Genomic DNA, 55,767 nt, shown 5'->3' on the forward strand with positions numbered 1-55,767 from the left:
CCTGCGTCAGCTGGCGCGAGACGGCGGCCAGGCGCTCGGCGCCGCGGCGGGTGTCGGGCACGCGGTGCGCCAGGCGCTGCGCCAGCAGATTGACGCGGGCGCCGCGCCGGGCCTGCGGACCGGTCCAGGCCGAGGCCAGCCGGTAACTCAGGCTGTTCAGGCGCTCGCGCTGGTGCTCCAGGCGCTGGGCCGGCGACACCAGTTGCGCGGCGGCGCGATCCAGCCGCTGCGCCGCGCGTTCCAGGCGGCGCTGCTGGCCGCGCACCAGGGTCTCGGCCGCGTACATGACGCGGCCCAGCAGTTCCGAGCGCGGCACGCAGGCCAGCTCGGCGGCCGCGGTCGGCGTGGGCGCGCGCACGTCGGCGACGAAGTCGGCGATGGTGAAGTCGGTTTCATGGCCGACGCCGCTGATGGTGGTGATGGCGCTGGCGTCGATCTCGCGGGCCAGGGCTTCGTCGTTGAAGCTCCAGAGGTCCTCGATGCTGCCGCCGCCGCGCACCAGCAGCAGCGTATCGACCTCGCCACGGCCGTTCGCCAGGCGGACCTGCGCGGCCAGCCGGCCGGCCGCGTCGGCGCCCTGCACCGGCGCCGGATAGATGATGACCGGCACCTGCGGCGCGCGCCGCGCCAGCGCCGACAGCACGTCGCGCAGCGCGGCGGCATGCAGCGAGGTGATCACGCCGATGGCGCGCGGCATCGGCGCCGGTTCGCGCTTGCGCGCCGGATCGAACAGGCCTTCCGCGTTCAACTGCTCTTTCAGGCGCAGGAAGGCTTCGTACAGATTGCCCAGGCCGGCGCGGCGCATGGCGTCGACCTGCAGCTGGTAGTCGCCGCGCGGTTCGTACAGCGACACCCTGACCCTGATTTCGACCTGGTCGCCCGCGCGCGGCACGAAGCCGACCGCGCTGGCGCGGCCCCGGAACATGACGGCGCGCACGGCGGCGCGGCTGTCCTTGAGCGTGAAGTACCAATGCCCGGAAGCCGCCTGCGTGAAGTTGGAAACCTCGCCGCGAACCCACAGTGCCGGGATGCTGCGCTCCAACAACTGCCCCACCGCTTGGTTCAGCTGGGCAACTGTCAGGATATCCCGCGCAAATACGTTGTTTGTGACTGCAAGTTCAATTGTCATAAGGCTTTCCGATGCGTACCTGTCCACAGGGCATACGTAGCGGGCCGCCATGATACCGCGTCCGGGCATTTTTGCCGCGGCTGGCCCGAAAGCTAGCAAATTCGACCTAAGAACATGATTTTTATGGAATTTCCGACCATACACGGCTGCTCGAATTTGAAGCAAACAAGCGCAAGCCCTGTGCCCGCAAGCGTTCCGGCGAAGTTTTGCACAGAATTATCCACAAATTCTGTGGATAGTTTTGGCGGCCGGCCGCCCTTGCCACATCCCCGCCGCGCCGTTACAGTTTCGGCTTGATCAGATGCCGGTGCGTGGCCCTCCCCCGCCCCCCGGTGCACCTGGAGTTGACCGCTTTGCTTTCCATCTTGCGCGAGGCCGGCTGGCCGATCTGGCCCCTGCTGGCGACGTCCGTGCTGGGTCTTGCGCTGATCTTCGAGCGCTTCCTGTCGCTGCGCCGCAGCCAGGTCATGCCGCGTGGCCTGAACGAACAAGTGGCCGAGATGCTGCGCAACCGCCAGGATTCGCCCGAATCGCTGAGCCGCCTGGAACGCAATTCCCCCCTCGGCCGCGTGCTGGCCGAGGTCATGCGCCACCGCCACCTGCCGCGCGAGGAATTGCGCAGCGTGGTCGAGGACACCGGCCGCGCCGTGGCCCATGACCTGAGCCGCTACATCCCCGCCATCGGCACCATCGCGGTGGTCGCGCCGCTGATGGGCCTGTTCGGCACCGTGGTCGGCATGATCGAGATCTTCGGCTCGTACACGCCCGGCGGCGGCGACCCCGCCCAGCTGGCGCGCGGCATCTCGATCGCGCTGTACAACACCGGCTTCGGCATCCTCATCGCCATCCCCGCCATGATCGCGCACCGCTATCTGCGCGGCCGCGTCGACGGCTACCTGAACGCGATGGAGCTGTCGGCCGCGCGGCTGGCGCGCGCCGTGTCGCACGCGCCCGCCCCGCGCGAGGACCGTCCATGAATTTCCGGGGCTCCCGGGGCGACCGCGACGAGCTGGACATCAACCTGATTCCGCTCATCGACGTCCTGCTGGTCATCCTCATCTTCCTGGCGGCGACCACCTCGTTCGCCCGCTTCACGCAGCTAAAGGTCACGCTGCCGCAGGCCTCCGCCGAACAGGAAACCCCGCCGGCGCTGGAAGTGGCGATCAGCCAGGACGGGCGCTATGCCCTGAACGGCACCCTGATCGACGTCTCCACGCCGCCCGAGATCGCCGACGTGCTGCGCCAGGCCGCCGCCGGCAAGACCGAACCGCTGGTGGTCATCAACGCCGACGCCCAGGCCACCCACCAGTCCGTGATCAACGTGATGGAAGCGGCCCGCCTGGCCGGCATCGGCCGCGTCAACTTCGCCGCCCAGACCACCCGGTGAGCGCGTCCCGCCCCAAGGCCTCGCTGCTTGCGCGCCAATGGCAGCACGGCGGCTGGCTCTCCACCCTGCTGCGCCCCCTGTCCGCGCTGACCGCGCGCGTGGTGGCGCGCAAGCGCGCGCGCTATCGCGACGGCCGCGCCACGGCCTACCGGGCGCCGGTGCCGGTGGTGGTGATCGGCAACATCTTCGTCGGCGGCACCGGCAAGACGCCAATGGTCATCGCCACGGTCCAGGCGCTGCGCGCCCGCGGCTACACGCCGGGCGTGGTCAGCCGCGGCTACGGCGTGAAGCTGGGACCGCAGCCGCGCGTCGGCCAGGGGGAACTTGAAGCGGCGCAATTCGGCGACGAGCCGGCGCTGATCGCGCGCGCCACCGGCGCCCCGGTGTCGGTGCACCCGCGCCGCGCGCTGGCCGCCCAGGCGCTGCTGGCCGCGCATCCGCGTGTCGATGTGATCGTGTCCGATGACGGCCTGCAACACCTGGCGCTGGCACGCGACGTGGAAATCGTGGTGCAGGACCCGCGCGGCATCGGCAATGGCCGGCTGCTGCCCGCCGGCCCCCTGCGCGAGCCGGCCAGCCGACTGCGCGAGGTGGATGCGGTGATCACCAACATCGGCGTGCCCGACGGCCGCGCGGCGCCGCCAGCCGACGCGCGGCCGCGCCAGGTCGCCATGTGGCTGGAACCCGATGACGCCCGCCAGATCGAGGGCGGCGCGCGCCGGCCGCTGGCGGCCTTCGCCGGCCAGCCGGACGTGGCCGCGGCCGCCGGCATCGGCAACCCGGAACGCTTCTTCGCCACGCTGCGGGCCCAGGGCATCGCGCTGGCGGCCACCCTGCCCCTGCCCGACCACCACGACTACGCGCGTTCACCGTTCCAGGAATTGGCCGCGCCCATCATCCTGGTCACGTCCAAGGACGCGATCAAATGCGCCGCCTTGCACGACGCGCGCCTGTGGGAAGTGCCGGTGCGGGCCGGCTTTTCCGACCCGCAACTGTTCGACTGGCTGGCGCAGGCATTGCGCCAGCGCGCCCCGCGCCAACCGGCCTAGAAGAACGCCGGACGCGCCGCGACCGGACGCCGGGCGTACTCCGCCAGGCCGCGCTTGCGCGCCGCCGCCGCGCGCAGCCGCAGCGCCGCCAGGACGCCGTGCACGATCACCAGCAACAGCGCCGCCGCCAGCCAGATCACGCGCGCCAGCGAAGGCCACGGATCGTCCAGCGAACGGCGCGCATCGACGTCCACGACCGTGTCGCCCGAGGCCTCGCGCTCGACCGCCGTGACCACGCCCGCGGCCTGGAACGGCTGGGCGCCATCGGCCGCCAGCATCGCGACCTGGCGGCTCCAGGACTGCAGCATGTCCGGCATTTCCTCGCGCGCCATCAAGGACGACAGATCGGCATAACGGCCGGGCCACACCTGCAGGACGACGCCGCCGCGCTGACGCGCCATCAGGTCGTTGCCGGCGCGCGCCAACACCTCGCGCAGCTGCGGCTCCATGCTGCTCTTGGCCAGGCCGCGCAGCTGGTTGGCGGCGCGCGTGATGATGACGCCCTCGTCGGCATTGCCCCGCTGCTTGAAGGCGCCGCCCTGCGCCAGCTGCAACAGCGCCAGCCAGTTGTCGGGTTCGTCGCGCGCCAGCATCAGGCTGTCGACGGTCTCGGCCTTGAGGCGATCGCACTCGGCGATGGCCTGGCCGGTGGCGCTCTCGCACGCCAGCTCGATGGTCAGCACCAGATCGGTCACGCGGCTCACCGTCACGGCCGACACGTTGCGGGCGTTGTAGGCGGCCAGCGGATTGCCGGCCAGGCTGCCGTAGACCTGATTGCGGACCAGCATGTCCATCATCGGGTTGGGCCGGGTCTTCAGAAAAGCGCCCGAATACAGTTGCAGCGCGGCCGGCGCCACGCGCAGTTCGTCGGCGCGGATCGCCTCGCCCTGCCAGCGGATGCGCTCGCAATCGAAGCGCACCTCGCCCTGGCGGTACGCGTCCGGCTGGAACTGGCAGCGGCCCGCGCCCTTCAAGGACACCAGGTCGCCGGGCGCGGGCGGATCCTGGACCAGCGCCGCGGCCGAGTCGTAGACGCGCGGCTGCGCGCCGCGCGCCCAGGCCGACGCAAGCGCGATGTCGCCGCGCAGGTCGGCGCCATCGATCAGGCCCAGCGCCACGCCGGCGATCAGGCCGGCCAGCGCCAGCGTCACGTGGCGACCCCAGGCCACGCTCGGAAACAGGCGCTGCTCCTCGTCCACCGAAAAGCGGTTGCCCAGGCGCAGCACGGCGTAGTCTTCCACCCGCAGGTCCACGTCGACGCGGCCGTCGTCCGGCAGCTCCAGGTTGGCGCGCCAATGGTCGGGCAGCGTCACCGGCAGCTTGTCGCCCAGGAACAGCTGGGTCGACACCGCCTGCGCGTTGGCCGGATTGGTCAGCACGATCGCGTTCAATTCGCCCCGCACCCGGTTCACCTTCTGCGCCGCGCCCAGCGGCCGCCGGCGCCAGGTCAGCCAGACGGCCAGCAGCGCCGGCGCGGCGGCCGAGGCCAGCCACGCCAGGCCGCCGCCCGCCGCGGCCACGCCCAGGCAGACGAAGGCCGCCAGCCACAGCAGGGCGGGCCAGAAGGCGATGCCGGACGGACGGCGCCAGGCGATCTCGGCGGGCGTTTCCTCGCGCTGGCTCAGGATCTCGACCCGCATGGCGTCGGCGAACTCGCGTTCGGCGTGGGCATCGGACGCATTGCCGGCGTCCTGCGCGGCGGCCGCGTCGGCGTCGACCACGTTCTGCATCTCGCCCAGCTTGCCGCTGGACCATTGCTGGTTCTGCTTCTGCCGGCGCGCCTCGCGCTCGCGGCCGCCGGCCAGGTCGAATTCGCCGTTCAGCGCCACCACGATGGCGAATTTCTCCGTCATCACCACTTCGGCCTGGTTGTCCTCGCGCAGATAGTCGCGCGCATCGTAGGGCAGCACCACGTCGACGCCGCCCAGCGTGTCGTGCATGGTGGCCGCGCCATGGCCCGATTCCAGCCCGTGGCGCACGAAGGCGCCGCGCAGCGGGAACACACCGTCATTCAGGAGCGCGACGCGTTGGGTCGGCTTGGCGGGCCGCACCAGGAACGGCTGCACCAGCGCCTGTTCCTCCGCGCTCAGCCGCCGCAGCGGCTGGCCTTCCTGCTTGAGTTCGCGCAGCGCGCCCTTGTTGTCACTGCGGCGCGCCATGTAGGTGATGGCGCTGATGACCGACCAGACCAGGATGATGAGCATCAGCCCGATGCGAAGGGTGTTGGCATCCATTGTTCTGTTTTTCCTCTTTCCTCACGTCGCGACGGATCATAGCCACCATCCGTCCCGGAATTTCTAGCGCGAGCGTCAAAACATGACAATAATTAACAGAACCACCCATCCGGCGGCCCCGTTCACCGCCTCGCGCCGCGCGCCGGGCGGCCGATCGCGGGCTGCGCGCGCCCAAACTGTTTTAGAATCCCGGTCATGGAATCCCGCCTTCTCGACATCCTCGTCTGCCCCCTGTGCAAGGGCCGCCTCGAACACGACCGGACCCAGGCCGAACTGGTCTGCCGCGCCGACCGCCTGGCGTTCCCGCTGCGCGACGGCATTCCCGTCATGCTTGAATCGGAAGCGCGCTCGCTGGACGACGCCCCCGTTTCTTCCTGACCCGCCCGCATCGTGAGCTTCATCGCCCTGATCCCGGCGCGGACCGCCTCGACCCGCCTGCCCGACAAGCCGCTCGCCGACATCGCCGGCAAGCCGATGGTGGTGCGCACGGCCGAGCGCGCGGCGCAATCGGGCGCCGCGCAGGTCTACATCGCCACGGATGACGCGCGCGTCCAGGACGCCGCCCGGGCCCACGGCCTGCGCGCCCTGATGACGCGCGGCGACCATCCCACCGGCACCGACCGCCTGGCCGAGGCCGTGGAACAGCTGGGCCTGCCCGACGACGCCATCGTCGTCAACGTGCAGGGCGACGAGCCGCTGATCGAACCCGAACTCATCGACGCCGTGGCCGCCCGCCTGGCCGACAGCCCGGAGGCGGACATCGCCACCTGCGCCTGTCCGCTGGCCGACGCCCAGGCGCTGTTCAATCCCAATGTGGTCAAGCTGGTCTGCGCCGTCGACGGCCGCGCGCTGTATTTCTCGCGCGCGCCGATCCCGTGGGCGCGCGACGCGCTGGCCGGCGGCGAGCGCGTGCTGGCCGAGGGCCTGCCCGCCTGGCACCACATCGGCCTGTACGCCTACCGCGTGTCGTTCCTGCGCCGCTACCCGACCCTGCCGCAAGGCGCGCTGGAACGGTTCGAGTCGCTGGAACAGCTGCGCGCGATGGAGCACGGCCACGTCATCGTCGTCCATCGGGCGTCGCACCCTCCGGCCGCCGGCGTAGATACCCCCGCCGACCTGGAACGCGTTCGCTTGATCTATAGCAAACAGATATAAGGGTTATTTCGCATGGCGCGGCCCCGCAGAGGCTGCTGCGTTGCGGCATAATCGCTCGGATCACAAAAATTAAACCCCATTCAGGAGCACTCATGCGTCTCATCTTGCTCGGACCTCCCGGCGCCGGCAAAGGCACTCAGGCCGCGTTTCTCACCCAGCATTTCGGCATTCCCCAGATTTCCACGGGCGACATGCTGCGCGCCGCGGTCAAGGCCGGCACGCCCCTGGGCATCGAAGCCAAGAAGGTCATGGATGCCGGCGGCCTGGTCTCGGATGAGATCATCATCGGCCTGGTCCAGGACCGCCTGAAGCAGCCCGACTGCGCCAACGGCTACCTGTTCGACGGCTTCCCGCGCACCATCCCGCAAGCCGACGCGCTCAAGAGCGCCGGCGTCAAGCTGGACTACGTGGTGGAAATCGAAGTCCCCGAAGAAGACATCATCGAACGCATGAGCGGCCGCCGCGTGCACCAGCCCAGCGGCCGCAGCTACCACGTGCGCTTCAACCCGCCCAAGGTCGAAGGCAAGGACGACGTCACCGGCGAAGACCTGATCCAGCGCGACGACGATCGCGAGGACACCGTCCGCAACCGCCTGAACGTGTACCGCCAGCAGACCCGTCCGCTGGTCGACTATTACTCGACGTGGGCCCAGCAAAGCCCCGCCGACGCGCCGAAGTATCGCAAGATCTCCGGCGTCGGCGCGGTCGAGGAAATCAAGTCGCGCCTGTTCGACGCGGTCAAGAACTGACCGGGCGCTTCGATGGCTCCAGGCCTTCGGCGCCGGCCGGACGCGATGCGTCCCGGCCCCGGCCCGAAGGCCTTGTCGCATCCGGCGCCCGCCGCGCCGCTTTCATCCCTTGAATTGATCTGGTGGTAGAGACATGGAAATCGCGAACAAGGTATTCATCGTTACCGGTGGCGCATCCGGCCTGGGCGCCGGCACCGTGCGCATGCTGGTGGCCAACGGCGCCAAGGTCGTCATCGCCGACCTGCAGGACGGCCCTGGCGAGGAACTGGCCAAGGAACTGGGCCAGCGCTACGTGCACTGCGACGTGACGCAAGAGGCCGACGGCCAGCGCGCCGTCGCCGCGGCCAAGGAACTGGGCGCCCTGTTCGGCCTGGTCAACTGCGCCGGCGTGGCGCCCGCCGCCAAGATCGTCGGCAAGAACGGCGCGCACCCGCTGGACCTGTTCCAGAAGGTCGTGTCGATCAACCTGATCGGCAGCTTCAACATGATGCGCCTGGCCGCCGAGGCCATGAGCGGCAACACGCCCGAGCCCACCGGCGAGCGCGGCGTGATGATCAACACGGCCTCGGTCGCCGCGTTCGACGGCCAGATCGGCCAGGCGGCCTACGCCGCCTCCAAGGCCGGCGTGGCCGGCATGACCCTGCCGATCGCCCGCGACCTGGCCAAGACCGGCATCCGCTGCATGACCATCGCCCCCGGCATCTTCGGCACCCCGATGATCTTCGGCATGCCGCAGGAAGTGCAGGACTCGCTGGCCGCCAGCATCCCCTTCCCCGCCCGCCTGGGCCGCCCGGAGGACTACGCCAAGCTGGTGCAGAGCATCATCACCAATGACATGCTGAACGGCGAGACGATCCGCCTGGATGGCGCCATCCGGATGCCCCCGAAATAAAAATGCCCCCACGCCCCCCCAATTTCCCGGGGGGCTTTTTTCTTTTGCAGTCACCTCAATGAGCCTGTTCCGTTCCGCGGCCACCGTCAGCAGCCTGACCCTGCTGTCCCGTATTTCCGGCCTGGTCCGCGACGTCCTGGTGGCGCGCGCTTTCGGCGCCGGCCCCATCACCGACGCCTTCTGGGTCGCCTTCCGCATTCCCAACCTGCTGCGGCGGCTGTTCGCCGAGGGCGCCTTCGCCCAGGCCTTCGTGCCGATCCTGGGCCATGCCCGCAACAACCGCTCCGAGGCCGAAGTCCGCACGCTGCTGGACCGCGTGGCGCTGCTGCTGACCATGGCGCTGATGACGGTCACGCTGATCGGCATCATCGCCGCGCCGTGGGTGGTGTCGGCCATGGCCAGCGGCCTGCGCGGCGCGGCCCGCGATACCGAATTCGGCGCCGCCGTCTGGATGACGCGGATGATGTTCCCCTACATCTTCTGCATGTCGCTGATCGCGTTCGCCTCCGGCGTGCTCAATACCTGGCGCCGCTTCGCCGTGCCGGCGTTCACGCCGGTGCTGCTGAACCTGGCCATGATCGCCGCCTGCCTGTGGCTGGCGCCGCGCATGGACGTGCCGGTCTACGCGCTGGCCATCGGCGTCATGGCCGGCGGCGTGGCGCAACTGGCGGTGCAATGGGTCGCGCTGGCGCGGCTGGGCATGACGCCGCGCTTTTCGCTGCGCTTTCGCGAGGCCTGGGCCGACCCCACCGTGCAGCGCATCCTCAAGCAGATGGCCCCGGCCACGCTGGGCGTGTCGGTGGCGCAGATCTCGCTGCTGATCAACACCAACATCGCCACCTGGCTCACGCCCGGCAGCGTCACCTGGCTGTCGTTCGCCGACCGCCTGATGGAATTCCCGACCGCCCTGCTGGGCGTGGCCCTGGGCACCGTGCTGCTGCCCAGCCTGTCGGCGGCCCACGCCCGCGACGACCACGACGGCTACAGCGCCCTGCTCGACTGGGGCCTGCGGCTGGTGCTGCTGCTGGGCCTGCCCGCGGCGGTGGGCATGGCGCTGCTGTCGGACGGCCTGGTGGCCACGCTGTTCCACTACGGCGCGTTCTCGTCCCAGGACGTGCTGCAGACCCGGCTGGCGGTCATGTCCTATTCGGCCGGCCTGATCGGCCTGCTGGCGGTGAAGATCCTGGCGCCCGGCTTCTACGCCAAGCAGGACATCCGCACCCCGGTGAAGATCGCCATCGGCGTGTTGATCCTGACCCAGCTGATGAACGTCGCGCTGGTGCCGCTGATGGCCCACGCCGGCCTGGCGCTGGCGATCGGCCTGGGCGCCTGCCTGAACGCGCTGGCGCTGCTGATCGGCCTGCGCCGCCGCGGCGTCTACCGGCCCGGCGCCGGCTGGGGCCGCTTCGCCCTGCGCCTGGTTCCGGCCCTGGCGGCCCTGGCCGCGCTGCTGGTGTACGCAGATGGTCGTATTGACTGGATCGCCCTGCAGGCCCATGCCGGCCATCGCGCGCTCTGGCTGACGGGCGTATTGGCGGCCAGCGCGGCCGTCTACTTCGGCATGTTGTTACTGTTTGGGTTCCGTCCCCGGGACTTCGGACGCCGGTCCGCCCGCTAATTTCCGGGGTTCGCACCCCAATCTCCGCAAAAAGCCGGCTACCCGCCGGCTTTTTTTTGCATTTGATTCGTCAAGAATTGACAAGCGGCCGGTAATCTTTGGTAAAAAACCTTTATTATTTACAAATTGCCATCGAAAGGATTCCCGCCTGGCTACCCAGGCGGCAGCTTGAAGTGAAGTACGCCCAAGGACAACCCATGGCGGACCAAGTCATCAATTGGTTACTGCTGCTACGCTCCGGTAAAGCGACGGCGCAGGACTACAACGATTTCCTGGCGTGGCGCGCGGCCGACCCCCTGCATGAGAATGCCTGGCAACAATTGACGGGCACTCTGGCGGGTTCAGGCTTTGGCCGGCTGGGCGACGCCTATCCTGCCGGTTACGCCACGACCGCCTCGCCGCCGCCCCCACCGCAGGTGGCGCCCGCGCCTGCCGTCACGCCCCCCGTCGTCGTGCCGCCGCGCCGGCGCTTCCTGACGGGTTCGCTCGCGCTCGCCAGCGCGGGCGCCTGCGCCGCTTACGTCGGCAATGCCTTCTACCCCTTGAGCAACGTCGCGGCGGATGCCGCCACGGCCACCGGCGAGCGCCGCCGCTACCAGCTTTCCGACGGCAGCCAGTTGCTGCTGGACGCGCGCAGCCGCGTCAACCTGGACTTCACCCCCGCCTACCGCCAGGTGCGGCTGCTGGACGGCGCCGTCACCGTGTCGGTGGCGCCGGACGCCCGCCGGCCCTTCCTGGTGCAGACCGCCGAGGGCACCGTGCGCGCCCTGGGCACCCGCTACATGGTGCGCCAGCAGGCCCAGCGCACGGTGGTCGTGGTGCACGAGCACGAGGTGGTGGTGGAGACCATGGCCGGCGCCCACGGCATCGTGCGGGCCGGCACCGGAGCGCGCTTCGACGCCTCGCGCATCGACACCCCGCGCGCCGAGCTCATGGCCGAGGCCGCCTGGGAATCGGGCTGGGTCGACGCCCGCGGCCGCCCGCTGGCCGAGATCATCGCCGCCCTGCGCCCCTATCGCAGCGGGTCCCTGCGCGTCTCCATGGCCGCCGGCGGCCTGCCGGTGTCCGGCCATTTCCCGCTCGACGACACCGACGCGGCGCTGACCGCGCTCGAAGACATGATGCCCATCCACGTGCGGCGCTATACGCCCTGGTTCGTCTCGATCAACGTCGCGGCCTGACCACGCCCGCTGACACGGGGCTGTAACGAAAAGCCGCTTCCGTTGTATACTCAGCACGGTGTTTTTATCCAGTAGGCGCAGCAGGGCCCACCAGGCGTTGATTCCTTCGATGCCCGCGCGGTCTGAAGCCCGGGTCAAGCTACCCGGGCCCTGCAGTCCGAGGCTTTCCTCGCAGCGCCCCCCGCCCGGTTGACGGGCGCTCCATCGGCAGACACGGCATTTAAAGCTTGCAATCCCCCGGGGACTTGCTAAAATGTTCGACTTTGCCGAATTCAACTTACATAGCAACATGGCCAATACCGCCCAAGCCCGCAAGCGCGCTCGCCAATCCGTTGAGCGCAACAAGCACAATTCCAGCCTGCGCTCGATGCTGCGCACCGCCATCAAGCGCGTTCGCCAATCCATCGCCGCCGGCGACAAGGCTGCGGCTGGCGAAGTGTTCCAGAAGGCGTCGAGCGTGATCGATCGCGTGGCTGACAAGAACATCATCCACAAGAACAAGGCCGCTCGCCACAAGAGCCGCCTGGCTGCCGCCATCAAGGCGCTGGCCTAAGCCATTATGCCGCCCTGCCTTGCAGGGCGTCATGAATACGGCAAATGAAGAAGGATGCCCGCGGGCATCCTTTTTTGTTGCCTGGCGTTGCCTGCCGCCATGGCCATGGACCATGACGCCACTGCCGAGTGACAGTGGCCCACGGCAACTGTATCCGCCCGTCAGTCCTGCCGGGCCGCGAGGCGGGCGCGGATCTGCTGGGCCTCGTCGCGCAGGGTCGCGGTGAAGGCGTCCACCAGCGGATTCTTGGGCCGGTGCTCCGGAAACACCAGGTTGACCCGGAACGGGAACGACCGCCGCAATGGCCGGATATGCAGGCCGCGGCCGATGAAATCCAGCGCCGTCAGCGGGTTGACGATGGCCAGGCCCAGCCCCTGGCGCACGAAGGCGCACACCGAGACCGCCGTCGGCGTCTCGATGATCGCGCGCCGCAGCACGCCCTCGGCCGCGAAGGCCTCGTCGATCTGGATCCGGTAGGGATCGCTGGACGACAGGCTGACGAACGGTTCGCCGGCGAAATCGGCCAGTTCCAGCGCCGGCCGCGCCAGCAGGCGATGGCCGTCGGGCAGCACGCAGACCTCGTCCACTTCCAGCAATAATTCCAGCCGGGTGCCGGCCGGCTCCAGCTCGTGCTCGGTCAGGCCCAGGTCATAGCGCTGGGCCGTGAGCCATTCCTCCAGGAACGGCGATTCCTGCGCCTCCAGCGCCAGGCTCACGCCCGGGTAGTCCTGGCTGAAGCGCCGGAAGGCGCCCGGCAGCAGCGAATGGGAAAACGCCGGCAGCGCGATCACCGCCAGCTGCCCATCCTGGAACGCGCGCAGGCGCGCCGCCGTGGACGCCACGCGCTCCAGCCCGGCGTATGACTGCCGCACCTCGTCGTACAGCGCCAGCGCCGGCATGGTGGGCCGCAGGCGGCCGCGCACACGCTCGAACAGGGCGAAGCCGATGGTCTGCTCCATGCGCGCCAGCTCGCGGCTGACGGTGGGCTGCGAGGTGAACAGCAGGTCGGCGGCCTTGGTCACGCTGCCGGCGATCATGAGGGCGCGGAAGACTTCGATGTGCCGATGCGTCAACATGCCAAACCCATATCAGGAATGAATCGATGTGGAAAATCTAAGCATTTTACTGGATGACCCGGCGCAGGCATGATGCTGCCCTGATTCCCTACCCCGTCACCGCTACAAGGTTCACCCCGCAATGGCTTTCGATCCGCGCCAACTCACCCAACTCGCCGCCGAGCACGGCACCCCGCTGTGGGTCTACGATGCCGCCGTCATCCGCGAGCGCATCGCCCAGCTGCGCCGATTCGATGTCATCCGCTACGCGCAGAAGGCCTGCTCCAACCTGCACATCCTGCGCCTGATGCGCGCCGAGGGCGTGATGGTGGACGCGGTGTCGCTGGGCGAGATCGAACGCAGCCTGGCCGCCGGCTTCGAGCCCGCGGGCGAGCCGGCCGGCGTGGTGTTCACGGCCGACCTGATCGACCACGCCACCCTGGCCACCGTCATCAAGCACGGCATCACCGTCAATGCCGGCTCGCTCGACATGCTCGAACGCGTTGGCCAGCACGCGCCGGGGCACCGGGTGTGGCTGCGCATCAACCCGGGCTTCGGCCACGGCCACAGCAACAAGACCAACACCGGCGGCCCGCAAAGCAAGCACGGCATCTGGATCGACGACGTCGCGGCCGCCATCGGCATTGTGCGCCGCTACGGCCTGAAGCTGGTCGGCATCCACATGCACATCGGCTCGGGCGTGGACTACGGCCACCTGTCGAGCGTGTGCGACGCGATGGTCGACGTGGTCGCGTCGCTGGACCACGACATCGAGGCCATTTCGGCCGGCGGCGGCCTGTCGATTCCGTATCGCGAGGGCGAGCCGCGCATCGACTGCGACCACTACTTCGAGCAATGGGACGCGGCCCGCAAGCGCATCGAGCAGCGCCTCGGCCATGAGGTGCGCCTGGAGATCGAACCGGGCCGCTTCCTGGTGGCCGAGGCCGGCGCGCTGGTGGCCGAAGTGCACGCGATCAACCGCCGCCCCGAGCGCGATTTCGCGCTGGTGGACGCCGGCTTCAACGACCTGATGCGCCCGGCTATGTACGGCAGCTACCACCGCATCTCGGTGCACGCGCCGGACGGCGCCACGCCGCCGACGGCCGAGACCCGCGTCGCCGTGGCCGGCCCGCTGTGCGAATCGGGCGACGTCTTCACGCAGGACGCCGGCGGCGTGGTCTCGGATCAGTCGCTGCCGCAGCCGCGCATCGGCGACTTCCTGGTGTTCCACAATGCCGGCGCCTATGGCGCGTCGATGTCCTCGAACTACAACACCCGGCCGCTGGCGGCCGAAGTGCTGCTGGACCGCAACGAGGCGCGCCTGATCCGCCGCCGCCAGACGGTCGCCGACCTGCTGGCGCTGGAGCAATAAGGCAAGGCGCGGCCGTGGCGAACGCGACGGCCGCGCGATCAGGCAGGATCAGGTGGGAAAGGCTTCGCGCAAGGCGAAGGTGGCCTGCTTGAACACGCCCAGGTCGGTGCCGACCGCGACGAAGTGCATGCCCATGTCCAGGTAGCGGCGCGCATCGGCCTGCACCGGCGCCAGGATGCCCACCGCCTTGCCCTGCGCGCTGACGCGCTGGTACAGGTGGCGAATCGCTTCCTGCACTTCCGGGTGGCCCGGATTGCCCAGGTGGCCCAGGGCCGCGGCCAGGTCCGACGGGCCGATGAAGACGCCATCCACGCCCTCGACCGAGGCGATCGCGTCGACCGCCTCGATGCCGGGGCGGCTCTCGATCTGCAGCAGCACGCAGATGTTGTCGTTGATGGTCTTCAAGTAATCCGGCACGGTGCCGTAGCGGTTGCTGCGCTGCATGCCGGCCACGCCGCGGATGCCCTGCGGCGGATAGCGCGTGGCGGCCACGGCGCGGCGCGCGTCGTCCTCGGATTCGATGAAGGGGATCAGCAGGTTGTAGAAGCCGATATCGAGCAGGCGCTTGATCTCGACCGGATCGTTCCAGGTCGGCCGGCCGATGGCGGCGCTGGCGCTGCCCTGCAGGGCCTGCAGCTGCTGCAGGAACATCGGCACGGTGTTGGGCGAATGCTCGCCGTCCAGCAGCAGCCAGTCGAAGTCGGCCAGGCCCGCGACTTCCGCGGTGATGTGGCTGGACATGCACATCCAGAAACCGATCAGGCGCTCGCGCGCCAGGATGCGTTGGCGAAAGCGGTTGGGCAAGGGTGAAGTCATCGCTGCGGGTTTCCCATCGTATTGAACCCCCGGCGCCGCCCGGCGCGCGGGGGGGAGTTGATACCGGACGCTAGTCCATGCGGGCGCCGGAGGCCTTGGCCGCCGCGCCCCACTTGGTGATTTCGGATTGGACGAAGGCCGAGAACGCCTTGGGGTCGTCGCCCACCACCACGAAGCCTACGCTTTCCAGCTTCTGCCGGATATCCGGTGAAGCCAGGGCCTTGACGGTCGCCTGGTTCAGGCGCTGGATGACCGCGGGCGGGGTCTTGGCCGGCGCCGACAGGCCGAACCAGGACTCGGCGGCAAACCCCGGATAGCCCGATTCCGCCACCGTGGGCGTGTCCGGATAGGCCGGGTTGCGCTGGGCGCTGGCCACCGCCAGGGCGCGCAGCTTGCCCGACCTGACCTGCGGCAGCAGCGAATCCTGGTTCAGGAACATCACCGAGACACGGCCGCCGATCATGTCGGTGATGGCGGCCGCGCCGCCCTTGTAGGGCACGTGCACCAGGTCGAGCTTGGCGGCCTGCTTGAGCATTTCCATGGCCAGATGGCCGGACGAGCCGTTGCCCGAGCTGGCGTGGGTGTACTTGCCCGGATTGGCGCGCACCAGCTTGATGAAGTCGGCGAAGTTGGTGGCCGGGAATTCCATGTTGGCCACCAGCACATTGGGGCCGGTGGCCAGCAGCGAGATGTGGGCGAAGTCGCTGTCGCGGTACGGCATGCTCTGGTAGAGCGAATAGCTGATGGCGTTCGAGCCCACGCCCGACAGCAGCAGCGTGTAGCCGTCGGGCTCGGCCTTGGCGACCACATCGGAACCGATGTTGCCGTTGGCGCCGCCCTTGTTCTCGACCACGACGCTCTGGCCCAGTTCCTTGGACAGCTCGGCGGCCAGCAGGCGTCCGACCGCGTCGGTGCTGCCGCCCGCGGGGAACGGCACGATCAGCTTGACCGGCCGCGTCGGCCAGTCCTGCGCCAGCAGCAGCCCCGGCGCGACCGCCGCGGCCGCGCCCAATGCCAGCGCGGCCAGCCCCAGCCGGCGGCGCGCCGGCGATGTCTTGTGTTGCATGGTTGTCTCCTTGTGGTGTTTTTCTAATGCTTGCCGCCCGGTGGCCGGGTCGGTGGATCAACGCGCGGGCAGGCCCGCGCGGCGGGAAAAACGTCATGCGACCGGACGGAGCGCTCAGTCCAGCAGATAAGGCACCGCGGCGCGCGCGCAGATCTCGCGCAGGCGCGTCGCCAGTGCCGTAGGGATCGGGATGCCCTGTTCGCGGCGGCGCGCGCGCTCGGCGGCCTCGGGCTCGCCGGCCACCAGCACCGGCTCGTCGGGCCGCGCGGGCGGCGTGTCGTGCAGCGTGTCGATCAGGTCGTCCATGTCAGACTCGAACGAGCCGCTGGCGCGGAACGCGTCGGGATTGAGCGCCAGGAAGAAGTGGCCGACGTCATCGGGCTCGCCGGGGCGGCGCGTGACATTGCGGCGCGCCGCCAGCGCGCTGCCGCTGAGCGTGCCGCCCAGGATCTGCGCCATCATCGCCAGGCCGTAGCCCTTGTGGCTGCTCATGGCCGGCGTGCCGCCCAGCGGCGTCAGCCCGCCCTCGGGATGCTTGAAGATGAACTGCATGGCGCTGTCGGCCGCGGTGACCGGCTCGCCCTGTCCGTCCACCGCCCAGCCCGGCGGCAGCGGCTTGCCCAGGAAGTCATAGACCTTGACCTTGTTGGCCGCGACGGTGGTGGTGGCCATGTCGAGCACGAACGGCTCGTTGTGCGCGGCCGGCGCGCCGAAGGCGATGGGGTTGGTGCCCAGCATGGGCATGGCGCCGCGCGTGGGCACCATGATGACGCCGTTGGCGCTGCTGGTGACCAGCCCGACCACGCCGCGCTCGACGGCGATGCGCGCATAGACGCCGGCCGCGCCGAAGTGATGCGAATTGCACACCGAGACGGCGCCCACGCCATGCTCCAGCGCCTTGTCGACGGCCAGGTTCATGGCCTGCGCCGATACCGGATAGCCCAGTCCGCCCATGCCGTCGAGCAGCGCGCTGGCGCCGCCGTCGCGCACCACGCGCGGGCGCGCATCGAGCTTGAGCGAGCCGGCGCGCAGTTTGTCCTCGTACGCGGGCAGCATCGAGATGCCGTGCGAATCGATGCCCAGCAGATCCGTCTCGGCCATCAGGCCCGCGGTGATGGCGGCCAGGTCCGGCGCCATGCCCCATGCCTGCAACACAATCAGAATCTGCTCCCGCACCTGCCCCGCCGATGCCGCTGTTCCTGCCGAACCATTGCCTTGCACGCGATCTCTCCTGCTGTTGTCAGTGTGAAGCTCCCGGACGGCGCGCGGGCCGGTCAATCGCGTTCGCGGTCGACCAGCCGGTGGCGGGCCTGGCCCAGGTGGAATTGCATGGCGACCCGGGCGCGCTCGCCGTCCTGGGCGCGGATCGCCTCGAGGATGGTGGCGTGCTCGTCCAGGACGCGCTGGGCGCGCTGGCGCGACCCGGTGCGGGTCAGATTGAGCGTCAGGCGCATGAAGCCGTTGATGGACTCGTGGATGCTTTCCAGCACGCCGAGATAGAAGTCGTTGCCGGTGGCCTCGGTGATGCTGGCATGGAACGCCAGATCGGCCTCGGCCGACATCTGGCCGCGCGCCAGGCTGTCGGCGAAGGCGGCGTGCGCGGCCTCGATCTTCTGCAATTGCTCGTCGGTGCGGCGCAGCGCCGCCAGCCGCGCGGCGTCGCCTTCCAGCGCCACGCGCAGTTCCTGCGCGCGCAGGTAGGCGCCGACGTTGCCGACGTCGCTGAAGGCGGTCAGGCGCGGCGCCGGCTGGTGGCTGACGAAGGTGCCCAGGCCCTGGTGCGCGGTGATGAGGCCGTCGGCGCGCAGCCGCAGCAGGGCTTCGCGCACCACTGGCCGCGATACGCCGAAGCGCTCGGAGATCTCGTTCTCGGAAGGCAGCTTGTCGCCGACGTTGAGATTGCCGGCGACGATCTGCTCGAAGATCTGGCCGTACAGCTGATCCGCCAGCCGCACGCGGTGGCCGCGTTCCAGCACCAGCGCGCCCATGGCGTCCGGCTCGGCGGACGCGGACGGCGCGGACGGGGGCGATGCTTTGGGTCGGGCCACGGAGCCTCCTAGGGCCTATTAACAGCGCTCATCGTACCGTCAATGCCGCGCGCGCGGCCATCAGGCCGTGACGGTTTCGCGGTCCCACTCGGCCAGCGCGCGCGCCACCGGCGCGACCCGTTCGCGCTCGGCGCTGGAGATGCCGGTCAGCAGCGGCAGCATCGGACCCATGTCGGCCACGCCGGACAGGGTCACGGCGTCGTGCAGCACGCGGATCGGGCTGATCGCGTCGCGGCAATCCTCCAGGCCCAGGTAGTGGGCGCGCACCGTTTCGGCCTCGTCGTAGCGGCCTTCCTTGAGCAGATGCAGCAGGCGCATCGAGCCGCGCGGGGCGACGCAGACCGAGCCGGAGGTGAAGCTCTTCAGGCCGAAGTCGCGATAGTGGACGATGGCCGGGCGTTCGCCGATGCCGCTGACCACGCGGTTGGCGTCCACGCTTTGCAGCAGCGCCGACAGATAGGCGTCGCGCGCCGGCTCCTCGCGCACCACCGCGTACTTGAACGCGACGATGCGGCCTTCCTCGACCAGGCGCGCCGCCGTGGCCGGCGCGAGGTAATCGGCGGACTTGATGTAGACCACCGCGGGCTTGCCCAGCGCGTCGGTGAAGCGGCGCACGCCATCGGCCAGGCCGGCGTCGGTGTAGGGAAACGACATCGGCAGCAGCATCGCGGTGGGAAAGGCGCGCGAACGCAGCAGCGCGGCCTGGTCCATCATCTTGCCGAAATCGGGGCCGACCGAGGGCAGGATCCAGGTGTCCGGCCCGGCCAGCGCGGCCAGCATATCGACGATGCGGGCGTATTCGCCCACGCCGACGTTGTAGAAGTTGGCGTTGCCGCCGTACATCACGTTGCGCACGCCGCCCGCCTCCAGGTGCCGCAACAGCTGCTGGTTGGCGGCTTCGTTCAGGGACAGGTCGGCATGGCGCGCCAGCGGCGGCACCGCGATGACGGAACGCTGCAGGTCCTGGACGGTGACCGGGGAGGTTTTCATGGCGGGGTCTCCTGGCGGATTCCGAGGCGGAATCCAGTTGTTAGATGACTGGTTCGCAAAAAGTATACTTGGTTGACAAGTAGACCCTCAATACCTATATTCGTTTTACAAGTCATCGGTAGCACGACGGCGAGGCGCGACAGACGCCGGCAGCATTCAGACCCGGGCCCCGGCCCGGCAGGAACACCCCACAAACGATGCGCGGCCACGCGCACACGAGGAGACGACTTCCATGCTTGCAGCCCCCTTGCGCGGCCGCCTGGCCCTTGCCGCCTGTCTGGCCGCGGCGGCCCTGTTGCCCGCCGCCGCGCGCGCCGCCGACTATCCGGCGCGCGACGTCAGGATCATCGTGCCCTTCCCCGCCGGCGGCACCGCCGACATCGCCGCGCGCGTGGTCGCGGCCGAACTGGGCAAGGCCTGGGGCAAGGCGGTGGTGGTGGACAACAAGGCCGGCGCGGGCGGCAACGTCGGCACCGCCGAGGCGGCGCGCGCCGCCGCCGACGGCTACACCCTGCTGATGGGCACCGTCAGCACCCACGCCATCAACCAGTCCGTCTACGCCAAGCTGCCCTACGATCCGGTCAAGGACTTCACTCCGGTGACGCTGGTGATCCCGGTGCCCAACGTGCTCGAACTGAATCCGGGCTTTGCCGACAAGCACGGCATCCGCAACGTGGCGGACCTGATCAAGTACCTGAAGGCCAATCCCGGCAGCGTCAACATGGCCTCGACCGGCAACGGCACCTCGACCCACCTGTCGGGCGAACTGTTCCAGACCATGACCGGCACCCGCATGACGCACGTGCCCTACAAGGGCAGCAGCCCCGCGCTGACCGACGTGATGGCGGGCTCCTCGGATCTGATCTTCGACAACCTGCCGTCGTCGATGGGCTTCATCAAGAGCGGCAAGCTGCGGCCGCTGGCGGTCACCACCGCCACGCGTTCGCCGGCGCTGCCGGACGTGCCGACGCTGGCCGAGGCCGGCGTGCAAGGGTACGAGGCATCCAGCTGGTTCGGCCTGCTGGCCCCGGCCGGCACGCCGCCGGCGATCGTCGACAAGATCCAGCGCGATGTCGCCGCGGCGCTGCAACAGGCGCCGGTGCGCGAACAGCTGCAGGCCCAGGGCGCCACGCCGTCGGGCAACACGCCGGCGCAGTTCACCCAGTTCATGGCGCGGGAAACCGTCAAATGGGCCGCGGTCGTGAAGCAATCGGGCGCCAAGGTCGACTGACCCGCGCCGATCCGGACCCGGCCGCCACGCGTGGGCGCCGGGTTCTTCATCATCACGCGAACCAGGAGACACCATGAACAAATCGATGGGCGCGATCGCGCTGTCCGCCGCCGCGCTGCTTGCCGGGCCGGCGGTCCATGCCGCCGGCTATCCCACCAAGCCCGTCACGATGATCGTGCCGTTCGTGCCGGGCGGCTCGTCCGACATCACGGCGCGCAGCGTCACGCCGGGGCTGACCAAGGCGCTGGGCCAGACCTTCGTGGTCGAGAACAAGCCGGGCGCCAACAGCGCCATCGGCGCGCAGGCGCTGGCCCGCTCGACCGCCGACGGCTACACCATGATGGTCGGCTCGATCGGCACCTTCGCCATCAACGAGGCGCTGTACAAGAACCTCTCGTACAACCCGAGCAAGGACTTCGAGTACCTGACCCAGGCGGTGCGCAATCCCAACGTGCTGGTGGCCTCGCCGTCGTTCCCGGCCAACACGGTGGCCGAACTGGTCGACTACGCCAACAAGAATCCGGGCAAGGTGTCGTACGCCTCGTCCGGCACGGGCTCGTCCGACCACCTGTCGGCGGTGATGTTCCGCCAGCGCACCCAGACCTCGGGCGTGGACGTGCCGTACCGCGGCGGCGGCGCCGCCATCGCCGACCTGATGGGCGGCCAGGTCAACGTGTCGTTCCAGAATCTGGGCGCGGTGCAGACCCACATCAAGGCCGGCAAGCTCAAGGCGCTGGCCATCACCGGCGATGCGCGCGCGGCGGACCTGCCGGACGTGCCGACGCTGGCCGAGGCCGGCGTCAAGGACATGGTGGTGTATTCGTGGCAGGGCTTCGCCGTGCCCAAGGGCACGCCGCCGGCCGTGGTGCAGCAGCTGACGCAGGCGCTGCAGACCGCCCTGCGCGATCCGCAGACCGAGAAGACGCTGCAGGGGCTGGGCTTCGAAGTGGTGGCCAACACGCCGCAGCAGTTCAGCGCGTTCCAGCAGGCCGAGGTCAAGCGCTGGAAGGACGTGATCCAGAAGGCCGACATCCAGCTGGAATAAGGCCGCCAGGCGGTGCGGCCCGGGGATGCTCCCGCGGCCCGCGCCCTCTCAGCCGGATTCAAGGCCGGATCAAGTAGCATGAAGGTTTCGCCACCCACCTGTACGACAACATGACCACCAAGCATCGCATCATCCAGGTCGGCTCGCTGGCCGGCTCGCCCTCCGCCAACCAGCGCCTCGCCGAGCGCTATGACGTCATCGAGCTCTGGAAGCAGCCGGATCGCAAGGCGGCCCTGGCCGAACTCGGCAAGGGCGTCACCGCCGTCGTCACCTCGGCCAACTTCGGCGCCAACGCCGAACTCATCAACGCCCTGCCCGACCTGAAGGCCATCTGCAGCTGGGGCGTGGGCTACGAGACCATCGACGTGCAGGCGGCGCACGCGCGCGGCGTGCAAGTCAGCAACACGCCCGACGTGCTGACCGATTGCGTGGCGGACCTGGCCTGGGGCCTGCTGATCGCCGGCGCCCGCCGCATGGGCCAGGGCGAACGCTTCGTGCGCGCCGGCCAGTGGGGCCAGGTGCACGGCAGCATTCCGCTGGGCCAGCGCGTCAGCGGCAAGAAGCTCGGCATCGTGGGCCTGGGCCGCATCGGCGAGGCCATCGCCCGCCGCGGCGTCGGTTTCGACATGCAGGTGCGCTATCACAACCGCAGGAAGCGCGACGACATCGATTACGGCTACGAGGCCTCGCTGACCGACCTGGCGGCCTGGGCCGACTTCCTGATCGTGGCCACCGTGGGCGGCCCCGCCACGCGCCACCTGGTCAACCGCGAAGTGCTGGAGGCACTCGGTCCGCGCGGCATCATCGTCAACATCGCGCGCGGTCCGGTCATCGACGAGGCCGCGCTGGTGGCCGCGCTGGAAGCCGGCAAGCTCGGCTGCGCCGCGCTCGACGTGTTCGAGCACGAGCCCAAGGTGCCCGAGGCCCTGATCAAGAGCGACCAGGCGGTGCTGCTGCCTCACATCGGCAGCGCCACGCTGGAAACGCGCCAGTCGATGGAAGACCTGATGCTGGAGAACCTCGCGGCGTATTTCGATACGGGCCGCGTGATCACGCCGGTGGATTGAGGCGGACGGGAACGACGGCGCGGTCAGCGCCGTCGGCTCCCGTGCACGTGACGCGAATACCGGCAACACAAACGCGTCCGGCACAAACGCGGCCGGCACAAACGAAAAAGCCTCTCGGCGCCCATACCGAGAGGCTTTCGACTTTCAGGCCCGAAGACCCGTCCGCCGTGCAAAGGAACTACGGGATCCTGCGATCCGGCACTGCGCAACGCCTTACTTGGCAGGCGTCGTGGCGGTGCCCGATTTGTCCATCTTGGAAGCGCCCGATTTCTCGGCGCCTTGTTTGGCGGACGTCTTGTCGGACTTGTGATGCTTGTGCTGCGCCTGGGTCTTGGTGTCGCCCGCCTTGGTCGTGGCATCGGCGCCCGCCGCGAACGCCGAAGGCGCGGCAGCGAGACCGAGGCACAAGGCCGAAGTGGACAGGAACGCAGCGATACGGGAGTGAGTCGTCATTACATGAACTCCTAATGGTGAAGGCCGCGGGGCTGCCCCCTTGGCCTTTCCGACACGGGGCGGCAACATCGCCGCATGACCCGTACTCCGTTGGAACCCGCGCCCCGCCGAAGGTTCAGCCCGATGCGCGGAATTTTCGCGTCCTTTCCGACGTTAACGCTTCGTCATGGGATCGTGACAATCGACGCGCGCCCTGCGACGCTCAGCTTTCAAATATCAGCAGCGCCACGGTGGCGAACAGCATCGCCGCGAAACAGGCTCTCAGCTTTCGTTCAGGCAGGCGATAGGCCAGGCGCACGCCCACCGGCACGAACAGCAGGCTGCCCGCGGCCAGCGGCAGGCCCACCAGCCAGGCGGCCTGGCCGGCCCATGAATACGTCGCCAGCGCCACCGCCGAACCGGGAATCACCATGCACAGGGCCAGCGCCTGCGCGGTGGTCTGCGGCAGCCGGAACACCGTGGTGATGATGGGCACCGCCAGCACCGCGCCGCCCACGCCGAAGAAACCGCCCAGCGTGCCGCACAGCATGCCCAGCACGCTGGCGCGGCGCGGCGTGAAGACCGGCGCGTTGCCGCTGGCCCTGGGCGCGCGCCGGGCCAGGCCGGCGCGCCAGGTCTGCCAGGCATAGAACAGCGCGATGAAGAACAGGAACACGGCGAAGCTCAGGCGCAGCACGCCCGACTCGATGCCCAGCGCCAGCCGCGCGCCGACCCAGGTGAACACCACCGCGCCGCCCGCGCCGGCCAGCGCCACGCGGCGGTCGATGCGGGTCTGCTGGTTGTACTTGCGCACCGCCATGATGATGGTGGGCAGCACCATGATCAGCGCGGTGCCCTGCGCCAGCTGCTGGGACATGCCCATCAGCAGCACCAGCGCCGGAATCGCGATCATGCCGCCGCCGATGCCCAGCACGCCGCCCATGAAGCCAATGAGGCACCCCGCGCCCAGGCACAGGGCGATCAGCAACAGACTCACGTGGGGCTCCCGTCAGCGCAGTTTGTCGAGCGCGGCGTCGAGCCGGTCCATCGCCCAGATCTCCAGCCCTTCGATGGGCTGGCGCGGCGCGTTGGCCTTGGGGATGAGCGCGATCGAGAAGCCCAGCTTGGCGGCTTCGCGCAGGCGTTCCTGGCCGCGCGGCGCGGGCCGGATCTCGCCCGCCAGGCCGACTTCGCCGAAGGCGATCAGGCCGCGCGGCAGGGGTCGGTCGCGCAGCGACGACATGATGGCCAGCAGCACCGGCAGGTCGGCCGCCGGCTCGGTGATCCGCACCCCGCCCACGGCGTTGACGAACACGTCCTGGTCGAAGGTCGAGACGCCCGCATGGCGGTGCAGCACCGCCAGCAGCATTGCCAGGCGGTTGCCCTCCAGGCCTACCGTCAGGCGGCGCGGATTGGGCGCGTGGGAACTGTCCACCAGCGCCTGGATCTCGACCAGCAGCGGGCGGGTGCCTTCCTGCGTGGCCATCACGCAGGAGCCGGCCACCTGCTGCTCGTGCTGCGACAGGAACAGCGCGGAGGGATTGGCGACGCCGCGCAGGCCGCGGTCGGTCATGGCGAACACGCCCAGCTCGTTGACCGCGCCGAAGCGGTTCTTGAAGGCCCGCACCAGGCGGAACGACGAATGCGTGTCGCCCTCGAAGTACAGCACCGTGTCGACGATGTGCTCGAGCACGCGCGGGCCGGCCAGCGCGCCGTCCTTGGTGACGTGGCCGATCATGACGATGGCGATGCCGGTCTGCTTGGCCAGGCGCGTCAGCTGCGCGGCGCACTCGCGCACCTGCGACACCGAGCCGGGCGCGGCGGTCAGCTCGCCGCTGTACAGGGTCTGGATCGAGTCGATGACGGCCACGCTGGGCTTCTGCTCGGACACCGCGGCCTGGATGGCTTCCAGGCGGATTTCCGCCAGCAGATTGACATTGCCGGTCTGCAGCCCCAGCCGGCGCGCGCGCAGCGCCACCTGCTCGGCCGATTCCTCGCCGGTGACGTAGAGCACGTTGGTGCTTTCCGACAGCGAGGCCAGCGCCTGCAGCAGCAGGGTCGACTTGCCGATGCCGGGGTCGCCGCCGATCAGCACCACGGCGCCGGCCACCAGGCCGCCGCCCAGCACGCGGTCGAATTCCTCCAGCCCGGTGGGGGTGCGCGGCGTTTCACGCGCCTCGATCTCGGACAGGCTGCGCACCGGGCTGCTGGAGGCCAGCGGCGCATAGCGGTGCGAGGCCGCGGCGGCCGGCGCGGCCGACTCCACGGTTTCTTCCAGGGTGTTCCAGGCGTTGCAGTGCGGACACTTGCCTTGCCATTTCGGGGTGGTGCCGCCGCATTCGGCGCACACATAGACGGTTCGGGTTTTGGCCATGGGCGCAAGTTTACCGGCACACGGCGGCGCCCGGGAGCCGCGGATGCGTCGCCGCGGCGCGCCGGACCGGCGGTTTTGCCCCGCCCTGGTGCAGCCAGCTTTCAATTCGCTTGCATAAACAGGGACGTGTCACAGTTACACCATGCAAACAGAAGAAATTCGCTGGCAGATTTCTGCAAATCGCGCATAATCACCGGGTGATGCGCAATGTTGAACCGTCGGTTATGTGGCGGCATACCCGGCGCCGCCGTCCGACAGGACGGCACGACGGGAATCGCGGCGCATCGCGAGACGCTTGGGCCGCAGACACGGCCACCTAAACCGGAACACGACCCGCCCCTGGACGAGACCGCCGGACCACCGGCGCAGCACAGGCCAAGGTCAGACGCGAATACGCCTTGCCACCAGGCGTATGCGCGAGGAGTACGCGCATGAGCATTACCTATCGCCCCCCCTTCGACGAAGACGACGAACTGGATTTGCGCGCCCTGTATCGCAAGCCCAGGGCTGGCGGCAGCCCCGAACTGGACGCGGCCGTGCGCCGCACCTGGCATCCCGGCCGCAGCTGGCACCCGGGCTGGGCGGCCGCCGCCTGCGCCGCGCTGGTCGCCGGCCTGTTCGTCTGGACCGACATGCGTGAAAGCGCCGAGCATGCCGACGCGGCGCCGCAACTGGCCGTGTCGCACGAGCCGGCCATCAATATCGAACGCGGTCCCGCGCCCCGGCCCGCGGTCGCCGAAGCGCCCGCGCCGCAGCCGACGTCCGCGCCGGTGCAGCGCGCCGCGGTGCAGACGCCCGCCGACGCGCCCGCCGCCGTTCCCGCCCAGCAGGCGGCCACGGAAGCCGCGCCGGCCACCGCCGAACAACCCGCCGAGGCCGCCAGCAGCGAGCCGGTCGCCTTCAGCGAGCAGGACATCGAGGCCCGCGTGGCGCACATCCGCGCGCTGATGCAGGACGACCAGCAGGAAGACGCCGTGACGGCGCTGCACGAATTGCAGCAAGGCGCCCCCGACCTGACCCTGCCCGACGACCTGCAGGAACTGGCGCAGCAGAACCCTGCTTCCTGACCCCGTTTCCGCTTTCCGCTTTACCCGTCCAGGCCCGCCTTCGTTGCGGGCCTGGACGTTGATACCCCCGAGATCCGGTCAGAAACTGATCGGCTTCTTGCTAACATGGCCAACATGAGTCCGAGCTTCCACCACCGCAACCTCCCCCACCTGCTGCTCTACGCGCGCGAAACCCTGATGGCGCACTTCCGGCCGATCCTGCACGCGGCCGGCGTCACCGAACAGCAATGGCGGGTGTTGCGCACGCTGAGCGAAGTCGGCGCGATGGAACCCAACCAGATCGCCCGCAGCTGCCAGATCCTCAGCCCCAGCCTGACCCGCATGCTGGCCGGCATGGAGGAACAGGGCCTGATCAAGCGGGTGCGCTCGAACGCCGACCAGCGGCGCCAGGAAATCTCGCTGACGCCCAAGAGCAACAAGCTGATCGACCGCATGCGGCCGCAGGTGGATGCCAAGTATCAGGAAATCGAGGACCGGATCGGCAAGGAATTGCTCGACCGCCTGTACGCCGACGTCGACGCGATGGTCGACCTGATCAAGCGCGATCAGGCCGAATGACTCAGTCCGGCACGGGCAGGATCGCGTTGATCTGGCCCGTGCCCGAACTGGTGAAGTAGTCCGTGACGATCTCGGCCGGCCGGTCGTAGGCGTCCCAGCCCAGCAGTCCCAGCAACATGGCGGTGTCGTGCATGCCGCCCTCGCCCACGCACAGGTCGGCGTATTCCGGCAGCATGGCGCAGAACGTCTTCCAGTCGCCCTGGCGCCACAGGTCCACCACCCGCAGGTCGACCTGGCGGTAGAACTCGCGGCTGATCTGGTGCATGGCGGCCTCGGGGCTGCCGTTGTCGTTGAAGCGGTGCGACAGCGAACCGCTGGCCAGCACCGCGACGCGGCTGTCGCTCTGCTCGATGGCCTGGCGCAGCGCCGCGCCGAAGCGGCGGCTGTCTTCCAAAGCATGCCAGGCGCACCAGGCCGCCACCGACACCACCTTGAAGCGGTCGTCGCCATTCATGTAGCGCATGGGCACCAGCGTGCCGTATTCCAGCTCCAGGCTGGCGATCTCGTGCGCGCGGGTGGCCACGCCGGCGGCGCTGGCGCACTCGGCGATGCGCCGGCCCAGCGCCGGATCGCCGCGATAGGCATAGTCCATGTCCTTGATGAAATGCGGCAGCTCGTTGCTGGTGTAGCGGCCGGCGAAGCGCTCGTTGCAATTGACGTGATAGCCGGCGTTCACCAGCCAGTGCACGTCCAGCACCACCAGCGTGTCCACGTCCAGGTCGCGGCAGCGCTGGCCGATGGCGCGGTGCCCCTGGATCGCGGCTTCACGGCAGCCATGGTGGCGGCCGGGCATTTCGGATAGGTACATCGACGGCACGTGCGTTACCTTGGCCGCCAGCGCGAGCTTGCCCATGGTGTTTGTCTCCTGGTTGTCTTGCCGGATGGGGTTCAGACGCCCCACTTCGGGATGTGATGGCTGCCCATCGAGACGCAGACGTTTTTGATCTCGGCGAACACTTCGTAGCTGTATTCCCCGCCCTCGCGGCCGGTGCCGGATTCCTTGGTGCCGCCGAACGGCTGGCGCAGGTCGCGCACGTTCTGGCTGTTGATGAACACCATGCCGGCCTCGATGCCGCGCGCCAGCCGATGGGCGCGGCCGATATCGCTAGTCCAGATGTACGACGCCAGGCCGTACTTGACGTCGTTGGCCAGCGCCAGGCCGTGGGCCTCGTCCTTGAACGGGATCAGGCAGGCGACCGGGCCGAAGATCTCTTCCTGGGCGCAGCGCATGCGGTTGTCGACGTCGGCCAGCACCGTGGGCCGCACGAAGTTGCCGCCCGCCAGGCGCGCCGGCAGGCCCGACGGCGCCTCGGCGCCGCCAGCCAGGATGCGCGCGCCCTCTTCCTTGGCCAGGCGGATGTAGCCGGTGACCTTCTCCCAATGCTGGCGCGTGATCATCGCGCCCACGTGGGTCTGTTCGTCGAAGGGATCGCCCACCGCCAGGCGGTTGGCGCGCTCGGCGAAGCGGCGCACGAAATCATCGTAGATCGATTCCTGCACGAAGATGCGCGAACCCGCGGTGCAGCGCTCGCCGTTGAGCGAGAAGATGGTGAACAGCGCCGCGTCCAGCGCGCGCTCGACGTCGGCGTCGTCGAACACCAGCACCGGCGACTTGCCGCCCAGTTCCATCGAATATTTCTTGATGCCGCCCGCGCTCGCCAGGATCTTCTTGCCGGTGACGGTGCCGCCGGTGAACGAGATCGCGCGCACGCCGGGATGGCGCACCAGCGCGTCGCCAGCGGTGGCGCCATAACCCTGCACCACGTTGAGCACGCCGGGCGGAATGCCGGCCTCCAGCGCCAGCAGGCCGAGCTGGTCGGCCGTCAGCGGCGACAGCTCCGACATCTTCAGCACCGCGGTGTTGCCCAGCGCCAGGCAGGGCGCGGTCTTCCAGGTGGCGGTCATGAAGGGCACGTTCCACGGCGACACCAGCGCGCACACGCCGACCGGCTGGTACAGCGTGTAGTTCAGCATCTGGTCGTCCACCGGATAGGTGTGGCCGTTCATGCGGGTGCAGACTTCGGCGAAGAAGGTGAAGTTCTCGGAAGCGCGCGGGATCAGCTGCTTGCGCGTCTGCGAGATCGGCAGGCCGGTGTCCCGCGTTTCCAGCTCGGCCAGCTGCGGCACGTTGCGGTCGATCAGTTCGCCCAGGCGGCGCATCAGCCGCGCGCGCTCCTTGGCGGGCGTGCCGGCCCACTTGGGGAAGGCCTCGGCCGCGGCGGCCACGGCGGCGTCGATCTCGGCCTGGCCGCCGGCGGCGACTTCGTCGATGGCCTCGCCCGTGGCCGGGTTGAAGGTGGTGAAGCGGTCGGCGCTGTCGACCTGCCTGCCATTGATCCAGTGCTTGATGCTCACGTGCGTCTCCTCGCCTTGGGCGGACGGCCGGCGCCAATGCGGCGGGCGGCTCGAGAATTTAGTTAACGCGTTAACTTTATGCGCCGGCGATGGCCCTGTCAACGGCGGGAAACCCCTGCCGCGCGGGCGCGCCGGCGATTGCCGCGGCCCCGCTTTTTCACTATGATAATTAACATGCTAACAATATGCCGGAGAGGGCTGGTCCCGCGCCTGTCATGCCACATATCTGGATTGAGTGCTCCGCCAACCTGGACCTGGACACCCGCGCCCTGATGCGCGCGGTGCAGGACGCCGCCGTCGGCGACGGCAGCCTGTATCCGCTGGCCGGGGCGCGCACCCGCGCCGTGCGGGTGGACGACTACCTGATCGCCGACGGCCATCCCGACAACGCCTTCGTGCACGTGCTGCTGCGCATCGGCCACGGCCGCAGCGCCGCGCAGCAGGCGGCACTGGGCGAACGCGCGTTCCAGGCCTTGCGCGACGCGCTGGCGCCGGAAATGGCGCGCCGGCCGCTGGGCCTGTCGCTGCAGGTCGAGGAGGCCGACGCGGTGCTCAACTACAAGCACAGCAACTACCGCGACTACCTGGCGGCGCGCGCCGCCGCGCTGCCGCGCACCGTGGCGGGCGCCGCGCTCAACACGCGCCAGGCGCTCGCCGCGCTGGGCGAGGCGATGAACGCGCCGCCCTACCAGGCCGCGCCGCGCGCGCCGGTGCTGTACATCAAGCCGGCCAACACCCATGCCGCCGATGGCGACGCGATCACGCTGCCGGCCGACGTGCCCGAGGTGCGCATCGGCGCCACCCTGGGCATCGTGTTCGGCCGGCGCGCCAGCCGCGTCAGCGAAGCCGAGGCGCTGGCCCACGTGGCCGGCTATCGCGTGGTGGCCGACCTGTCGGCGCCGCACGACAGCTACTTCCGCCCCGCGCTCAAGCAGCAATGCCGCGACGGCTTCTGCCCCATCGGCCGCGACCTCGCGCCGGTGACGGCGGTGCCGGATCCGGACGCGCTCGGCATCGAGACCTGGATCGACGGCGAGCTGGCGCAGCGCGCCAGCACCGCCGACCTGGTGCGCCCGGTGGCCCGCCTGATCGCCGACGTCACCGCCTTCATGAGTTTCGAGCCCGGCGACATCCTGCTGGCCGGGGCCCGCGCCGATGCGCCGCTGGCGCGCGCGGGCCAACGCTACGAGATCCGCATCGCCCAGGTCGGCACGCTCGGCAACACGCTCATCGCCGGCGCCTGAGGCGCCCCACGGAACCCGCCATGAAACACGCACGCATCGCCTACGAAGGCGCCCTTCACGCCGCCACCGACGCCGGCCACGGCCGCATCCGCCTGGCCGACGGCCGCGAGCTGGCCGAGGACGCCGTGACCTGGCTGCCGCCGATCGAGCCGCGCACCACCTTCACGCTGGCCATCAACTACGCCGACCACGCCAAGGAACTGGCGTTCAAGGCGCCGGCCGAGCCGCTGGGCTTTCTCAAGGCGGCCAACACCTTCGTCGGCCACCGGGCGCAGACGCTGCGGCCGGCCGACGTGGGCTTCATGCACTACGAATGCGAGCTGGCCGTGGTGATCGGCAAGACCGCCCGCAACGTGACGCGCGAGCAGGCCTATGAGTACGTGGCCGGCTACACCGTGGCCAATGACTACGCGCTGCGCGACTACCTGGAAAACTGGTATCGCCCCAACCTGCGCGTCAAGAGCCGCGACACCTGCACCCCGCTGGGGCCGTGGCTGGTGGACCGCGACGACGTGCCCGATCCCATGAACCTGGACCTGCGCACCACCGTCAACGGCGTCGAGACGCAGCGCGGCAACACCCGCGACATGGTGTTCGACATCCCCGCCCTGATCGCGTACTTCAGCGGCTTCATGACGCTGTCGCCGGGCGACCTGATCCTGACCGGCACCCCCGACGGCATCGTCAACGTGCAGCCGGGCGACGAAGTCGTGACCGAGATCGACGGCATCGGCCGGCTGGTCAACACGCTGGCGCCCTGCCCCGACTGATTTCCCCCACCTGGATACCCCGCATGCTCGATTCCACCACCGTGCGCGCGCTGGCCGCGCGCCTGCACGACGCCGAACGCACCCGCCAGCAGATCCGCCAGATCTCGCTGGAGCATCCCGACATCACCATCGCCGACGCCTACGCCATCCAGCGCGCCTGGATGGACATCAAGCTGGGCGAAGGCCGCGTCAAGCGCGGCCACAAGATCGGCCTGACCTCGCGCGCCATGCAGCTGTCGTCGCAGATCGACGAACCCGATTTCGGCATGCTGCTGGACGACATGTTCTTCGAGGACGGCGGCGATATTCCCGCCAGCCGCTTCATCCTGCCGCGGCTGGAAGTGGAGCTGGCCTTCGTGCTGGGCAAGCGCCTGCAGGGCCCGAACGTGACCCTGTTCCAGGTGTACGACGCGGTCGAGTACGTGGTCCCGGCGCTGGAGATCATCGATGCCCGCTCGCACGGCATCGACCCCGACAGCAAGCGTCCGCGCAAGGTGTTCGACACCATCGCCGACAACGCCGCCAATGCCGGCGTGGTGATGGGCGGGCGGCCGGTGAAGATCGGCGAGCTGGACCTGCGCTGGATCGGCGCGATCCTGTCGCGCAACGCGGTGATCGAGGAGACCGGCGTGGCCGCCGGCGTCTTGAACCATCCCGCCAATGGCGTAGTATGGCTGGCGAACAAGCTGGCCGCGCATGAGGTGGCGCTGGAAGCGGGCGAGATCATCCTGTCGGGTTCCTTCACCCGTCCGGTGGCCGCGCGCCCCGGCGACACCTTCAACGTCGACTACGGCGTGCTCGGCTCCGTCAACTGCCACTTCATCTGATCCCCACGCGGCCCATGGATATCCTGACCAATCAATTCAAACGCGCGCTGCGCGCCGGCACGCCCCAGATCGGCCTGTGGGCCGGCCTGGCCAGCGCCTATACCTCCGAGATCATCGCCGGCGCCGGCTTCGACTGGCTGCTGATCGACGGCGAGCACGCCCCCAACACGCTGCAGACCACGCTGGCGCAGCTGCAATCGGTAGCGGCCTATCCGGTCGCGCCGGTGGTGCGCCCGGCCTGGAACGACCCGGTGCAGATCAAGCAGATCCTCGACACCGGCGCCCAGACGCTGCTGGTGCCGATGGTGCAGTCGGCCGAGGAAGCCGCCGCCGCCGTGGCCGCGGTGCGCTATCCGCCGACGGGCATCCGCGGCGTGGGCAGCGCGCTGGCGCGTTCGTCGCGCTGGAACCGCATCCCCAACTACCTGGAGCGCGCCAACGACGAGATGTGCGTGCTGGTGCAGATCGAGACGCCGCGCGGCGTGGACGCGCTGGAAGCCATCCTGGCCGTGGACGGCGTCGACGGCGCCTTCATCGGCCCTGCCGACCTGTCGGCCAGCATGGGCTACCTGGGCCAGCCCGAGCATCCCGAAGTCACCCGCACCATCGACGCGGCCATCGGCCGCATCGTCAAGTCGGGCAAGGCCGCCGGCATCCTGCACAGCGGCGTGGCGCAGGCCAAACACTATCTGTCGCTGGGCGCGACCTTCGTGGCGGTGGGCGTGGACGCGGTGCTGCTGGCGCGCGCGGCCGAAAAGCTGGCCGGCGAGTTCAAGGACCTCAAGCCGGTCGGCAAGGCCGGCGGGCCGTACTGAGTTCCCCCCGGGAAACCGCGGCAAGAAAAACGGCGCCCGCGGGCGCCGTTTTTTTATCGAAGGCCAGGAGCGGCGTAGCCACGATGGGCCGCGCCGCCTGGCCCGATCCGGGCGGTCAGGAGCGGCCGCCCAGGCTGCCGCCGCCGTCCACGCCCAGCACCTGGCCGGTGATGAAGCCGGCGTCGTCCGACAGCAGGAAGGCGATGGCGGCGGCCACTTCGGCCGGCGTGCCCAGGCGCTTCATCGGCACCGAGGCCAGCGCGCGTTTTTCGCCCTCGCTGCCCGCGGGACGGGTGGCGCGGAACATTTCGGTTTCGATCGGGCCCGGCGCCACCGCGTTGGCGGTCACGCCGTATTCGGCCAGTTCCAGCGCCCAGGTGCGGGTGCAGCCCACCAGCGCGCTCTTGGCGGCGGAATAGGCGGTGCGCTCGAGGCCGCCGTGGATGGCGCGGCTGCAGACGTTGACGATGCGGCCGGCGCGGCGCACCTTCATCGATTCGATGAAGGCCTGCGTCACCTGCACGGCGACGCGCACGTTCAGGTCCAGCACGTTGTACAGGGTGGCCAGGTCGATTTCGCCCAGCGGCTGCGGCGAGGCGATGCCGACGTTGTTGACCACGGCGTCGACCGGGAATTTCTCGCGGATCTCGCGCAGCACTTCCTCGGTGCGGCCGGCGTCGGCCAGGTCACAGGCATAGAGATAGCCGGGGAAATCGACGTCTCCGGTGTTGCGCGCGATACCGACCACATGACAACCCATGTCGGACAGCCGTTGCGTAAGGGCCCAGCCTATGCCTTTGGTGGCGCCCGTGATGAGCACGCATTTGTCCTTCATGGATCGAAACCTCGTCGTTCGTTACTGGGGCGAAAACGGGCGCCTGGGCGCCCGGTTTTTCAAGTAGACACCATCCGGCGTTGGCTGTCTTGTAAATTGCGTAGCAATTCTTGCATGCTGGACGCTCGCCGCCGAGGGCGGAAGTATCCGGCGAAAAAACGGACGCCATCAGGCATCCGACAGGCCGGGGCCGGAAAAGTGCCCCAGGGTTGATCAAAAAAGGATCAGGCGTCCCGGGTGACCGGCACGCGCGGCGCCAGGGCGCACAGCAGCTCGTAACCGATGGTGCCGGCCGCCAGGGCGACTTCGTCCACCGACGGGCCCTCTTCGCCCCACAGCGACACCGGAGCGCCGACGCCGGCGGCCGGAATCGGGTCCAGGTCGACGATCAGCATGTCCATCGACACCCGCCCGACCAGCCGGGTGCGGATGCCGGCCACGACCACCGGGGTGCCGGTGGCGGCGTGGCGCGGGTAGCCGTCGGCGTAGCCGCAGGCGACGATGCCGACGCGCATGGCGCGGTCGGCGCGGAACAGCGCGCCGTAGCCGACCGAGTCGCCGGCCTTCAGTTCCTGCACCGCGATGATCTCGGAGCGCAGCGACATGGCCGGCTTGAGGCCGAAGGCGCTGGCCTCGGCGTCGGCGAAGGGCGAGGCGCCGTACAGGCAGATGCCGGGACGGACCCAGTGGGCCTGGGTCTCGGAGCCGACGGCGACCTCGGCGAAGCGCAGCGTGGCCGCCGAGTTGCAGACGCTGACGGGGCCCGTCATCTTATGCGTCACCGAATTGAACACGGCCATCTGCTCGGTGATGCCCTGGGGGCCGTCGGCGCAGGCGAAATGGGTCATCCGGCCGATCGAGCCGATCACGCCCTGCTGCTGCTGCAGCGTCGCGCGCTCGTGGGCGGCGACATAGGCGGCGGGCGAGAAGCCCAGCCGGTTCATGCCGCTGTTGAGCTTGAGCATGATGTCCACGCGGCGCGTCAGGCGGGCGCGGGCCAGCATGTCGAGCTGTTCGCGCTGGTGCACGGTGATGCTCAGGTGGTAGCGGTCGACGATCTCGAGGTCGGACGGATTGAAAAAGCCTTCGAGCAGCAGGATCGGGCCGCCCCAGCCGGCCTCGCGGCAGCGCACGGCCTCGTCCAGATCCAGCATGGCCAGCCCCTGCGCCTTGGAAAACCCGGCGACGGCCTGTTCGATGCCGTGGCCGTAGGCGTTGGCCTTGATGACCGCCCAGATCGACGGCGGCAGGCCGGCGGCCGCGGCGGCGGTCTGGTCGAGGTGGCTGCGCACGGCGGCCAGGTTGTGGGCCAGGGCGGAAACGGAAACGGTGGCTGAAATTGGGCGGGGCATGGTGTGAGATCCTGTGGCGCTTAAGTCTAACTGATCGGCGTGTCGGCGGCGCGGGGCCGCGACGGCGCGCGTACTCTAAAATGACCGTAATCCGGCCCGCGCGGCCAGACCGCAGTCAGAAAGCAGGACCAGACCATGCCCATCGATCACTACGAGAATTTTCCCGTCGCCTCGCTGCTGCTGCCGCGCAGGCTGCGCGGCGCCGTGACCGATCTGTACCGGTTCGCCCGGGCGGCGGACGACATCGCCGACGAAGGCAGCGCCAGCGACGACGAGCGGCTGGCCCAACTGGCGGCGTTCCGCGCCGAACTGCACCGCATCGGCGCCGAACCGGGCGCCGTGCCCGCGCCCGGCGCGCCCGAACTGGCCGGCATCTTCGTGCCGCTGGCCGCCACCATCGCCCGCCACCAGTTGCCCATCACGCCGTTCTACGACCTGTTGTCGGCCTTCGAGCAGGACATCGGCGTCAAGCGCTACGACGACTACGCCACGCTGGCCGACTACTGCACCCGCTCGGCCAACCCGGTCGGGCGGCTGATGCTGCACCTGTTCGAGGCCGCCGATCCACAGAACGTGGAGCAGTCGGACGCCATCTGCACCGGGCTGCAGCTGGTGAACTTCTGGCAGGATGTGCGGGTCGATTGGCACAAGCACCGCGTCTACCTGCCGCAGGAAGACCTGCGCCGCTTCGACATCTCGGAAGAGGACCTGGCGGCCTGCCGCCTGACGCCGGCCTGGCGCGCGCTGATGGCGTTCCAGGTCGAACGCACCCGCGCGCTGCTACACTTCGGCGCTCCGCTGGCGCGCCGCCTGCCGGGCCGTATCGGCCTGGAGCTGCGCCTGGTGGTGCAAGGCGGGCTGCGCGTGCTGGAGCGGATCGAGGCGAGCGGCTACGATGTATTCATGAACCGACCCGAATTGGGCGCCAAGGACTGGGCCATCATGCTGTGGCGCTCCATCAAGTAAGTAAACGGCCCTGCCAACTATGACCCCTGACGAGTACTGCCAGGAGAAAGCCGCCAAGAGCGGTTCCAGCTTCTACTATTCCTTCCTGTTCCTGCCGCCCGAGCGGCGTCGCGCCATCACGGCGCTGTACGCCTATTGCCGCGAGGTCGACGACGTGGTCGACGAATGCACCGATCCGTCGCTGGCGCGCATCAAGCTGGCGTGGTGGCGCACGCAGGTCGACCAGATGTTCGACGGCAAGCCCGACCATCCCGTGACCCGCGCGCTGCTGCCGCACCTGCAGAGCTGTTCGATCACGCGCGAACGCCTGCTGGCGGTGATCGACGGCATGGAAATGGACCTCGACCAGACCCGCTACCTGGACTGGCCCGGCCTGCGCAAATATTGCTGGCACGCCGCCGGCGTGGTGGGCGAGCTGTCGGCCGGCGTGTTCGGCTATACCGATCCGGCCACGCTGGTCTACGCCGAAAAGCTCGGCCTGGCGTTCCAGATGACCAACATCATCCGCGACGTGGGCGACGACGCCCGCCGCGGCCGCATCTACATCCCGGTCAACGACATGCAGCAGTTCGAGGTCAAGGCCTCGGACATCCTGAATGGCGAATATTCCGAGCGCTTCTCGGCCCTGATGAAGTTCCAGGCCGAACGCGCCCGCGAGCTGTACCGCGAGGCGATGCGCAGCCTGCCCGAGGTCGACCGGCGCGCGCAGCGCCCCGGCCTGATGATGGCGGCGATCTATCACGCGCTGCTCGACGAGATCGAGCGCGACAACTGGCAGGTGCTGCACCAGCGCATCTCGCTGACCCCGCTGCGCAAGCTGTGGCTGGCGTGGAAGACCTGGGTGGGCGGCGGACGCGGACTGGTCCGCCGGTTGGCACGGTGAAGGCGGCGGTCATCGGCGCCGGCTGGGCGGGCCTGGCGGCCAGCGTCGCCCTGCGCGAGGCCGGCGCCAAGGTCACCGTCTTCGAAGCCGGCCACACGCCCGGCGGCCGCGCCCGGCGCGTGTTCCACGATGGCTTCGAATCGCCGCTGGACAACGGCCAGCACCTGCTGTCCGGCGCCTACAAACACACCCTGGCGCTGATGCGCCGAGTGGGCCGCAACCCGGATGCCCTGCTGATGCGCCGGTCGCTGCGGCTGGCCAGCCTGGACGGCCGTTTCCGGCTGTCGGCGCCGCGCCTGCCCGCGCCCCTGCACATGGCGGTGGCGATCCTGGGCGCGCGCGGCCTGTCGTGGTCCGACCGCTTCGCCACGCTGCGCCTGATGCGCGGCCTGCGCGCCATGTCCTGGACGCCGCCGCGCGACTGGACCGTGCAGCAGCTGCTGCACTACCACGGCCAGTCCGACGCCCTGATCCGCCAGGTCTGGGAACCGCTCTGCCTGGCCGCCCTGAACACGCCCGTGGCCAGCGCCAGCGCCGGCCTGTTCGCCCGCGTGCTGCGCGACAGCCTGGCCGGCAGCCGCGAGGACAGCGACCTGCTGCTGCCCTGCACCGACCTGTCGGCGCTGTGGCCGGACGCCGCCGCGCGCCAGGTCACCATGCGCTATGGCAGCACGGTGCGCCAGTTGCGGCCGTCCGAAGACGGCATCGACATCAACCAGGAACGCTTCGACGCCGCCGTGCTGGCGGTGCCGCCGACCTTCGCCGCGCGCCTGCTGGAAGCGCCGCTGCGGGCGGCCGGCGCGACCGGCCTGCTGGACGCGCTGCGCGCCTTCGACTACCTGCCGATCGCGACGCTCAACCTGCGCCTGGCCGGCCCCTGGCGGCTGCCCGAGCCCATGATGATGCTGCGCGAGGAACCGGCCCGCGGCCACGTCGGCCAATGGCTGTTCGACCGCGCGCAGCTGGCCGGCGATGCCCAGGCCGGCGAACTGGCGGTGGTCGCCAGCGTCGCCACCAGCCTGGCCGACCGCAACCGCCAGCAGGCCATCGAGGCCCTGATCGACCAGGTGGCCGAACAGGCCGCCGGCCATCCGCAGCGGCTGCCGCCGATGCCGGAAGTGACCTCGGCGGAATTGTTCATCGAGAAGCGAGCCACCTTCGCGGCGGTGCCGGGCCTGACCCGGCCGTTGAACAGCACCCCCTGGCCCACGCTGGCCCTGGCGGGAGACTGGACCGACACCGGCTACCCCGGGGTGCTGGAAGGCGCCGTGCGCAGCGGCCTGGAAGCGGCGCGGGTGCTGAATCCGCGCGTCAGCGCAGCACGCTGACGGTGGCCAGCCCCAGGCCGGTCAGCAACAACGATCCGATCAGGCTGATGCCGGCGTAGCCCAGCGCGCCGGCGTACGCGCCGCGCTCCAGCATGGCCACGGTCTCGGCCGAGAAGGTCGAGAACGTGGTCAAGCCGCCCATGAAGCCGGTGACGGCCGCCAGCCGCACCCAGGCCGGCCATTCGGGATGGCCGGCCACCAGCGCCAGCACCAGGCCGACCAGGTAGCCGCCCGCCAGATTGGCCGCCAGCGTGCCCCAGGGCCAGGCCTCGGTGTTGAGCCACAGGCTGACGAGCCAGCGGGCCCACGCGCCGCACATGGCGCCCAGGCCCACGGCCAGGAAATTCAGGGGGATCAGGGTCTGGTAGGCGGACATGGGCTCAGGGCGCGCGGTGCTGCTTGAGGCGCAAGGAAAAGACCAGCAGCAGTATGCCAAAGAACACGGCATAGATACCGATGACCCAGACCAGCGCCAGCGCGCCCGCTCCCGGCTGCATGATCAGCATGGCGCCGAACAGGATCGACACCAGCCCCGACAGCCCCAGGAACCATTCGTTGCGGATGTCCTTGCGGAAGCGTATCGCGGCGGCGATCTGGAACACGCCGGCCACCAGCGCCCAGATGGCGATGATGTAGAGCAGGATCAGCGCCGTCAGGCCCGGCCACAGGAACGTCACGATGCCGGCCGCCACCCCCAGCAGGCCGACGATGATCAAGGCCCACAACGGTTTGCCCTGGTCGCGGATGCGGATACCGGCGATCAGCGCCAGCACGCCATCGGCCAGCGCGAACGCGCCCCACACCAGCACCAGCGCCGACAGCGTGATCGCCGGCATGAACATGGCCATCAGGCCGAACAGGATGGCGACGACGCCGCGCAATGCCACCCAACCCCAGTGACGACCGATCTGATCCACGACTTGCGAGTCAAGCATGACGACCTCCGGTGGTGTGTAACGGGTGACCTATCTTATCCCCGCCCGCGACCAGTCCGAAACTGATTGAAATTTCCTTCCCACATTAACGATGTGTTTTATAAGATTCATTCTCATTGAGTGTTAGACTCCGGCCCTTGTATTTTCCCCCCACCATGGACAGTCACGCCTCCCCCCGCCGCCGGGCCTACTGGCTCAAGACGCTGCACCAATGGCACTGGATCAGCTCGGCGCTGTGCCTGCTGGGCATGCTGCTGTTCGCGGTGACCGGGCTGACCCTGAACAACGCCTCCCACATCGAAGCCAGGGCCCGCGTCACCAACCGCGAAGCGCGCCTGCCCGAGCCCGTGCTGGCCCAGCTGGCGGCGCCCGCCGGCCAGAAGAAAGGCCCCCTGCCCGCCGCGGTCGTCCAATGGCTCGACCGCGAACTGGACACCGCCACCGGCGGCAAGCCGGCCGAATGGTCGGCCGACGAGGTCTACCTGTCGCTGCCGCGCGCCGGCGGCGACGCCTGGCTGTCCATCGACCGCGCCAGCGGCGATATCGAATACGAACGCACCGACCGCGGCTGGATCGCCTATCTCAATGACCTGCACAAGGGCCGCAATACCGGCCAGGCCTGGAGCTGGTTCCTCGATATCTTCGCCATCGCCTGTCTGGTCTTTGCCCTGACCGGGCTGGTGCTGCTCAAGATGCACGCGGGCAACCGCGGCGCCACCTGGCCCATGGTCGGCCTCGGCGTCGTCATCCCGCTGGTGCTGGCGCTGCTTTTCATTCACTGATCCATTCGATCCGCCCTGGAGATATCCATGCGCAAGCTGTTGTTGTCGGCCATGCTGGCCGGCCTGATCGCCCGAACGGCCCATGCCGCCGACATCGGCCTGTCCATCGAGGTGCCGCGCCTGGACGTGGCCGAATACCACCGCCCCTACGTCGCGATCTGGATCGAGAATCCCGACCAGAGCGTGGCCGCCGACCTGGCGGTCTGGTACGACGTGGCCAAGAAGAACAACGAAGGCACCGAGTGGCTCAAGGACATGCGCCAGTGGTGGCGCCGCAGCGGCCGCAACCAGACCTTCCCGGTGGACGGCGTCAGCGGCGCCACCAAGCCGGTCGGCAAGCACGCCCTGCAATTCGACGCCGCCGCCAAGCCGCTGGCCAGCCTGAAGCCGGGCCAGTACGCGGTGGTGGTGGAAGCGGCGCGCGAAGTCGGCGGCCGCGAGCTGCTGCGCATTCCCTTCCAGTGGCCGCCGCAGAAGGCCGAGCAATTGACCGCGCGCGGCGAACACGAACTGGGCGCCATCGCCCTGGACCTGAAACCCTGACCCTGAGGAAAGCCACCATGAAATCCGCCGCCAAACTGGCCGCCGCCCTGGCCCTGAGCCTGCCTTTCGCCGCGCAGGCCCATGACGTCTGGATGGTGCCGTCCTCGACGGTGCTGTCCGGCACCGACAGCTGGATCACCGTGGACGCCGCCGTCGGCAACGACAAGTTCTACTTCAACCACGCGCCGCTGCGCCTGGACGGCCTGGCCGTGGTGGCACCGGACGGCTCCGCCGCCGAGGCCGAGAACCTGAACCGCGGCAAGCTGCGCAGCACCTTCGACCTGCAGCTCAAGCAGAGCGGCACCTACCGCATCGCCATGGTCAACGACGGCGTGTTCGCGCGCTGGAAGGAAGACGGCAAGCCCAAGCGCTACTTCGGCAAGCCCGAGGGCCTGGCGCAGGCCGTGCCGGCCAACGCCGCCGACCTGGAAGTCACGCAGAGCCTGGGCCGCGTCGAAACCTTCGTCACCGCCGGCAAGCCCAGCGCCGTCAAGCCCGTGGGCCGCGGCCTGGAGCTGGCGCCGGTGACGCACCCGAACGACCTGTACAGCGGCGAATCCGCCAGCTTCCAGATGCTGCTGGACGGCAAGCCCGCCGCCGACCTCGACGTGACCCTCGTGCCGGGCGGCGCCCGCTACCGCGACAAGGTCGGCGAGATCGCCGTCAAGACCGACAAGGACGGCAAGTTCTCGGTCAAGTGGCCGCAGCCGGGCCTGTACTGGGTGGAAGCCGGCACCGAAGACGCCAAGGTGACGGTGGCGCAGGCCAAGAAGCGCCGCCTGTCGTACGCCGGCACCGTCGAAGTGCTGCAACCCTGACGGTTGCCGCCGGCATGTCGGACACGCCTTCCTATGCGCCGCGCGGCGCGGTCATGGCCGCGCCGCGCGTGAGCTTCGGTGGCCTGCCGGCGCGCGCCGCCGCGCTGGCGGGCGCCACCATGGGCACCACCTGGTCGGCGCGGCTGGCGCTGCCGGCCGGCCGCGACGAAGCGGCCGCGCGCCAGGCGATCCAGGCCGCGCTGGACGAGGTGGTGGCGCAGATGAGCACCTGGGAAGCCGAATCCGACATCAGCCGCTACAACCGCGCCGGCCCCGGCTGGCGCGAACTGCCGGCCGCCTTCTTCCACGTGCTGCGCCACGCGCTGGCGTTGGCCGAAGACAGCGATGGCGCCTATGACCCGACGGTCGGCCCGCTGGTCAACGCCTGGGGCTTCGGCCCGTGGCAGCGCGGCTTCGAGCCGCCCTCGCCGGCCGCGATCGACGCCGCCCGCGCGCGTTGCGGCTGGCGCCGCGTGGCCCTGGACCCCGCGCGCCAGGCCGCGCACCAGCCGGGCGGCATCTATCTCGATCTGTCTTCCATCGCCAAGGGCTATGGCGTGGACCGCGCCGCGCAGGCGCTGGACGCGCTCGGCCTGACCGATTACCTGGTCGAGGTGGGCGGCGAGCTGCGCGCGCGCGGCCAGCGCCCCGACGGCCAGCCCTGGCGCGTCGCGGTGGAAGTGCCCGACGGCAGCGACGCCCACGCGCTGGCCCTGCCGCTGCGCGACCTGGCCATCGCCACCTCGGGCGACTACCGCCGCTATGCCGGCGAAGGCGATGCCCGCTATGCCCACACCATCGACCCGCGCAGCGGCCAGCCGGTGCGCAACGGCGTCGCCTCGGCCACCGTGCTGCACGCCTACTGCATGCAGGCCGATGCGCTGGCCACCGCGCTGACGGTGCTCGGCGAACGCGATGGGCTGGCCTACGCCGAACGCCACCGCCTGGCGGCGCTGTTCATCATGCGCGACGCCGACGGCTACCGCGTCGATGCCAGCGCGGCCTTCCAGGCCCTGGCCGTCGCGCGCTGAATCATGACGTCCCGCTGGATCGCCGCCGCGTGCGTGGTGCTGGCCTGGCTGCTGCTGTGCGGCTGGGCGTGGCATCGTGCGCGGCGGCGCCAGGCCCTGGCGGCGCGGGCCCTGCGCGAGCTGGACGCGCCCCAGGGAGACGACGCCATCCTGGTGGCCTACGCCAGCCAGACCGGCTATGCCGAAGCGCTGGCGGCGCAGACCGCGCAGTCGCTCCAGGCCGGCGGCCTGGCCGTGCGCGTCGCGCCGCTGGCGCAACTGGATGGCGCGCGCCTGGCCGCCAGCCGGCGCATCCTGTTCATCGCCAGCACCTACGGCGAAGGCGATCCCCCCGACGCGGCCGCGGCCTTCGCCAGCCAGACGATGCAGGCCGCGACGCCGTCGCTGGGCGGCCTGCGATACGCGGTGCTGGCGCTGGGAGACAGCGAATACGCCCATTTCTGCGGCTTCGGCCGCCGCCTCGACGAATGGCTGCGGCGGCACGGCGCCACGCCGCTGTTCGACCGGGTCGAGGTCGACGACGGCAATCCGGCGGACCTGCGCCACTGGCAGCATCACCTGGGCCTGCTGGCCGGCCGCGGCGACCTGCCCGATTGGGAAGCGCCGGCCTATGCGTCCTGGCGGCTCGCCGGCCGCGAACTGCTCAACCCCGGCAGCCAGGGCGGCCCGTGCTACCTGCTGACGCTGGCGCCGCCCGCCGCCGGCGCGCCGGTCTGGCTGGCCGGCGATATCGCCGAAATCGGCCCGCGCCTGACGCGCGACGGCGCGCCGCAGCCGCACCGCGAATATTCGATCGCCTCGCTGCCGGCCGACGGCGCGCTGCAACTGCTGGTGCGCCAGATGCGCGGCGCCGATGGCGCGCTGGGCGTGGGCAGCGGCTGGCTGACCGAGATCGCGCAAGTGGGCGATCCGATCGACTTGCGGATCCGCGGCAACCGCAATTTCCACGCGCCGGCCGACAGCCGGCCTCTGATCCTGATCGGCAACGGCACCGGGCTCGCCGGCCTGCGCGCCCTGATCAAGGCGCGCCGCGCCGCCGGGCACTCGCGCAACTGGCTGTTGTTCGGCGAACGCAACGCCGCGCATGACCGCTTCTGCGGCGCCGAACTCGACGCCTGGCGCGAGGACGGCACGCTGGCCCGCCTGGACCGGGTGTATTCGCGCGACCAGCCCGAGCGCCGCTATGTGCAGCACCGCCTGCTGGAGCAGGCCGGCGCTGTGCGCGCCTGGATCGCCGCAGGCGCGGCGATCTACGTCTGCGGCAGCCTGCAAGGCATGGCCGGCGGCGTCGATGCCGCGCTGCGCGACATCCTCGGCGACGAGCCGCTGCAGGCGCTGCGGCACGACGGCCGCTACCGCCGCGACGTGTACTGAGGCCGCCGGCCCAGGGGCCGGCCGCGCCGCGCTCCAGCCTATTGCAGCTTGATCTGCGCCTGGTCGATCACGGTCTTCCAGCGATCGCGCTCGGCGCGGATCTGCGCGCCGAATTCGGCCGGCGTGTTGCCCAGCGGGAACGCGCCGGTTTCCTCCATCTTGGCCGCGGTGGCGGGGTCGCGCACCGCCTTGGCGAAGGCCTGCGCCAGCTTGTCGCGCACGTCGGCCGGCATGCCGGCCGGCCCCACCACGCCATACCAGGCGGTGACGTCGTAGTCCTTGTAGCCCTGCTCGGCGAAGGTCGGCACGTCCGGCAGGCGCGGATTGCGCGCCGCGCCGGTAATCGCCAGCGGACGCAGGTGCTTGCTCTTGATGTACGGCAGCGACGACGGGAAGTTGTCGAAGATCACCGGCACCACCCCGCCCACCGTGTCGGTCAGCGCCGGCGCCGACCCGCGGTAGGAGATGCTGTTCATCTTGCCGCCCGTGATCTGCAGGAACCAGATCATGCCCAGGTCGTTGATGCCGCCGGCGCCGGCATTGGCGTAGCCGTCCTTGCCCGGATTGGCGCGCACGTGCGAGACGAATTCCGCCAGGGTCTTGGCCGGGTATTGAGGATTGACGCTGAGGATGTTGGGGCTGGTCACCAGGTTGCTGACCGGCGTGAAGTCCTTGACCGGGTCGTAGGCCAGGTTCGGGAACAGGTGCGGCGCGGTGCCGTGGGTGCTGACGGTCGCCAGGCCCACGGTGTAGCCATCCGGCTTGGCGCGCGCGGTGGCGGCCATGCCGATGGTGCCGGACGCCCCGGTGCGGTTCTCCACCACGATCTGCTGCCCCAGGATCTCGCCGGCCTTGGCCGCGGCCAGCCGACCGACGATGTCGGTGGGACCGCCGGCCGGGAACGGCACGATCAAGGTGATGGGACGGTCGGGGAATTCGGCGTGGGCCGCCGGCAACAGGGCGGCCAGCGCCAGGGCGACGCAAGTCTTGCGGATCATGGGGGTTGTCTCCTGTGGGGATCGGTTCTGCTTGTTATGGGGAAATCGGGGGCGCGCCCGCGATGCTGGCATCGCGGCGCAATATCCTGCCGGGGCGCTGCGTCTCGGGCGCCGCCGGAAACACCGGGCAGCCGTTGACCAGCACGTGCTCGATGCCGGCCGAGGCCAGCGTCGGCGCGTCCCAGGTGGCGCGGTCGCGCACCGTGTCGGCGTCGAACACCACCACGTCGGCCCAGGCGCCGACGGCCAGCCGGCCCCGGTCCGCCAGGCCGAACACGCGCGCCGGCAGCGCCGTCATCTTGGCCACCGCCGCCTCCAGCGTCAGCAGCTCGGCCTCGCGCACATAGCGGCCCAGCACGCGCGTGAAGCTGCCCCACAGGCGCGGATGCGGATGCGCGTCGTTGGGCAGGCCGTCGGAGCCCACCATGCAGCACTCGTGCTGGAAGATGCGGCGCACCTCGTTTTCATCCATGGCGAAGTAGATCGCGCCGGCGGGACACAGGCGGCGCGCGGCCGTGACCGGGTCGCAGTCCCAGCGCGCGGCGATCTCGGCCAGCGACTGGCCGCCGCATTCCGGATGCGGGGTCGACCAGGTGATGCGGATGTCGTCGATCTGGTCGGCGCGCTCCGGAATCAGGATGGTGGAGCTGCCGGGATAGGGATAGATGTCCAGCGCCACGTCCACGCCGTCGGCGCGGGCGCGGTCGATGTTGGCCAGCGTGGCCGCGCTCTTGCCCCAGTTGGCGGGCATCATGCATTTGTGGTGCGACAGCACCGTGGCGCAGCCGGTGCGGCGGCCGACCGACAGCACCTCGTCGACCGCGGCCTCGACCGCGTCGCCTTCGTTGCGGATGTGGCTGGTATGCAGCGCGCCGCGCGCCGCGGCCACCCGCGCCAGGCCGTCCAGCTCGGCGGCCTCGGCGACGCCGCCGGGCTGGTAGGCCAGGCCCGTGCTGAAGCCCGCCGCGCCGGCCGCCAGCGCCTCGGCCAGCATGCGCTCCATGGCCTGCTGTTCCGCTTCGGTGGGCTGGGCCGCCGGATCGCGCATGGCGGCCAGGCGCAGATTGGCGTGGCCCACCAGCGCGGCCACGTTGATCATCGGCCGCTGCGCCTGCAGCGCGCCGAAGTACGCGGCCATGTCCGTGAACAGCGGCGAATCGCCCAGCAGCGCCAGCGCCGCGGCGGTATTGCCGGGCAAGGGCGCCGGCGCGCCGCTGATGCCGCAGTTGCCGACCACCACCGAGGTGATGCCCTGGCTGGTCTTCCATTCCAGGCCCGGCTTTTCCACGAACATCAGGTCGTCGTGGCCGTGGGTGTCGATGAAGCCGGGGGCGACGATCTTGCCGCCGGCGTCGATGCGCCGGCCGGCCGGCATGGCCGACAGATCGCCGATGGCGGCGATGCGCTCGCCGCGGATGCCGACGTCGGCGCGCCGGCGCGGTCCGCCCAGGCCGTCGATCAGCCAGCCGCCCTCAATCACCAGATCCAGATTTTCCTGCATGCAACTTCCGCCTTGATGGGGCCGGTTTGGACGCCGGCCGCTCGCGGGACGCCCGCGGGCGCCCCTGTGCTTGATGAAGCCCCTAGTATCGTCCGCCGGATCAATCTGCAAAAATTGTTTTTACTGATCCATCTATCTCATTTTGAAATGCATCGCCTGCCCAAGCACGTCACCCTCAAGCACCTGACCGCGTTCGTCGCCGTGGCGCAGGAGTCCAGCTTCACGCACGCGGGCAAGCGCCTGTTCCAGACCCAGTCGTCCGTGACCAGCCTGGTGCGGCAGCTGGAAGAGGCGCTGGCCACGCAGCTGTTCGCGCGCACCAGCCGGCGCGTGCTGCTGACCGCGGCGGGCGAGGAATTCCTGCCGCGCGTGATGCGCCTGCTGGCCGATTTCGATGGCGTGATCGAGGACGTGGTGCGCTTTGGCGCGCTGGAGCGCGGCCGCGTCGGCGTGGCCGCCGCGCCGTCGGCCATCACGCAGCTCATCGCGCCGGCGGCGGCGGTGTTCTCGGCGCAGTATCCCGCCATCCGCCTGTATCTCAGCGACGACAATTCCGGCCGCATCCAGCGCAAGGTGAGCACGCGCGAGGTCGACTTCGGCCTGACCAGCCGCTGGGCCGACGCGCCCGGCCTGCATTTCGATCCGCTGCTGGAAGACCGCTTCGGCGTGCTGTACCGGCGCGACGACGCCAGCCTGCGGCCGGGCCGCGACGGCGCCATGCGCTGGGCCGACCTGGCCGGCCGCAAGCTGGTGGGCGTGGTGGACGAGACCGGCATCATGGCGCTGCTGCGCGCCCGGGCCGATCTGCCGATCGAGGCGGCGGCGCCCTTCTATGAGGCCTCCAGCACCACCTCGCAGGCGGCGCTGGTGAAGGCCGGCATGGGCGTGGCGCTGCTGCCCGCGCTGGCGGCGCAGCGCGTGATGGAGCCGGAACTGGCCTACGCGCTGCTGGCGCGGCCGACGGTGGTGCGCACGATGTGCATCATCCGCCACAAGGAATACGCGCTGAGCCCGGCGGCCGAGGCGCTGATCCGCGCCATCCGCGATTATCTGCGCGGCGCGGCGCTGCCGGCCGGTTGCCGGCTGGCGGCGGGCGCGGCGCGCAGGCGCGGTTGAGCGGAGGCGGCAACGCCGTGCTGGCCTCCGTGGCGGCAGGCGCCGTTCAGCCGCGCAGCTTCTCGTCCAGCGCGGCCAGGCCGGCGGCGAACACGCCCTGCCCCACGGCGGTGGCCACCGCCTGCAGGTCGGCGCCGTCCTCGACGCGGAAATCGGCCCACCATTCCACCAGCGTGGCGCCGCTCTCGGTGATCGCCGTCAGGGTGACGCCGGCGACGTAGTCGCGCATCGGCAGGTCGGTCTCGATGATCGAGTAGCGCAGCGCCGTGCCGGGGTCGTCCAGCATCAGCAGCTGCTCGCGCACGAAGCCCGAGGGCTTGAGCGACAGATAGCGCACCGAGCCGACCGCATCGTGGCGGCCGCCCTCTTCCAGGCGGCTCTGGGCGATGCCGGGATGCCATCCCGCCAGGCCATTGAAATCACGGAACTGCGGCCAGACCTTGGCCAGCGGCGCCTGGACGATGGCGCTGGTGTAGACGGTATGCGGCATGCGGACTCCTGTCAGAAAGTCAGTTGCTTGAACTCGCGGGTGGCGGCGGTCAGCGCCTGTTCGGTGGGCAGGCGCTCCATCGAGCTGGCGCCGTAGAAACCATGGCAATGCCGGCAATGGCGCAGGACGTGGGCGGCGTCCTCGGGCGTGGCGATGGGGCCGCCGTGGCACAGCACGATCACGTCCGGACGCACGGCCAGCGCGGCCGCGGCGATGCGGTCGATGGCGGCCACGCAATCGTCCAGCGTCAGCGCGGTCTCGGCGCCGATCGAACCGCCGGTGGTCAGGCCCATGTGCGCCACGATGATGTCGGCGCCGGCCTGCGTCATGGCCACGGCGTCGTCCTCGTTGAAGACGTACGGCGTGGTCAGCATGCCTTTTTCGTGCGCCAGGCGGATCATGTCCACTTCCAGCGCATAGCCCATGCCGGTCTCTTCCAGGTTGGCGCGGAAGGTGCCGTCGATCAGGCCGACGGTGGGAAAGTTCTGCACGCCGGCAAAGCCCTGGCGCTTGAGGTCGTCCAGGAACACGTCGAAGTCGCAGAACGGATCGGTGCCGTTGACGCCGGCCAGCACCGGCGTGTGCTTGACCACCGGCAGCACTTCGCGGCCCATGTCGACCACGATCTCGTTGGCGTTGCCGTAGGCCAGCAGGCCGGCCAGCGAGCCGCGCCCGGCCATGCGGTAGCGGCCCGAGTTGTAGATCACGATCAGGTCGATGCCGCCCGCTTCCTCGCACTTGGCGGACAGTCCGGTGCCGGCGCCGCCGCCCACGATGGGGGTGCGGGCGCGCACCATGGCGCGGAACTTGTCCAGCAGTTGGTTACGGTCGAAGCGCGGCATGGCGGAAATCCTCAGTGTGTTGCGATGTCGAGAAACTGCTCGACCGCGGCGCGGGCGAACAGCGGGTCGTTGATGTGGCGCGGCACGCGCACCAGGCGGCGGTTGGCGGTCTGCACCAGCCGCGACTCCAGCGCGTCGAACAGCGCGGCGTCGGCCTGCGGGTCCCAGAACGCCTGGCCCGGCGCGTCCAGCGCCGACACGCCGCCTTCCGGAATCAGGAAACGCACCGGACCGTCGCAGCGGTTCAGCCTGTCGGCGATCCACTCGCCCTGGCGGCGGTTTTCTTCCACGGTGGTGCGCATCAGCGTCACCTGCGGGTTGTGGGGGTAGAAGGTGCGGCCCTGGTAGCGCTCGGGCACCGAATCCATGGCGCCGAAATTGACCATGTCGAGCGCGCCGCAAGAGCCGACGTAGGGCGCGCGGGTGCGGGCCACGGCGCCGAAGCGGTCCTCGGTGCAGGCCAGCACGCCGCCGAACAGGAAGTCGCAGACCTCGGTGGTGGTCAGGTCCAGCACGCCGGACAGCAGATGGCTGTCGAGCAGTTTTTCCATCGACTGGCCGCCGGTGCCGGTGGCGTGGAACACCAGGCAGTCATAGCGCGATTCGAGCAGCGGCGTGACCTGCTGCACGCAGGCGGTGGTGACGCCGAACATGGTGATGCCGACGGCCGGCTGGCTGTCGCCGCCCATGGCCGTGGCGGCCAGGCGGAAGGCGCCGCCGATGGCGCCGGCGGCATTGGCCAGCACGCGGCGCGAGATGCGGTTCAGGCCGGCCACGTCGGTCACGGAGTACATCATCGCGATGTCGGACGGGCCAACGTAGGGCGCAACGTTGCCCGACGCCATGGTCGAGACCATCAGCTTGGGCACGCCGATGGGCAGCGCGCGCATGGCCGGGGTGATCAACGCGGTGCCGCCGGAGCCGCCCAGGCCCAGCAAGGCGCCGATATCGGGGTTGGCGGCGGCATAGCGCTCGAACGCCAGCGCCATGGCGGCGATGGCGCTGCCACGGTCGCCCGTGAACACGGCCTGCTCGCCCTGCGGGTGGCTGCGCGCCACCTCCCGCGCCTGCACCTGCGCCGCGCTGGCCGCGCCGGTGGTGGACACGTCCACCGAGACCACGTCCAGGCCGTCGCGCTTGAGCAGATCGACCACATACTCGGCCTCGTGGCCCTTGGTGTCGTAGGTGGCGGCCACGAAAACCCGCCGATTCGAATGCGTCATGACTCCTCCGCGGGCGGCTACACTCGGTGCGCGCCTCGATATATGTCCGGGGCGCGTGGCCCTGTAGAATCAAGAAATGAGACGAAAGAATCATACTGAGACACCTGTCTCACGTCAAACCACGACCGCCGCGCGCAAGCCGGCCTCCGCCCCGGCGCGCCTGATCGCGCCCGCCAGCCGGCAGGCCGCCGCCAGCGGCGAACCGCCGCACGGGCCGCGCGCGCGCATGCGCAAGATCCTGCTGGACGCGGCGCAGCGCCTGATGGCGCAAGGCATCACCCCGTCGGTGGCCGAACTGGCCGAGCACGCGCAGGTGTCGCGCGCCACCGCCTACCGCTACTTCCCGAGCCAGAGCGCGCTGATCGCCGCCGTGGTCGACGAAAGCCTGGGGCCGATCCTGGCCTGGGACTCGACCGCGCCCGACGCCGCCACCCGCGTCGACGAACTGCTGCGCTTCGCCTACCCGCGCCTGGCGGCCCACGAGGCGCCGCTGCGCGCGGCCATCCAGGTGTCGCTGCAGCAGCACGCCGAAGCCAGCGCCGGCCGCGCCGGCAACGAACCGCGGCTGGTGCGCGGCCATCGCGTCGACATTCTCAAGCGCGCCATCGCGCCGCTGGCGGACGCGCTGCCGCCGGCGCAGCAGGAACGCGTGGCGCAGGCGCTGTCGCTGGTCTACGGCACCGAAGTGTTCCTGGTGCTCAAGGACATCTGGGGCCTGGAATTGCCGGCCGTCACCGACGTCGCGCGCTGGACCGCGCAGGCCATCATCCGCCAGGCGCTGGCCGATGCGGCGGACGGCGCCCGCTAACGGCAAGCTGTCATTCCCGCGTCACTCGCGGCCCGCATAGTGCGGGCCTTCGCGGCGCCGCGCCGGTGCGGGCCGCATGACGCTGGAGTATGGAATGCAGTTCGAAGTAACCCGCCTGCGGCGGGCCCTGATGCCGTTGTCGCTGGCTTGCGTAACCTTGCTGAGCGCCTGCGGCGGCAGCGACGACGATGACGACACGAGCGCGCCGCCGGTCGTGACCGAGCCCGCGCCGCCGGTGAAGACCGGCGCCTGGAGCGCCGGCGACCTGCACGTGCACACGATCCAGTCCGACGACGCCCAGACCACCCTGGAGAGCGTGCTGGACCAAGCCTTCGACCGCTACAAACTCGACTGGGCCGCGCTCTCGAATCACCTGCGCATGTCGGCGCGCGACAACACCGGCGCCAACATCCCCGGCGGCTCGATCCCGTTCTCGACCGGCATGGCGCGCTACGAAGTGCCGTTCATCAAGCAGGCGCAGGCGGCGGGCCGCTACGCCGGCAAGATCATCTTCTCGTCGTTCGAATGGGACATGCCCACGCACGACCACGTCAACATCGGCATCGGCATCGGCACCAACGACCCGATGTCCGCCAAGTCGCTGCGCGCCGTGGCGGAATTCGAATACCTGTACACCAACAAGGCCGCCAACCTGTTCGACGCGCAGCTGGTCGCCGACCTGGCCGGCCAGCCGCGCGCGTACACCACGCACGCCGACTCGCTGACGGCCCTGAAGTGGCTGCGCGACAAGCACCCCGACAGCTACATGCTGCTGAACCACCCGTCGCGCTATGCCGGCAAGTACACCATCGGCCAGCTGCGCGAAATGCATGATCTGGCGCCGTCGATCTTCTTCGCCATCGAAGGCATGGTCGGCAACCAGATGGAGCCGGACCGCGGCGGCTACGCCGAGGCCTACACGCCGGACAAGCTGCCCAACCGCACCTATGGCGGCGTCGACTACCTGGTGGCCAAGCTGGGCGGCACCTGGGACGCGCTGCTGGGCGAAGGCCGCCACATCTGGACCGTGGCCGATTCGGACTTCCACTTCCGCATCAACGCCACCGGCCAGTACAGCAGCGGCTACGCGCCGGGCGAATACGCCAAGACCTACGTCTGGAAAGACGGCAAGGACATGGCCGCGGTGGTCACGGGCCTCAAGAGCGGCCGCCTGTTCGGCGTCTTCGGCGACCTGATCGACGCGCTCGAATTCCAGGCGCAGGGCGCGTCGGGCACGGCCCAGATGGGCGGCGAGCTGACGGCGGCCAAGGGCGAGCAGGTGGAAGTCACCATCCGCTTTCGCAGCCCCGCCAGCAACCACTACGAGTATCCGATCGAAAGCGGCAACCCCACCTACGTCAAGCCGACCGTGCACCACGTCGACCTGATCGTGGGCGATGTCGGCGCCCGCGCCGCCGCCGGCACGCCGGCATACGACAACGCCACCAATCCGAGCACCCGCGTGCTGGGCCGCTACACGAGCAAGGACTGGACCGTGGACAAGGACGGCTACAACGTCATCAAGATCAAGCTGACCGCCGACAAGAGCCAGTACCTGCGCCTGCGCGGCACCAACCTGGCGCCCGACGTGGCCGGCGAGACCGCCAACGGCGAACCGCTGCCGGACGCCAAGATCGACCTGACCGACAACGCCGCCCGCTTCAACGCCATCAATGCGCGCAACTACAACGACCTGTGGTTCTACTCGAATCCCGTGTTCGTGACGGTCAAGCAGTAAGGCGCCACTGGATTGACCGACCCCTCCCCACTTGCTACATATAAGGGCGCAACTGCACTTGGTTCCTGATTATTCTCATTGGAGGATTTTTATGAGCAAGCGAATTGTTGTCGTGGGTGGCGGGGTCGGCGGCACCATGTTGGCCAACCAACTGGTCCACAAGCTGTATCCCGAAGTGTCGGCCGGCAAGGTCAGCATCATGTTGCTGTCCGATTCGCCGGATCATTACTACAAACCGGCCTTCATGTATGTGGCGTTCAACCTGTTCTTCCAGGAAGAGCTCAAGCGCCCCGAATGTTCCCTGCTGCGGCCTGAAATCGAGTTCCGCGTCGACAAGGTGACGCGCTTCGATTTCAACGCCCAGCAATTGCACACGCGCAGCGGCAAGCGCCATGGCTACGACTATCTCGTCATCGCCACCGGTTGTGTTCCCGCGCCCGAACGCATCGAGGGCCTGCGCGAGGCGGGCGACCATTTCTACCAGTACGAGCCGGCGCGGCAGCTGGCCGGCCGCCTGGCCACGATCGAACGCGGGCGCGTATTCGTCAGCGTCACCTTTCCCAAGACGCCCAATGTGCCGCACCAATGCGGCATCGCGCCGATCGAAACCACGCTGATGCTCGACGACTACCTGCGCCGCCGCGGCGTGCGCGACCGGGTCGAGATCGTCTACACCTACCCGACCACCTCGCAACTGCTGCGCAACTGCCTGTTCCTGCAAAAGCCTACGTGCGAGGTGCTGCCGGCCATCTTCGAACAGCGCGGCATCCGGTTCCAGCGCGGCTTCACCCTCGCGAAGGTCGATCCCGACCAGCGCATCGCCTATTCGGAAGAAGGCATCGAGCAACCTTTCGACATCCTCATGGCCACGCCGCCGATCCGCGCGGTCGACGCCGTGCTGGAATCCGGCGCTTCGCAGGCGCCGGACAACGAAGGCTGGCTGCCCACCGACCACGAGACCATGCAGGTGTACGGCCTGGAGAACGTGTACGTGATCGGCGACACGGTCGACCTGCCCGTCAGCAAGGCCGGCGGTTCGTGCCACAACCAGGCCCCCGTCATCGCCAACAACATCGCCGGCGAAATCCGGCTGGGCCATCCCTGCAGCGTCTACGACGGGCGAGTCCAGGCGGTGGCGCAGATGGGCTTGAACGCCGGCATGCCGCTCTGGTACGACTACACCCACGACGTGCGGCCAACGCCGCCCACCAAACTGGGCGGATTGCTGCGGCACGGTTTCAACCGGGGCCTGTACTGGTCCGTCGCCAGGGGAATGCTATGAACACACCGCAAGGCAACAGCCTGCCCACGGCCGGACAACGCACCGTCCCGTTCGATACGCCGCCCCCCGGCGATGCGCTGGCGCAATTGGCGGACAAGCTGCAACCGCTGGCCGATAGCGGCCGGCTGGACAACATCGTCGACCTGCTGGCGCTGGCGTCCGACCTGGTCGACCTGCTCGATGCGCCCATGGTGGAAAAACTGGGCACGCTGTCGGAACAGGCCACGGGCGCGGCCTGGACCCTCTCCAATGCCTGGCGCGCGGCCCAGGCGCAGGGGTTGCAAGAGGCGCGCCCGCCGGGCCTGGGCGGCTTGTTCCAGCTGTCGCGCGACGAGGACACCCGGCGCGGCCTGGCGCTGGTGCTGCGGACGCTGCAAGGCCTGGGCCGGCAATTGGGCAACCAGCGGCAGGATTACGCCACCCCGTGAAACCGTTGGCCGGCGCCGCATCCGCGGCGCCGACGCCCAAGACAAAGCCCCGCAAGCAATTGCCTGCGGGGCTTCTTTTGTGCGCCCGAAAAGGGCGATGTGACCAGGTTTACTGCAACGTGCGCGTGAACACGAACTTGCCGTCGCGCCAATCCACCGGCACCACGTCGCGCGGACCGAACTGGCCTTCCAGGATCAGCCGGGCGACCGGGTTCTCGATCTGCTGCTGGATGGCGCGCTTGAGCGGACGCGCCCCGAACACCGGATCGAAACCGTCGCGGGCCAGTTCGGCCAGCGCGGGCTCGGTCACTTCCAGCCGCATCTCCTGCTTTTCCAGGCGCTCGGCCAGGCGGCGCAGCTGGATGCGGGCGATGGACTCGATGTGCTGCGCTTCCAGTCCGTGGAACACCACCACTTCGTCGATGCGGTTCAGGAACTCGGGCCGCAGCGTCTGCTTGAGCTCGCCCCAGACCACTTCCTTGACCACGTCGTACGGCTGGCCGGCCAGCGTCTGGATGTGCTGCGAACCCAGGTTCGACGTCATCACGATGACGGTGTTGCGGAAGTCCACCGTGCGGCCCTGGCCGTCGGTCAGACGGCCGTCGTCCAGCACCTGCAGCAGCACGTTGAAGACGTCCGGATGGGCCTTCTCGACTTCATCGAGCAGCACCACGCTGTACGGCTTGCGGCGCACGGCCTCGGTCAGGTAGCCGCCCTCTTCGTAGCCCACGTATCCGGGCGGCGCGCCGATCAGCCGCGCCACCGAGTGCTTCTCCATGAATTCGCTCATGTCGATGCGGATCATGTGCTCTTCGGAGTCGAACAGGAACTCGGCCAGCGCGCGCGTCAGCTCGGTCTTGCCCACGCCGGTGGGGCCCAGGAACAGGAACGACCCATAGGGACGCGACGGATCCGCCAGGCCGGCGCGCGAACGGCGGATGGCATCGGACACCAGGCGCACGGCCTCGTCCTGGCCGACCACGCGCTTGTGCAGGTATTCCTCCATGTGCAGCAGCTTCTCGCGTTCGCCCTGCATCATCTTGGACACCGGGATGCCGGTGGCGCGCGACACGACCTCGGCGATTTCCTCGGCGCCGACACGGGTGCGCAGCAGGCGCGGCCGGCCTTCGCCGCCCTCGGCTTCCTCGGCCGCCTGGGCCGCGCCGACTTCGGCCGCCTTCAGGCGCGCCTCCAGGTCGGGCAGCTTGCCGTACTGCAGCTCGGCCAGTTTGTCGAACTGGCCCTTGCGCTGCAGCTCGGCCATTTCGGCGCGCACGCTGTCGATCTCTTCCTTGATGGCCTGGGTGCCCTGCACCGCGGCTTTCTCGGCCTTCCAGATTTCCTCGAAGTCGTTGTACTCGCGTTGCAGCTTCTCGAGCTCGTCCTCGATCACGCCCAGGCGGCGCTTGGAGGCG

Annotated in this window: 56 protein-coding genes (1 of these 56 only partly in view); 33 read left to right on the forward strand and 23 right to left on the reverse strand. The window is 69.6% G+C overall.

Annotation, left to right across the window (positions count from 1 at the left end; genetic code table 11):
- Positions 1–1,129: exodeoxyribonuclease VII large subunit (gene xseA, locus H0523_RS16795; protein ID WP_180180097.1), on the reverse strand; the 1,129-nt coding region annotated here is incomplete at its 3' end.
- A gap of 353 nt (positions 1,130–1,482) precedes the next feature.
- On the opposite strand from xseA, the gene H0523_RS16800 reads away from it, so the two are divergent.
- The 3 genes from H0523_RS16800 to lpxK are packed head-to-tail and all read left to right on the forward strand — an operon-like array spanning position 1,483 to position 3,565.
- On the forward strand, positions 1,483–2,106 hold the full coding sequence (locus H0523_RS16800) for a MotA/TolQ/ExbB proton channel family protein (protein WP_054430105.1): 624 nt from the start codon (positions 1,483–1,485) through the stop codon (positions 2,104–2,106).
- Positions 2,103–2,516 (forward strand): ExbD/TolR family protein, encoded by a 414-nt coding sequence (locus H0523_RS16805; protein ID WP_054430107.1) that lies wholly within the window; start codon positions 2,103–2,105, stop codon positions 2,514–2,516. The genes H0523_RS16800 and H0523_RS16805 overlap by 4 nt, the downstream gene beginning before the upstream one ends.
- Positions 2,513–3,565 (forward strand): tetraacyldisaccharide 4'-kinase, encoded by a 1,053-nt coding sequence (lpxK, locus tag H0523_RS16810; protein ID WP_054430108.1) that lies wholly within the window; start codon positions 2,513–2,515, stop codon positions 3,563–3,565. Before H0523_RS16805 ends, lpxK begins: the two co-directional genes overlap by 4 nt.
- Here lpxK and H0523_RS16815 read toward each other — a convergent pair.
- The gene (locus tag H0523_RS16815) at positions 3,562–5,799 is read right to left on the reverse strand and encodes an IgaA/UmoB family intracellular growth attenuator (protein WP_054430110.1); all 2,238 of its coding nucleotides are present in this window, start codon (positions 5,797–5,799) and stop codon (positions 3,562–3,564) included. The genes lpxK and H0523_RS16815 overlap by 4 nt on opposite strands.
- Positions 5,800–5,994: 195 nt before the next feature.
- Between H0523_RS16815 and H0523_RS16820 the strand changes: the two genes are divergently transcribed.
- The 7 genes from H0523_RS16820 (at position 5,995) to rpsT (ending at position 11,947) form a co-directional block, all read left to right on the forward strand.
- Complete coding sequence (locus H0523_RS16820) at positions 5,995–6,177, forward strand: Trm112 family protein (protein ID WP_006396036.1); 183 nt, start codon at positions 5,995–5,997, stop codon at positions 6,175–6,177.
- A gap of 12 nt (positions 6,178–6,189) precedes the next feature.
- The gene (kdsB, locus tag H0523_RS16825; protein WP_054430112.1) at positions 6,190–6,954 is read left to right on the forward strand and encodes a 3-deoxy-manno-octulosonate cytidylyltransferase; all 765 of its coding nucleotides are present in this window, start codon (positions 6,190–6,192) and stop codon (positions 6,952–6,954) included.
- Positions 6,955–7,046: 92 nt separating this feature from the next.
- Complete coding sequence (adk, locus tag H0523_RS16830) at positions 7,047–7,703, forward strand: adenylate kinase (protein ID WP_054430114.1); 657 nt, start codon at positions 7,047–7,049, stop codon at positions 7,701–7,703.
- 133 nt (positions 7,704–7,836) lie between these two features.
- The gene (locus tag H0523_RS16835; protein WP_054430117.1) at positions 7,837–8,595 is read left to right on the forward strand and encodes a 3-hydroxyacyl-CoA dehydrogenase; all 759 of its coding nucleotides are present in this window, start codon (positions 7,837–7,839) and stop codon (positions 8,593–8,595) included.
- Positions 8,596–8,653: 58 nt separating this feature from the next.
- Positions 8,654–10,213: a murein biosynthesis integral membrane protein MurJ gene (gene murJ, locus H0523_RS16840; protein ID WP_054430119.1), complete on the forward strand. Its 1,560-nt coding sequence runs from the start codon at positions 8,654–8,656 to the stop codon at positions 10,211–10,213.
- 197 nt (positions 10,214–10,410) lie between these two features.
- Positions 10,411–11,394, forward strand: a complete 984-nt coding sequence (locus H0523_RS16845; protein WP_054430121.1) for a FecR family protein — start codon at positions 10,411–10,413, stop codon at positions 11,392–11,394.
- 289 nt (positions 11,395–11,683) lie between these two features.
- Complete coding sequence (gene rpsT / locus H0523_RS16850; RefSeq protein ID WP_006396042.1) at positions 11,684–11,947, forward strand: 30S ribosomal protein S20; 264 nt, start codon at positions 11,684–11,686, stop codon at positions 11,945–11,947.
- 161 nt (positions 11,948–12,108) lie between these two features.
- Here rpsT and H0523_RS16855 read toward each other — a convergent pair whose 3' ends face one another.
- Positions 12,109–13,023 carry a LysR family transcriptional regulator gene (locus H0523_RS16855; protein WP_054430123.1) on the reverse strand — a complete coding sequence of 305 codons (915 nt, stop codon included), beginning with the start codon at positions 13,021–13,023 and terminating at the stop codon, positions 12,109–12,111.
- Positions 13,024–13,144: 121 nt separating this feature from the next.
- On the opposite strand from H0523_RS16855, the gene lysA reads away from it, so the two are divergent.
- Positions 13,145–14,374 carry a diaminopimelate decarboxylase gene (gene lysA, locus H0523_RS16860; protein ID WP_054430125.1) on the forward strand — a complete coding sequence of 410 codons (1,230 nt, stop codon included), beginning with the start codon at positions 13,145–13,147 and terminating at the stop codon, positions 14,372–14,374.
- Between the two features lie 48 nt (positions 14,375–14,422).
- Here the strand turns inward: lysA and garL are convergent, their stop codons facing one another.
- The 5 genes from garL to H0523_RS16885 form a co-directional block, all read right to left on the reverse strand.
- Complete coding sequence (garL, locus tag H0523_RS16865) at positions 14,423–15,190, reverse strand: 2-dehydro-3-deoxyglucarate aldolase (protein ID WP_054430127.1); 768 nt, start codon at positions 15,188–15,190, stop codon at positions 14,423–14,425.
- Positions 15,191–15,260: 70 nt separating this feature from the next.
- The gene (locus H0523_RS16870; protein ID WP_054430129.1) at positions 15,261–16,256 is read right to left on the reverse strand and encodes a Bug family tripartite tricarboxylate transporter substrate binding protein; all 996 of its coding nucleotides are present in this window, start codon (positions 16,254–16,256) and stop codon (positions 15,261–15,263) included.
- A gap of 114 nt (positions 16,257–16,370) precedes the next feature.
- Positions 16,371–17,477: an Ldh family oxidoreductase gene (locus H0523_RS16875; RefSeq protein WP_054430133.1), complete on the reverse strand. Its 1,107-nt coding sequence runs from the start codon at positions 17,475–17,477 to the stop codon at positions 16,371–16,373.
- Positions 17,478–17,530: 53 nt separating this feature from the next.
- Complete coding sequence (locus H0523_RS16880) at positions 17,531–18,244, reverse strand: FadR/GntR family transcriptional regulator (protein WP_054430135.1); 714 nt, start codon at positions 18,242–18,244, stop codon at positions 17,531–17,533.
- A gap of 120 nt (positions 18,245–18,364) precedes the next feature.
- On the reverse strand, positions 18,365–19,294 hold the full coding sequence (locus H0523_RS16885; RefSeq protein ID WP_054430137.1) for a dihydrodipicolinate synthase family protein: 930 nt from the start codon (positions 19,292–19,294) through the stop codon (positions 18,365–18,367).
- A gap of 232 nt (positions 19,295–19,526) precedes the next feature.
- Here H0523_RS16885 and H0523_RS16890 point away from each other — a divergent pair, with 232 nt between their 5' ends.
- The 3 genes from H0523_RS16890 to H0523_RS16900 all read left to right on the forward strand — a co-directional run bounded on the left by H0523_RS16890 (position 19,527) and on the right by H0523_RS16900 (position 22,637).
- Positions 19,527–20,525, forward strand: a complete 999-nt coding sequence (locus H0523_RS16890) for a tripartite tricarboxylate transporter substrate binding protein (protein ID WP_054430140.1) — start codon at positions 19,527–19,529, stop codon at positions 20,523–20,525.
- Between the two features lie 73 nt (positions 20,526–20,598).
- Entirely contained in the window at positions 20,599–21,570 is a 972-nt protein-coding gene (locus H0523_RS16895) for a Bug family tripartite tricarboxylate transporter substrate binding protein (protein ID WP_054430142.1), read from the forward strand.
- 110 nt (positions 21,571–21,680) lie between these two features.
- Positions 21,681–22,637 carry a 2-hydroxyacid dehydrogenase gene (locus tag H0523_RS16900; protein WP_054430146.1) on the forward strand — a complete coding sequence of 319 codons (957 nt, stop codon included), beginning with the start codon at positions 21,681–21,683 and terminating at the stop codon, positions 22,635–22,637.
- A 213-nt stretch (positions 22,638–22,850) separates the two neighbouring features.
- Here H0523_RS16900 and H0523_RS16905 read toward each other — a convergent pair whose 3' ends face one another.
- The 3 genes from H0523_RS16905 to radA form a co-directional block, all read right to left on the reverse strand.
- Positions 22,851–23,090, reverse strand: a complete 240-nt coding sequence (locus H0523_RS16905) for a hypothetical protein (RefSeq protein WP_054430148.1) — start codon at positions 23,088–23,090, stop codon at positions 22,851–22,853.
- Positions 23,091–23,292: 202 nt separating this feature from the next.
- Entirely contained in the window at positions 23,293–24,066 is a 774-nt protein-coding gene (locus tag H0523_RS16910; RefSeq protein ID WP_054430150.1) for a sulfite exporter TauE/SafE family protein, read from the reverse strand.
- Positions 24,067–24,078: 12 nt separating this feature from the next.
- A complete protein-coding gene (gene radA, locus H0523_RS16915) occupies positions 24,079–25,443 on the reverse strand; it encodes a DNA repair protein RadA (protein WP_054430152.1) in 1,365 nt (454 codons plus the stop codon).
- A 431-nt stretch (positions 25,444–25,874) separates the two neighbouring features.
- On the opposite strand from radA, the gene H0523_RS16920 reads away from it, so the two are divergent.
- On the forward strand, positions 25,875–26,510 hold the full coding sequence (locus H0523_RS16920; RefSeq protein WP_054430154.1) for a hypothetical protein: 636 nt from the start codon (positions 25,875–25,877) through the stop codon (positions 26,508–26,510).
- 114 nt (positions 26,511–26,624) lie between these two features.
- Positions 26,625–27,068, forward strand: coding sequence for a homoprotocatechuate degradation operon regulator HpaR (hpaR, locus tag H0523_RS16925; RefSeq protein WP_054430343.1), 444 nt, complete (start codon positions 26,625–26,627; stop codon positions 27,066–27,068).
- Position 27,069: 1 nt separating this feature from the next.
- Here the strand turns inward: hpaR and hpaD are convergent, their stop codons facing one another.
- Both hpaD and hpaE read right to left on the reverse strand, forming a co-directional pair.
- Entirely contained in the window at positions 27,070–27,921 is an 852-nt protein-coding gene (gene hpaD / locus H0523_RS16930) for a 3,4-dihydroxyphenylacetate 2,3-dioxygenase (RefSeq protein ID WP_054430155.1), read from the reverse strand.
- A gap of 35 nt (positions 27,922–27,956) precedes the next feature.
- On the reverse strand, positions 27,957–29,423 hold the full coding sequence (gene hpaE / locus H0523_RS16935; protein WP_054430159.1) for a 5-carboxymethyl-2-hydroxymuconate semialdehyde dehydrogenase: 1,467 nt from the start codon (positions 29,421–29,423) through the stop codon (positions 27,957–27,959).
- A gap of 215 nt (positions 29,424–29,638) precedes the next feature.
- On the opposite strand from hpaE, the gene H0523_RS16940 reads away from it, so the two are divergent.
- Genes H0523_RS16940 through hpaI form a run of 4 tightly spaced genes read left to right on the forward strand, consistent with a single transcriptional unit; the run spans position 29,639 to position 33,079 of the window.
- Positions 29,639–30,667 (forward strand): fumarylacetoacetate hydrolase family protein, encoded by a 1,029-nt coding sequence (locus H0523_RS16940; protein ID WP_054430162.1) that lies wholly within the window; start codon positions 29,639–29,641, stop codon positions 30,665–30,667.
- Between the two features lie 20 nt (positions 30,668–30,687).
- Complete coding sequence (locus H0523_RS16945) at positions 30,688–31,437, forward strand: fumarylacetoacetate hydrolase family protein (RefSeq protein WP_054430164.1); 750 nt, start codon at positions 30,688–30,690, stop codon at positions 31,435–31,437.
- A gap of 23 nt (positions 31,438–31,460) precedes the next feature.
- Complete coding sequence (gene hpaH / locus H0523_RS16950; protein WP_054430165.1) at positions 31,461–32,264, forward strand: 2-oxo-hept-4-ene-1,7-dioate hydratase; 804 nt, start codon at positions 31,461–31,463, stop codon at positions 32,262–32,264.
- A gap of 14 nt (positions 32,265–32,278) precedes the next feature.
- Complete coding sequence (gene hpaI / locus H0523_RS16955; protein WP_054430167.1) at positions 32,279–33,079, forward strand: 4-hydroxy-2-oxoheptanedioate aldolase; 801 nt, start codon at positions 32,279–32,281, stop codon at positions 33,077–33,079.
- Positions 33,080–33,194: 115 nt separating this feature from the next.
- On the opposite strand, the gene H0523_RS16960 is transcribed toward hpaI, so the two are convergent.
- Together H0523_RS16960 and alr are read right to left on the reverse strand one after the other, a co-directional pair.
- Positions 33,195–33,914 (reverse strand): SDR family oxidoreductase, encoded by a 720-nt coding sequence (locus H0523_RS16960; protein ID WP_006396065.1) that lies wholly within the window; start codon positions 33,912–33,914, stop codon positions 33,195–33,197.
- Between the two features lie 224 nt (positions 33,915–34,138).
- A complete protein-coding gene (alr, locus tag H0523_RS16965; RefSeq protein WP_054430172.1) occupies positions 34,139–35,266 on the reverse strand; it encodes an alanine racemase in 1,128 nt (375 codons plus the stop codon).
- A gap of 135 nt (positions 35,267–35,401) precedes the next feature.
- On the opposite strand from alr, the gene hpnC reads away from it, so the two are divergent.
- The 3 genes from hpnC to hpnE are packed head-to-tail and all read left to right on the forward strand — an operon-like array spanning position 35,402 to position 38,443.
- Complete coding sequence (hpnC, locus tag H0523_RS16970; RefSeq protein WP_054430174.1) at positions 35,402–36,232, forward strand: squalene synthase HpnC; 831 nt, start codon at positions 35,402–35,404, stop codon at positions 36,230–36,232.
- Positions 36,233–36,251: 19 nt separating this feature from the next.
- Positions 36,252–37,115: a presqualene diphosphate synthase HpnD gene (gene hpnD, locus H0523_RS16975; RefSeq protein ID WP_054430176.1), complete on the forward strand. Its 864-nt coding sequence runs from the start codon at positions 36,252–36,254 to the stop codon at positions 37,113–37,115.
- Positions 37,112–38,443: a hydroxysqualene dehydroxylase HpnE gene (gene hpnE / locus H0523_RS16980; protein ID WP_054430182.1), complete on the forward strand. Its 1,332-nt coding sequence runs from the start codon at positions 37,112–37,114 to the stop codon at positions 38,441–38,443. The genes hpnD and hpnE overlap by 4 nt, the downstream gene beginning before the upstream one ends.
- On the opposite strand, the gene crcB is transcribed toward hpnE, so the two are convergent.
- Positions 38,427–38,819 (reverse strand): fluoride efflux transporter CrcB, encoded by a 393-nt coding sequence (gene crcB, locus H0523_RS16985; protein WP_054430187.1) that lies wholly within the window; start codon positions 38,817–38,819, stop codon positions 38,427–38,429. The genes hpnE and crcB overlap by 17 nt on opposite strands.
- Before the next feature lie 4 nt (positions 38,820–38,823).
- Entirely contained in the window at positions 38,824–39,378 is a 555-nt protein-coding gene (locus tag H0523_RS16990; protein WP_054430188.1) for an HdeD family acid-resistance protein, read from the reverse strand.
- A 155-nt stretch (positions 39,379–39,533) separates the two neighbouring features.
- On the opposite strand from H0523_RS16990, the gene H0523_RS16995 reads away from it, so the two are divergent.
- From H0523_RS16995 to H0523_RS17015, 5 genes are read left to right on the forward strand one after another with little or no spacing between them, the layout of a single operon-like run.
- Positions 39,534–40,160 (forward strand): PepSY-associated TM helix domain-containing protein, encoded by a 627-nt coding sequence (locus H0523_RS16995; RefSeq protein ID WP_054430189.1) that lies wholly within the window; start codon positions 39,534–39,536, stop codon positions 40,158–40,160.
- Between the two features lie 27 nt (positions 40,161–40,187).
- Positions 40,188–40,703 (forward strand): DUF2271 domain-containing protein, encoded by a 516-nt coding sequence (locus tag H0523_RS17000; RefSeq protein ID WP_054430191.1) that lies wholly within the window; start codon positions 40,188–40,190, stop codon positions 40,701–40,703.
- Between the two features lie 17 nt (positions 40,704–40,720).
- Positions 40,721–41,521 (forward strand): DUF4198 domain-containing protein, encoded by an 801-nt coding sequence (locus tag H0523_RS17005; RefSeq protein ID WP_054430192.1) that lies wholly within the window; start codon positions 40,721–40,723, stop codon positions 41,519–41,521.
- A 14-nt stretch (positions 41,522–41,535) separates the two neighbouring features.
- The gene (locus tag H0523_RS17010) at positions 41,536–42,552 is read left to right on the forward strand and encodes an FAD:protein FMN transferase (RefSeq protein WP_082404408.1); all 1,017 of its coding nucleotides are present in this window, start codon (positions 41,536–41,538) and stop codon (positions 42,550–42,552) included.
- Positions 42,553–42,555: 3 nt separating this feature from the next.
- Entirely contained in the window at positions 42,556–43,926 is a 1,371-nt protein-coding gene (locus H0523_RS17015; RefSeq protein ID WP_054430196.1) for a sulfite reductase subunit alpha, read from the forward strand.
- Between the two features lie 38 nt (positions 43,927–43,964).
- Here H0523_RS17015 and H0523_RS17020 read toward each other — a convergent pair whose 3' ends face one another.
- The gene (locus tag H0523_RS17020; RefSeq protein WP_054430197.1) at positions 43,965–44,924 is read right to left on the reverse strand and encodes a tripartite tricarboxylate transporter substrate binding protein BugE; all 960 of its coding nucleotides are present in this window, start codon (positions 44,922–44,924) and stop codon (positions 43,965–43,967) included.
- A gap of 34 nt (positions 44,925–44,958) precedes the next feature.
- A complete protein-coding gene (locus H0523_RS17025; RefSeq protein ID WP_054430199.1) occupies positions 44,959–46,425 on the reverse strand; it encodes an N-acyl-D-glutamate deacylase in 1,467 nt (488 codons plus the stop codon).
- Between the two features lie 147 nt (positions 46,426–46,572).
- Between H0523_RS17025 and H0523_RS17030 the strand changes: the two genes are divergently transcribed.
- Complete coding sequence (locus H0523_RS17030; protein WP_054430202.1) at positions 46,573–47,541, forward strand: LysR family transcriptional regulator; 969 nt, start codon at positions 46,573–46,575, stop codon at positions 47,539–47,541.
- Positions 47,542–47,587: 46 nt separating this feature from the next.
- On the opposite strand, the gene H0523_RS17035 is transcribed toward H0523_RS17030, so the two are convergent.
- The 3 genes from H0523_RS17035 to H0523_RS17045 are packed head-to-tail and all read right to left on the reverse strand — an operon-like array spanning position 47,588 to position 50,096.
- A complete protein-coding gene (locus tag H0523_RS17035) occupies positions 47,588–48,031 on the reverse strand; it encodes an SRPBCC family protein (protein ID WP_054430203.1) in 444 nt (147 codons plus the stop codon).
- Positions 48,032–48,042: 11 nt separating this feature from the next.
- On the reverse strand, positions 48,043–48,873 hold the full coding sequence (locus H0523_RS17040) for a phosphoenolpyruvate hydrolase family protein (protein WP_054430208.1): 831 nt from the start codon (positions 48,871–48,873) through the stop codon (positions 48,043–48,045).
- An 11-nt stretch (positions 48,874–48,884) separates the two neighbouring features.
- Positions 48,885–50,096 (reverse strand): Tm-1-like ATP-binding domain-containing protein, encoded by a 1,212-nt coding sequence (locus H0523_RS17045; protein WP_054430212.1) that lies wholly within the window; start codon positions 50,094–50,096, stop codon positions 48,885–48,887.
- Positions 50,097–50,322: 226 nt separating this feature from the next.
- Between H0523_RS17045 and H0523_RS17050 the strand changes: the two genes are divergently transcribed.
- The 4 genes from H0523_RS17050 (at position 50,323) to H0523_RS17065 (ending at position 54,352) form a co-directional block, all read left to right on the forward strand.
- Positions 50,323–50,904 carry a TetR/AcrR family transcriptional regulator gene (locus H0523_RS17050; protein ID WP_369817053.1) on the forward strand — a complete coding sequence of 194 codons (582 nt, stop codon included), beginning with the start codon at positions 50,323–50,325 and terminating at the stop codon, positions 50,902–50,904.
- Between the two features lie 94 nt (positions 50,905–50,998).
- A complete protein-coding gene (locus H0523_RS17055; protein WP_054430214.1) occupies positions 50,999–52,642 on the forward strand; it encodes a CehA/McbA family metallohydrolase domain-containing protein in 1,644 nt (547 codons plus the stop codon).
- A gap of 91 nt (positions 52,643–52,733) precedes the next feature.
- Positions 52,734–53,924 (forward strand): NAD(P)/FAD-dependent oxidoreductase, encoded by a 1,191-nt coding sequence (locus tag H0523_RS17060; RefSeq protein WP_054430216.1) that lies wholly within the window; start codon positions 52,734–52,736, stop codon positions 53,922–53,924.
- Positions 53,921–54,352 carry a helical membrane plugin domain-containing protein gene (locus H0523_RS17065; RefSeq protein WP_054430221.1) on the forward strand — a complete coding sequence of 144 codons (432 nt, stop codon included), beginning with the start codon at positions 53,921–53,923 and terminating at the stop codon, positions 54,350–54,352. Before H0523_RS17060 ends, H0523_RS17065 begins: the two co-directional genes overlap by 4 nt.
- Before the next feature lie 109 nt (positions 54,353–54,461).
- Here H0523_RS17065 and clpB read toward each other — a convergent pair whose 3' ends face one another.
- Positions 54,462–55,767: the 3' portion of an ATP-dependent chaperone ClpB gene (gene clpB / locus H0523_RS17070; RefSeq protein WP_054430223.1), read on the reverse strand. Its footprint extends 1,301 nt past the window's final position; only the last 1,306 of its 2,607 coding nucleotides appear in the window; its start codon lies beyond the right edge, outside the window — the gene reads right to left on this strand; its stop codon occupies positions 54,462–54,464.

It is taken from the genome of Achromobacter insuavis, assembly GCF_902859645.1.
GTDB lineage: Bacteria > Pseudomonadota > Gammaproteobacteria > Burkholderiales > Burkholderiaceae_B > Achromobacter > Achromobacter insuavis.

Coding starts and splice junctions, on each gene's coding strand:
- hpaI (WP_054430167.1), top strand. CDS start 32,279: ATGGATATCCTGACCAATCAATTCAAACGCGCGCTGCGCGCCGGCACG.
- H0523_RS16870 (WP_054430129.1), bottom strand. CDS start 16,256: ATGCAACACAAGACATCGCCGGCGCGCCGCCGGCTGGGGCTGGCCGCG.
- hpaR (WP_054430343.1), top strand. CDS start 26,625: ATGAGTCCGAGCTTCCACCACCGCAACCTCCCCCACCTGCTGCTCTAC.
- H0523_RS16945 (WP_054430164.1), top strand. CDS start 30,688: ATGAAACACGCACGCATCGCCTACGAAGGCGCCCTTCACGCCGCCACC.
- H0523_RS16905 (WP_054430148.1), bottom strand. CDS start 23,090: ATGACGACTCACTCCCGTATCGCTGCGTTCCTGTCCACTTCGGCCTTG.
- H0523_RS16885 (WP_054430137.1), bottom strand. CDS start 19,294: ATGAAAACCTCCCCGGTCACCGTCCAGGACCTGCAGCGTTCCGTCATC.
- H0523_RS17035 (WP_054430203.1), bottom strand. CDS start 48,031: ATGCCGCATACCGTCTACACCAGCGCCATCGTCCAGGCGCCGCTGGCC.
- hpaH (WP_054430165.1), top strand. CDS start 31,461: ATGCTCGATTCCACCACCGTGCGCGCGCTGGCCGCGCGCCTGCACGAC.
- H0523_RS16900 (WP_054430146.1), top strand. CDS start 21,681: ATGACCACCAAGCATCGCATCATCCAGGTCGGCTCGCTGGCCGGCTCG.
- H0523_RS17005 (WP_054430192.1), top strand. CDS start 40,721: ATGAAATCCGCCGCCAAACTGGCCGCCGCCCTGGCCCTGAGCCTGCCT.
- adk (WP_054430114.1), top strand. CDS start 7,047: ATGCGTCTCATCTTGCTCGGACCTCCCGGCGCCGGCAAAGGCACTCAG.
- crcB (WP_054430187.1), bottom strand. CDS start 38,819: ATGTCCGCCTACCAGACCCTGATCCCCCTGAATTTCCTGGCCGTGGGC.
- hpnD (WP_054430176.1), top strand. CDS start 36,252: ATGACCCCTGACGAGTACTGCCAGGAGAAAGCCGCCAAGAGCGGTTCC.
- H0523_RS16940 (WP_054430162.1), top strand. CDS start 29,639: ATGCCACATATCTGGATTGAGTGCTCCGCCAACCTGGACCTGGACACC.
- H0523_RS17020 (WP_054430197.1), bottom strand. CDS start 44,924: ATGATCCGCAAGACTTGCGTCGCCCTGGCGCTGGCCGCCCTGTTGCCG.
- H0523_RS16890 (WP_054430140.1), top strand. CDS start 19,527: ATGCTTGCAGCCCCCTTGCGCGGCCGCCTGGCCCTTGCCGCCTGTCTG.
- H0523_RS16995 (WP_054430189.1), top strand. CDS start 39,534: ATGGACAGTCACGCCTCCCCCCGCCGCCGGGCCTACTGGCTCAAGACG.
- H0523_RS17030 (WP_054430202.1), top strand. CDS start 46,573: ATGCATCGCCTGCCCAAGCACGTCACCCTCAAGCACCTGACCGCGTTC.
- garL (WP_054430127.1), bottom strand. CDS start 15,190: ATGACTTCACCCTTGCCCAACCGCTTTCGCCAACGCATCCTGGCGCGC.
- H0523_RS17065 (WP_054430221.1), top strand. CDS start 53,921: ATGAACACACCGCAAGGCAACAGCCTGCCCACGGCCGGACAACGCACC.
- H0523_RS16960 (WP_006396065.1), bottom strand. CDS start 33,914: ATGAAGGACAAATGCGTGCTCATCACGGGCGCCACCAAAGGCATAGGC.
- H0523_RS17015 (WP_054430196.1), top strand. CDS start 42,556: ATGACGTCCCGCTGGATCGCCGCCGCGTGCGTGGTGCTGGCCTGGCTG.
- H0523_RS16990 (WP_054430188.1), bottom strand. CDS start 39,378: ATGCTTGACTCGCAAGTCGTGGATCAGATCGGTCGTCACTGGGGTTGG.
- H0523_RS16805 (WP_054430107.1), top strand. CDS start 2,103: ATGAATTTCCGGGGCTCCCGGGGCGACCGCGACGAGCTGGACATCAAC.
- H0523_RS17010 (WP_082404408.1), top strand. CDS start 41,536: ATGTCGGACACGCCTTCCTATGCGCCGCGCGGCGCGGTCATGGCCGCG.
- H0523_RS16835 (WP_054430117.1), top strand. CDS start 7,837: ATGGAAATCGCGAACAAGGTATTCATCGTTACCGGTGGCGCATCCGGC.
- H0523_RS16815 (WP_054430110.1), bottom strand. CDS start 5,799: ATGGATGCCAACACCCTTCGCATCGGGCTGATGCTCATCATCCTGGTC.
- H0523_RS17055 (WP_054430214.1), top strand. CDS start 50,999: ATGCAGTTCGAAGTAACCCGCCTGCGGCGGGCCCTGATGCCGTTGTCG.
- alr (WP_054430172.1), bottom strand. CDS start 35,266: ATGCCCCGCCCAATTTCAGCCACCGTTTCCGTTTCCGCCCTGGCCCAC.
- H0523_RS16845 (WP_054430121.1), top strand. CDS start 10,411: ATGGCGGACCAAGTCATCAATTGGTTACTGCTGCTACGCTCCGGTAAA.
- murJ (WP_054430119.1), top strand. CDS start 8,654: ATGAGCCTGTTCCGTTCCGCGGCCACCGTCAGCAGCCTGACCCTGCTG.
- rpsT (WP_006396042.1), top strand. CDS start 11,684: ATGGCCAATACCGCCCAAGCCCGCAAGCGCGCTCGCCAATCCGTTGAG.
- H0523_RS16880 (WP_054430135.1), bottom strand. CDS start 18,244: ATGGGCGCGCTGGTGCTGGAACGCGGCCACCGCGTGCGGCTGGCGGAT.
- H0523_RS17060 (WP_054430216.1), top strand. CDS start 52,734: ATGAGCAAGCGAATTGTTGTCGTGGGTGGCGGGGTCGGCGGCACCATG.
- H0523_RS16855 (WP_054430123.1), bottom strand. CDS start 13,023: ATGTTGACGCATCGGCACATCGAAGTCTTCCGCGCCCTCATGATCGCC.
- H0523_RS17025 (WP_054430199.1), bottom strand. CDS start 46,425: ATGCAGGAAAATCTGGATCTGGTGATTGAGGGCGGCTGGCTGATCGAC.
- lysA (WP_054430125.1), top strand. CDS start 13,145: ATGGCTTTCGATCCGCGCCAACTCACCCAACTCGCCGCCGAGCACGGC.
- H0523_RS16895 (WP_054430142.1), top strand. CDS start 20,599: ATGAACAAATCGATGGGCGCGATCGCGCTGTCCGCCGCCGCGCTGCTT.
- hpaD (WP_054430155.1), bottom strand. CDS start 27,921: ATGGGCAAGCTCGCGCTGGCGGCCAAGGTAACGCACGTGCCGTCGATG.
- radA (WP_054430152.1), bottom strand. CDS start 25,443: ATGGCCAAAACCCGAACCGTCTATGTGTGCGCCGAATGCGGCGGCACC.
- H0523_RS17050 (WP_369817053.1), top strand. CDS start 50,323: ATGCGCAAGATCCTGCTGGACGCGGCGCAGCGCCTGATGGCGCAAGGC.
- H0523_RS16820 (WP_006396036.1), top strand. CDS start 5,995: ATGGAATCCCGCCTTCTCGACATCCTCGTCTGCCCCCTGTGCAAGGGC.
- H0523_RS17040 (WP_054430208.1), bottom strand. CDS start 48,873: ATGCCGCGCTTCGACCGTAACCAACTGCTGGACAAGTTCCGCGCCATG.
- H0523_RS17000 (WP_054430191.1), top strand. CDS start 40,188: ATGCGCAAGCTGTTGTTGTCGGCCATGCTGGCCGGCCTGATCGCCCGA.
- H0523_RS16920 (WP_054430154.1), top strand. CDS start 25,875: ATGAGCATTACCTATCGCCCCCCCTTCGACGAAGACGACGAACTGGAT.
- hpnC (WP_054430174.1), top strand. CDS start 35,402: ATGCCCATCGATCACTACGAGAATTTTCCCGTCGCCTCGCTGCTGCTG.
- H0523_RS17045 (WP_054430212.1), bottom strand. CDS start 50,096: ATGACGCATTCGAATCGGCGGGTTTTCGTGGCCGCCACCTACGACACC.